53 protein-coding genes (1 of these 53 running past the window's edge) are annotated in these 55,091 nt (G+C 69.2%); 25 read left to right on the top strand and 28 right to left on the bottom strand.

The window, feature by feature from the left end; all coding sequences use genetic code 11:
* Positions 1-194, bottom strand: the start of a protein-coding gene (locus tag ACF8NF_RS23535) for a peptidoglycan DD-metalloendopeptidase family protein (RefSeq protein WP_052151611.1). The gene continues 1,201 nt to the left of window position 1, outside the view; 194 of the gene's 1,395 nt are visible here — the first part of the coding sequence; the start codon lies at positions 192-194; its stop codon lies off the left edge, out of view.
* A gap of 164 nt (positions 195-358) precedes the next feature.
* Between ACF8NF_RS23535 and tyrS the strand changes: the two genes are divergently transcribed.
* Positions 359-1,591 carry a tyrosine--tRNA ligase gene (tyrS, locus tag ACF8NF_RS23530; protein ID WP_016448449.1) on the top strand — a complete coding sequence of 411 codons (1,233 nt, stop codon included), beginning with the start codon at positions 359-361 and terminating at the stop codon, positions 1,589-1,591.
* Positions 1,592-1,742: 151 nt separating this feature from the next.
* Here the strand turns inward: tyrS and ACF8NF_RS23525 are convergent, their stop codons facing one another.
* Positions 1,743-2,717 carry a LysR substrate-binding domain-containing protein gene (locus tag ACF8NF_RS23525; protein WP_012207701.1) on the bottom strand — a complete coding sequence of 325 codons (975 nt, stop codon included), beginning with the start codon at positions 2,715-2,717 and terminating at the stop codon, positions 1,743-1,745.
* Between the two features lie 104 nt (positions 2,718-2,821).
* Here ACF8NF_RS23525 and glmU point away from each other — a divergent pair, with 104 nt between their 5' ends.
* Together glmU and ACF8NF_RS23515 are read left to right on the top strand one after the other, a co-directional pair.
* Positions 2,822-4,252, top strand: coding sequence for a bifunctional UDP-N-acetylglucosamine diphosphorylase/glucosamine-1-phosphate N-acetyltransferase GlmU (glmU, locus tag ACF8NF_RS23520; protein ID WP_034348976.1), 1,431 nt, complete (start codon positions 2,822-2,824; stop codon positions 4,250-4,252).
* A 94-nt stretch (positions 4,253-4,346) separates the two neighbouring features.
* Complete coding sequence (locus ACF8NF_RS23515; RefSeq protein ID WP_016448447.1) at positions 4,347-5,204, top strand: ATP-binding protein; 858 nt, start codon at positions 4,347-4,349, stop codon at positions 5,202-5,204.
* A gap of 25 nt (positions 5,205-5,229) precedes the next feature.
* Here the strand turns inward: ACF8NF_RS23515 and ACF8NF_RS23510 are convergent, their stop codons facing one another.
* Complete coding sequence (locus ACF8NF_RS23510; protein WP_016448446.1) at positions 5,230-6,354, bottom strand: diguanylate cyclase; 1,125 nt, start codon at positions 6,352-6,354, stop codon at positions 5,230-5,232.
* Between the two features lie 217 nt (positions 6,355-6,571).
* A complete protein-coding gene (locus tag ACF8NF_RS23505; RefSeq protein WP_016448445.1) occupies positions 6,572-7,087 on the bottom strand; it encodes an Lrp/AsnC family transcriptional regulator in 516 nt (171 codons plus the stop codon).
* A gap of 137 nt (positions 7,088-7,224) precedes the next feature.
* On the opposite strand from ACF8NF_RS23505, the gene glmS reads away from it, so the two are divergent.
* The 4 genes from glmS to ACF8NF_RS23485 all read left to right on the top strand — a co-directional run bounded on the left by glmS (position 7,225) and on the right by ACF8NF_RS23485 (position 10,944).
* The gene (gene glmS, locus ACF8NF_RS23500; protein WP_046238518.1) at positions 7,225-9,144 is read left to right on the top strand and encodes a glutamine--fructose-6-phosphate transaminase (isomerizing); all 1,920 of its coding nucleotides are present in this window, start codon (positions 7,225-7,227) and stop codon (positions 9,142-9,144) included.
* Positions 9,145-9,397: 253 nt separating this feature from the next.
* Positions 9,398-9,553: a hypothetical protein gene (locus ACF8NF_RS23495; RefSeq protein ID WP_164474684.1), complete on the top strand. Its 156-nt coding sequence runs from the start codon at positions 9,398-9,400 to the stop codon at positions 9,551-9,553.
* Between the two features lie 39 nt (positions 9,554-9,592).
* Positions 9,593-9,748, top strand: coding sequence for a hypothetical protein (locus ACF8NF_RS23490; protein WP_016448436.1), 156 nt, complete (start codon positions 9,593-9,595; stop codon positions 9,746-9,748).
* 149 nt (positions 9,749-9,897) lie between these two features.
* Positions 9,898-10,944 (top strand): hypothetical protein, encoded by a 1,047-nt coding sequence (locus tag ACF8NF_RS23485; RefSeq protein WP_017405837.1) that lies wholly within the window; start codon positions 9,898-9,900, stop codon positions 10,942-10,944.
* A 113-nt stretch (positions 10,945-11,057) separates the two neighbouring features.
* On the opposite strand, the gene ACF8NF_RS23480 is transcribed toward ACF8NF_RS23485, so the two are convergent.
* The 4 genes from ACF8NF_RS23480 to ACF8NF_RS23465 form a co-directional block, all read right to left on the bottom strand.
* Positions 11,058-13,577: a TonB-dependent siderophore receptor gene (locus tag ACF8NF_RS23480; protein WP_392451352.1), complete on the bottom strand. Its 2,520-nt coding sequence runs from the start codon at positions 13,575-13,577 to the stop codon at positions 11,058-11,060.
* A 96-nt stretch (positions 13,578-13,673) separates the two neighbouring features.
* Positions 13,674-14,627, bottom strand: coding sequence for a FecR domain-containing protein (locus tag ACF8NF_RS23475; protein WP_392406561.1), 954 nt, complete (start codon positions 14,625-14,627; stop codon positions 13,674-13,676).
* Positions 14,628-14,629: 2 nt separating this feature from the next.
* The gene (locus ACF8NF_RS23470; RefSeq protein WP_070081029.1) at positions 14,630-15,109 is read right to left on the bottom strand and encodes a sigma-70 family RNA polymerase sigma factor; all 480 of its coding nucleotides are present in this window, start codon (positions 15,107-15,109) and stop codon (positions 14,630-14,632) included.
* A 147-nt stretch (positions 15,110-15,256) separates the two neighbouring features.
* On the bottom strand, positions 15,257-15,895 hold the full coding sequence (locus ACF8NF_RS23465; protein ID WP_017407121.1) for a TetR/AcrR family transcriptional regulator: 639 nt from the start codon (positions 15,893-15,895) through the stop codon (positions 15,257-15,259).
* A 140-nt stretch (positions 15,896-16,035) separates the two neighbouring features.
* On the opposite strand from ACF8NF_RS23465, the gene ACF8NF_RS23460 reads away from it, so the two are divergent.
* Genes ACF8NF_RS23460 through ACF8NF_RS23425 form a run of 8 tightly spaced genes read left to right on the top strand, consistent with a single transcriptional unit; the run spans position 16,036 to position 23,081 of the window.
* On the top strand, positions 16,036-17,382 hold the full coding sequence (locus tag ACF8NF_RS23460; RefSeq protein WP_277849023.1) for an NAD(P)/FAD-dependent oxidoreductase: 1,347 nt from the start codon (positions 16,036-16,038) through the stop codon (positions 17,380-17,382).
* Positions 17,379-18,131, top strand: coding sequence for a DUF1365 domain-containing protein (locus ACF8NF_RS23455; RefSeq protein WP_392451350.1), 753 nt, complete (start codon positions 17,379-17,381; stop codon positions 18,129-18,131). Before ACF8NF_RS23460 ends, ACF8NF_RS23455 begins: the two co-directional genes overlap by 4 nt.
* Positions 18,128-19,396: a class I SAM-dependent methyltransferase gene (locus tag ACF8NF_RS23450; protein ID WP_392451349.1), complete on the top strand. Its 1,269-nt coding sequence runs from the start codon at positions 18,128-18,130 to the stop codon at positions 19,394-19,396. The genes ACF8NF_RS23455 and ACF8NF_RS23450 overlap by 4 nt, the downstream gene beginning before the upstream one ends.
* A gap of 17 nt (positions 19,397-19,413) precedes the next feature.
* Entirely contained in the window at positions 19,414-19,983 is a 570-nt protein-coding gene (locus tag ACF8NF_RS23445) for a chalcone isomerase family protein (protein WP_016448427.1), read from the top strand.
* A gap of 17 nt (positions 19,984-20,000) precedes the next feature.
* Positions 20,001-21,281, top strand: a complete 1,281-nt coding sequence (locus ACF8NF_RS23440) for an MFS transporter (protein WP_392451347.1) — start codon at positions 20,001-20,003, stop codon at positions 21,279-21,281.
* On the top strand, positions 21,278-21,838 hold the full coding sequence (locus ACF8NF_RS23435) for a DUF3833 domain-containing protein (RefSeq protein WP_016448425.1): 561 nt from the start codon (positions 21,278-21,280) through the stop codon (positions 21,836-21,838). The genes ACF8NF_RS23440 and ACF8NF_RS23435 overlap by 4 nt, the downstream gene beginning before the upstream one ends.
* 5 nt (positions 21,839-21,843) lie before the next feature.
* The gene (locus tag ACF8NF_RS23430; protein ID WP_016448424.1) at positions 21,844-22,635 is read left to right on the top strand and encodes an SDR family oxidoreductase; all 792 of its coding nucleotides are present in this window, start codon (positions 21,844-21,846) and stop codon (positions 22,633-22,635) included.
* Between the two features lie 5 nt (positions 22,636-22,640).
* The gene (locus ACF8NF_RS23425; RefSeq protein ID WP_016448423.1) at positions 22,641-23,081 is read left to right on the top strand and encodes a nuclear transport factor 2 family protein; all 441 of its coding nucleotides are present in this window, start codon (positions 22,641-22,643) and stop codon (positions 23,079-23,081) included.
* Here ACF8NF_RS23425 and ACF8NF_RS23420 read toward each other — a convergent pair.
* Positions 23,065-24,432 (bottom strand): PLP-dependent aminotransferase family protein, encoded by a 1,368-nt coding sequence (locus ACF8NF_RS23420; RefSeq protein ID WP_392443867.1) that lies wholly within the window; start codon positions 24,430-24,432, stop codon positions 23,065-23,067. The genes ACF8NF_RS23425 and ACF8NF_RS23420 overlap by 17 nt on opposite strands.
* Before the next feature lie 70 nt (positions 24,433-24,502).
* Between ACF8NF_RS23420 and ACF8NF_RS23415 the strand changes: the two genes are divergently transcribed.
* From ACF8NF_RS23415 to ACF8NF_RS23405, 3 genes are all read left to right on the top strand, one after another.
* Positions 24,503-24,907 carry a VOC family protein gene (locus tag ACF8NF_RS23415; protein WP_374006655.1) on the top strand — a complete coding sequence of 135 codons (405 nt, stop codon included), beginning with the start codon at positions 24,503-24,505 and terminating at the stop codon, positions 24,905-24,907.
* A gap of 63 nt (positions 24,908-24,970) precedes the next feature.
* Complete coding sequence (locus ACF8NF_RS23410; protein WP_392451346.1) at positions 24,971-25,837, top strand: PhzF family phenazine biosynthesis protein; 867 nt, start codon at positions 24,971-24,973, stop codon at positions 25,835-25,837.
* A 22-nt stretch (positions 25,838-25,859) separates the two neighbouring features.
* Positions 25,860-26,420 (top strand): DinB family protein, encoded by a 561-nt coding sequence (locus ACF8NF_RS23405; protein ID WP_061288814.1) that lies wholly within the window; start codon positions 25,860-25,862, stop codon positions 26,418-26,420.
* Here ACF8NF_RS23405 and ACF8NF_RS23400 read toward each other — a convergent pair.
* The 8 genes from ACF8NF_RS23400 to ACF8NF_RS23365 all read right to left on the bottom strand — a co-directional run bounded on the left by ACF8NF_RS23400 (position 26,390) and on the right by ACF8NF_RS23365 (position 32,843).
* Entirely contained in the window at positions 26,390-27,148 is a 759-nt protein-coding gene (locus ACF8NF_RS23400) for a glycosyltransferase family 2 protein (RefSeq protein ID WP_016448418.1), read from the bottom strand. The two genes, ACF8NF_RS23405 and ACF8NF_RS23400, sit on opposite strands and share 31 nt — an antisense overlap.
* The gene (locus ACF8NF_RS23395; protein ID WP_071956938.1) at positions 27,145-27,753 is read right to left on the bottom strand and encodes a class I SAM-dependent methyltransferase; all 609 of its coding nucleotides are present in this window, start codon (positions 27,751-27,753) and stop codon (positions 27,145-27,147) included. Before ACF8NF_RS23395 ends, ACF8NF_RS23400 begins: the two co-directional genes overlap by 4 nt.
* Positions 27,750-28,508: a PIG-L deacetylase family protein gene (locus tag ACF8NF_RS23390; RefSeq protein WP_392451345.1), complete on the bottom strand. Its 759-nt coding sequence runs from the start codon at positions 28,506-28,508 to the stop codon at positions 27,750-27,752. Before ACF8NF_RS23390 ends, ACF8NF_RS23395 begins: the two co-directional genes overlap by 4 nt.
* Complete coding sequence (locus ACF8NF_RS23385; RefSeq protein ID WP_392451344.1) at positions 28,496-29,572, bottom strand: acyl-CoA dehydrogenase; 1,077 nt, start codon at positions 29,570-29,572, stop codon at positions 28,496-28,498. Before ACF8NF_RS23385 ends, ACF8NF_RS23390 begins: the two co-directional genes overlap by 13 nt.
* A gap of 113 nt (positions 29,573-29,685) precedes the next feature.
* Complete coding sequence (locus ACF8NF_RS23380) at positions 29,686-31,212, bottom strand: trehalose-6-phosphate synthase (RefSeq protein ID WP_279494164.1); 1,527 nt, start codon at positions 31,210-31,212, stop codon at positions 29,686-29,688.
* On the bottom strand, positions 31,209-32,027 hold the full coding sequence (otsB, locus tag ACF8NF_RS23375; protein ID WP_016448413.1) for a trehalose-phosphatase: 819 nt from the start codon (positions 32,025-32,027) through the stop codon (positions 31,209-31,211). The genes ACF8NF_RS23380 and otsB overlap by 4 nt, the downstream gene beginning before the upstream one ends.
* Before the next feature lie 7 nt (positions 32,028-32,034).
* Complete coding sequence (locus ACF8NF_RS23370) at positions 32,035-32,268, bottom strand: hypothetical protein (protein ID WP_016448412.1); 234 nt, start codon at positions 32,266-32,268, stop codon at positions 32,035-32,037.
* A gap of 251 nt (positions 32,269-32,519) precedes the next feature.
* Complete coding sequence (locus tag ACF8NF_RS23365; protein WP_016448411.1) at positions 32,520-32,843, bottom strand: hypothetical protein; 324 nt, start codon at positions 32,841-32,843, stop codon at positions 32,520-32,522.
* A gap of 307 nt (positions 32,844-33,150) precedes the next feature.
* Here ACF8NF_RS23365 and ACF8NF_RS23360 point away from each other — a divergent pair, with 307 nt between their 5' ends.
* Positions 33,151-34,116 (top strand): PA2169 family four-helix-bundle protein, encoded by a 966-nt coding sequence (locus ACF8NF_RS23360; protein ID WP_392451343.1) that lies wholly within the window; start codon positions 33,151-33,153, stop codon positions 34,114-34,116.
* A 25-nt stretch (positions 34,117-34,141) separates the two neighbouring features.
* Here the strand turns inward: ACF8NF_RS23360 and ACF8NF_RS23355 are convergent, their stop codons facing one another.
* Positions 34,142-35,554: a short-chain fatty acyl-CoA regulator family protein gene (locus tag ACF8NF_RS23355; RefSeq protein ID WP_016448409.1), complete on the bottom strand. Its 1,413-nt coding sequence runs from the start codon at positions 35,552-35,554 to the stop codon at positions 34,142-34,144.
* Positions 35,555-35,671: 117 nt separating this feature from the next.
* Here ACF8NF_RS23355 and ACF8NF_RS23350 point away from each other — a divergent pair, with 117 nt between their 5' ends.
* Genes ACF8NF_RS23350 through acnD form a run of 3 tightly spaced genes read left to right on the top strand, consistent with a single transcriptional unit; the run spans position 35,672 to position 39,942 of the window.
* Positions 35,672-36,070: an acyl-CoA thioesterase gene (locus ACF8NF_RS23350; RefSeq protein ID WP_016448408.1), complete on the top strand. Its 399-nt coding sequence runs from the start codon at positions 35,672-35,674 to the stop codon at positions 36,068-36,070.
* Positions 36,067-37,254, top strand: coding sequence for a 2-methylcitrate synthase (gene prpC, locus ACF8NF_RS23345; RefSeq protein ID WP_026062818.1), 1,188 nt, complete (start codon positions 36,067-36,069; stop codon positions 37,252-37,254). The genes ACF8NF_RS23350 and prpC overlap by 4 nt, the downstream gene beginning before the upstream one ends.
* A gap of 60 nt (positions 37,255-37,314) precedes the next feature.
* On the top strand, positions 37,315-39,942 hold the full coding sequence (gene acnD, locus ACF8NF_RS23340) for a Fe/S-dependent 2-methylisocitrate dehydratase AcnD (protein ID WP_392451342.1): 2,628 nt from the start codon (positions 37,315-37,317) through the stop codon (positions 39,940-39,942).
* Here acnD and ACF8NF_RS23335 read toward each other — a convergent pair.
* The 4 genes from ACF8NF_RS23335 to ACF8NF_RS23320 form a co-directional block, all read right to left on the bottom strand.
* On the bottom strand, positions 39,930-40,844 hold the full coding sequence (locus tag ACF8NF_RS23335) for a LysR family transcriptional regulator (RefSeq protein WP_017407102.1): 915 nt from the start codon (positions 40,842-40,844) through the stop codon (positions 39,930-39,932). The two genes, acnD and ACF8NF_RS23335, sit on opposite strands and share 13 nt — an antisense overlap.
* Positions 40,845-40,856: 12 nt before the next feature.
* Complete coding sequence (locus tag ACF8NF_RS23330) at positions 40,857-41,078, bottom strand: ribbon-helix-helix protein, CopG family (RefSeq protein ID WP_043821639.1); 222 nt, start codon at positions 41,076-41,078, stop codon at positions 40,857-40,859.
* Entirely contained in the window at positions 41,075-41,500 is a 426-nt protein-coding gene (locus ACF8NF_RS23325; protein WP_043821641.1) for a putative toxin-antitoxin system toxin component, PIN family, read from the bottom strand. Before ACF8NF_RS23325 ends, ACF8NF_RS23330 begins: the two co-directional genes overlap by 4 nt.
* A gap of 71 nt (positions 41,501-41,571) precedes the next feature.
* Complete coding sequence (locus ACF8NF_RS23320) at positions 41,572-42,138, bottom strand: TetR/AcrR family transcriptional regulator (protein WP_392451341.1); 567 nt, start codon at positions 42,136-42,138, stop codon at positions 41,572-41,574.
* 137 nt (positions 42,139-42,275) lie between these two features.
* Between ACF8NF_RS23320 and ACF8NF_RS23315 the strand changes: the two genes are divergently transcribed.
* The 3 genes from ACF8NF_RS23315 to ACF8NF_RS23305 are packed head-to-tail and all read left to right on the top strand — an operon-like array spanning position 42,276 to position 48,189.
* On the top strand, positions 42,276-43,505 hold the full coding sequence (locus ACF8NF_RS23315; RefSeq protein ID WP_392451340.1) for an efflux RND transporter periplasmic adaptor subunit: 1,230 nt from the start codon (positions 42,276-42,278) through the stop codon (positions 43,503-43,505).
* Positions 43,506-43,531: 26 nt separating this feature from the next.
* Complete coding sequence (locus ACF8NF_RS23310) at positions 43,532-46,687, top strand: multidrug efflux RND transporter permease subunit (protein ID WP_392451339.1); 3,156 nt, start codon at positions 43,532-43,534, stop codon at positions 46,685-46,687.
* Positions 46,688-46,692: 5 nt separating this feature from the next.
* Positions 46,693-48,189, top strand: coding sequence for an efflux transporter outer membrane subunit (locus ACF8NF_RS23305; protein WP_392451338.1), 1,497 nt, complete (start codon positions 46,693-46,695; stop codon positions 48,187-48,189).
* Positions 48,190-48,213: 24 nt separating this feature from the next.
* Here the strand turns inward: ACF8NF_RS23305 and ACF8NF_RS23300 are convergent, their stop codons facing one another.
* From ACF8NF_RS23300 to ACF8NF_RS23275, 6 genes are all read right to left on the bottom strand, one after another.
* Entirely contained in the window at positions 48,214-48,891 is a 678-nt protein-coding gene (locus ACF8NF_RS23300; protein ID WP_228676846.1) for a glutathione S-transferase family protein, read from the bottom strand.
* Positions 48,892-48,949: 58 nt separating this feature from the next.
* Complete coding sequence (dsbG, locus tag ACF8NF_RS23295; RefSeq protein WP_123695648.1) at positions 48,950-49,552, bottom strand: thiol:disulfide interchange protein DsbG; 603 nt, start codon at positions 49,550-49,552, stop codon at positions 48,950-48,952.
* 99 nt (positions 49,553-49,651) lie between these two features.
* The gene (locus tag ACF8NF_RS23290) at positions 49,652-52,183 is read right to left on the bottom strand and encodes a TonB-dependent siderophore receptor (protein WP_392451337.1); all 2,532 of its coding nucleotides are present in this window, start codon (positions 52,181-52,183) and stop codon (positions 49,652-49,654) included.
* A gap of 326 nt (positions 52,184-52,509) precedes the next feature.
* Complete coding sequence (locus ACF8NF_RS23285) at positions 52,510-53,583, bottom strand: FecR family protein (RefSeq protein WP_392451336.1); 1,074 nt, start codon at positions 53,581-53,583, stop codon at positions 52,510-52,512.
* Entirely contained in the window at positions 53,580-54,179 is a 600-nt protein-coding gene (locus tag ACF8NF_RS23280) for an RNA polymerase sigma factor (RefSeq protein ID WP_047327957.1), read from the bottom strand. The genes ACF8NF_RS23285 and ACF8NF_RS23280 overlap by 4 nt, the downstream gene beginning before the upstream one ends.
* Positions 54,180-54,417: 238 nt before the next feature.
* Positions 54,418-55,091: hypothetical protein (locus ACF8NF_RS23275; protein WP_392451335.1), on the bottom strand; the 674-nt coding region annotated here is incomplete at its 5' end.

The following is a 55,091-nucleotide window of genomic DNA, read 5'->3' as shown; positions in this document are numbered from 1 at the left end:
GGCAGGTCGGCCGGATCGGGTCCCAGGTTGGCCACGGCGAAGGCGCCGCCGCCGCCCGTGAGCAAGATGGCTGCCAGTGCTGCGGTGACACGCTGGGGGTGTTGCTGGATCACGGAGGTCAGCCGCGCAACAAGAGCACCGCTGGCATGGTTCAAGCCATATTTCACAACATCAGATCCTTGGGTTGCGCGCATCCGGCCTGGGGGCCGGACAGCATCGCAGCGGCGGGATACGCTCTCCAGACGGGCAACAAGTCCGCGCTCTGTGGTGCGGAAAGGCGGGCGTCTAGAATTCGCCGCAGCGGGAAAATCCCCGGAGTATACCGACGCGGTCCTACGCGGCCTGGCGAAAAACCCTTATGAATCAATCTGCTGTTACAACATACCCGGTCACTGAAGGTGTAGGCCAAGCGCTTGAAATCACCCTGCGCGGCGTGGATGAACTGCTGCCCCAGGCCGACTGGGTGCAGAAACTGGCCCGCTCCGAGGCCACGGGCGTGCCGCTGCGCATCAAGCTGGGCCTGGATCCGACGGCGCCCGACATCCACCTGGGCCACACCGTGGTGCTCAACAAGATGCGCCAGCTGCAGGACCTGGGCCACCAGGTGATCTTCCTGATCGGCGATTTCACCACCCTGATCGGCGACCCTTCGGGCCGCAACAGCACGCGCCCGCCGCTGACGGCCGAGCAGATCAAGGTCAACGCCGAGACCTACTACACCCAGGCCGCCAAGGTGCTGGACCCGGCGCGCACCGAGGTGCGCTACAACAGCGAGTGGTGCGACAAGCTGGGCGCGCGCGGCATGATCGAGCTGTCGGCCAAGTACACGGTGGCCCGCATGATGGAGCGCAACGACTTCCACCAGCGCTTCACCGAGGGCAGCTCCATCAGCCTGCATGAATTCCTCTACCCGCTGCTGCAGGGCTATGACTCGGTGGCGCTGCGCGCCGACCTGGAAATGGGCGGCACGGACCAGAAGTTCAACCTGCTCATGGGCCGCCACCTGCAGCAGGAATACGGGCAGGACACGCAGTGCGTGCTCACCATGCCGCTGCTGGTGGGCCTGGACGGCGAGCACAAGATGTCCAAGTCCAAGAACAACTATATCGGCATCACCGAGGACGCCAACACCATGTTCGCCAAGGTGCTGAGCATCTCGGACACGCTGATGTGGAACTGGTACACCCTGCTGTCGTTCAAGAGCCTGGCCGAGATCGCCGCGCTCAAGGCCGAGGTGGAAGGCGGGCGCAATCCCAAGGACGCCAAGGTGCTGCTGGCCAAGGAGATCACGGCGCGCTTTCACAGCGCGGCGCTGGCCGATGCGGCCGAGCAGGATTTCAACAACCGCAGCAAGGGCGGCATTCCCGACCAGATCGACGAGGTCAGCCTGTCGGGCGCGCCGCTGGGCATCGGTGCCCTGCTCAAGCAGGCCAACCTGGCGCCCTCGACCAGCGAGGCCAACCGCCTGATCGACGGCGGCGGCGTGCGCGTGGATGGCACGGCCATCAGCGACCGGGGCCTCAAGCTCGAAGCCGGCACCTATGTGGTGCAAGTGGGCAAGCGCAAGTTTGCGCGCGTGACGCTGGGCTGATGCCCGCGCCGGGCCATGCGCCCGGCTGCACAGGAATGAAGGACGCCGGCATGCCCGCGTCCTTTTTTCATCGCCGGGCCGCCCCAAGATGAAAACGGCCCCCTCGGGGGGCGCGGACCTTGCGCAGCAAGGGGAGCATGGGGGTTATTTTTCAAGCCGGGGGCGATTCGACGGTTTCGCGCGTGACCTCGGCCTGCTCCTGCAGCCACCGGCAGAAGGCGGCCACCTCGGGACGCGCGGCGCTGCGCGGGCCCACGATCAGCCAGTAGGCCAGCGGCGATTCCAGCCGGTGCGCGGGCAGCACCTCGACCAGGTCGCCAGCCGCCAGCGCGTCGGCCACCAGCGGCAGCCGTGCAATGGCCAGGCCCTGTCCGGCCAGTGCGGCTTGCACGATCTGGTGGGCGTAGTTGAAGTACAGCCAGCGCGGCGGCTGCAGCTGGTCGCAGCCCTGCACGCCGAACCAGCGCTGCCAGCCCAGCCACTCCAGCTGGGGCATGCGGTGGGCGTCGCCGGTCTCGATCAGCGTGTAGCGGGCCGCGTCGGCCGGCGTCCTGAGCGGCGGGCCGCCGGCCAGCAGGCGCGGGCTGGCCACCACGGCCAATTGCTCGCCGAACAGGCGCTGCGCCTGGGGCCAGCCGTCGCCCGCGCGGCCGTAGCGCAGGGCCAGGTCCACATCGGTGGTGTCCAGGTCCATCACGGTGTCGCTGGTGTCGATGCGGATGTCGATATCGGGCCAGGCGCGCTGGAAGGACTCCAGGCGCGGGATCAGCCACATGGCGGCAAAGCTGGCCCAGGTGGTGATGGCCACGCTCTTGCGGCCCACGGTCTGGCGGATCTGGCGCACCGAGGCGTCGATCTGCTCCAGCGCGGGCGCCACCGAGCGCAGCAGCTGGGCGCCGGCCCCGGTCAGCTCCACGGCGCGCGTGTGACGCAGGAACAGCGGCACGCCGACTTCATCCTCCAGCGACTGGATCTGGCGGCTCACGGCCGACTGCGTCAGCGACAGCTCGTCGGCAGCCGCGCGGAAATTCAGGTGCCGGGCCACGGCCAGGAAGGCACGCAGATGGCCGGCTCCGATGGCGCGTGTGCGCAGCAGGGGAACGGGTGCAGTGGTGGCATGGGGCATGGCGCCGCCAGCATACGTCAATCGTGTGACCGGCCGCAGCCCTTGGCGGGCAGATAATCGGCGGCGTTGCCGGCACAGGTTCTGGCGTTTTGGATGAATCACCTATGACAGCACCTCTGGATCTCGTCATCATGGCCGCGGGCAAGGGCACGCGCATGAAAAGCCGCCTGCCCAAAGTCCTTCAGCGCCTGGCGGGGCGCCCGCTGCTGGGCCATGTGCTGGCGACCGCAGCGCAGCTGGATGCGCGTTCGGCCGTGGTGGTCACGGGCCACGGCGCGGACCAGGTGGAGCCCGCCATGGCGGCGGCCTGCCAGGGCGGCTCCATGGCGCTGAAGTTCGTGCGCCAGGAGCCGCAGCTGGGCACGGGCCATGCGGTGCAGCAGGCCGTGCCTGCGCTGGCGGGCGACGGCATGGTCATCGTGCTCTCGGGCGATGTGCCGCTGACGCAGGCCGACACGCTGCGCGCCCTGGTCGATGCGGCCGATGGCCAGCGGCTGGCGCTGCTGACCGTGCGCCTGCCCGATCCCACGGGCTATGGCCGCATCGTGCGCGGCGAAGACGGCACGGTGCAGCGCATTGTCGAGCAAAAGGATGCCAATGACGCCCAGCGCGCCATCCAGGAAATCTACAGCGGCATCATGGCCGTGCCGGCCCGCCACCTGGCCGGCTGGCTGGCCCGCCTGACCAATGACAACGCCCAGGGCGAGTACTACCTGACCGACGTGGTCGCCATGGCCGTGGCCGACGGCGTGCCCGTGGTCGCGCACTGCATTGCCGACCCGGTGCAGGTGGCCGGCGTCAACAGCCCGCTGCAGCTGGCCGAGCTGGAGCGCGCCCACCAGGGCGCCCAGGCCCGCACGCTGATGGAGCAGGGCGTGCGCCTGGCCGACCCCGCGCGCTTTGACCTGCGCGATGACCCGCGCACCGGCCGCGCGGCACGCCTGGTCTGCGGGCAGGATGTGGAGATCGACGTGGGCTGCATCTTCAGCGGCCATGTGGAGATTGGCGAAGGCGCGCGCATCGGCGCCTATTGCAGCATTGCCAACGCCACGATTGCGGCGGGCGCCGTCATCCATCCGTACACGCATGTCGATGGCGAGAAGGCCGGCGTCAGCGTGGGCGAGGGCGCCCTGGTGGGCCCGTTTGCGCGCCTGCGCCCCGGGGCGCAGCTGGGCCGCGAAGTGCACATCGGCAACTTCGTCGAGGTCAAGAACTCCGTGCTGGCCGATGGCGCCAAGGCCAACCACCTGGCCTACCTGGGCGATGCCACGGTGGGCGAGCGCGTCAACTACGGCGCCGGCTCCATCACGGCCAACTACGACGGCGTGAACAAGCACCGCACGGTGATCGAGGCCGACGTGCACATCGGCAGCAACTGCGTGCTGGTGGCGCCCGTCACCATTGGCGCGGGCGGCACGGTGGGCGGCGGCTCCACGGTCACCAAGAGCACCGAGCCCGGCGTGCTCACGGTATCGCGGGGCAGGCAGGTGAGCATCACCAGCTGGAAGCGCCCGGTCAAACTGCCCAAGTCCTGAGACTTCCGAGACACGTGGGCTCGAGGGCCCGCATCGCCGGCGGGTCCCGTACGGGGCAAGCCGATTTTCCGAATCTCCTGACCCTGTCCATGCCATGACGGAACCTTTCGCCCACCCTCCGCCCGACCCTGCCGCCGACCTGCAAGGCCCGCCCCGCACGCTGCAGGACGCGCTGGAGCGCCTGGCCCAGCGCGAGCAGGAGCTGCAGGCCCTGCGCGCCGCGCAGCAGGAATGGCTGCACGCGGTGTCGCACGACCTGCGCGCGCCGCTGCGCCATGTGCTGTCCTTCGGCCCCCTGGTGGACGAGCTGCTGTCGCAGGCCGCGCCTTCGCCGCAGGAACTGCAGGAGGCACGCGGCTTCCTGCAGACCATGGACCAGTCCGCCCGACGCATGGGCGGCATGCTCGACGGCCTGCTGGCCCTGGCGCGCGCCGCCCGCACGCCCATGCAGTGGCAGCCCATTGCCTTGCAGGAACTGCTGGAGCAGGCGCGCACGGCGGTGCTGGCGCAGCCGCGCTGGGCGGCCTGCGGCGCGGCTGCGCGGCTGCAATGGAGCCTGCCGCAGCAAAGTCCCGCCGTGCGTGCCGACGCGGCCCTGCTGCGCCAGGTGCTGGAGGCGCTGCTGGACAACGCCGTCAAGTTCACCCAGCCCGTGGCCCAGCCGCGCATTGCCATCGATGTGGAGCGCCATGCCGACGGCGGCATCACGCTCAGCGTGACGGACAACGGCGTGGGGTTCGACCCCTCGCGTGCGGGCGCGCTGTTCGGCATCTTCCAGCGCATGCACCGTGAGTCGGAGTTTCCGGGCCTGGGCACGGGCCTGGCCCTGGTGCGCGGCGTCATGCGCCGCCACGGCGGCGAGGCCACCATCCGCGCCACGCCCGCGGGCGGCTGCAGCGTATGCCTGAACTGGCCCGGCGGCGAAGTGCGGCGCACGGATCGCGGGCTCTGAGTCTGCCTGCCGCTGGCGCCAGCCCTCAGATCAGCGTGTCGTCCGGCTCGGGCTGGTGTGCCTGGCGCGAGGCCTCGCTGCCCGCGTCCGTGCCCGACCTTGTGGGCGCGCTGCCGGCCATCAGCGGCGCAGCAGGTATCACCTGGTCGCGCCCGGCGTCCTTGGCGCTGTAGAGCGCGCTGTCGGCCGCATTGATCCAGTCCTTGACCGACAGAAAGCTGGGGTCCGCCGCCGCCACGCCAATGCTGGCGCTGACGCGCAGATGCGGGTGCTCGCGCACGCGCAGCTGGCTCAGCTGGTTGCGTATGCGCAGGGCCACCGCATAGGCATCGTCCAGATGGGTGTGCATGCACAGCACGGCGAATTCATCGCCTCCGTAGCGGCCGGCCGCGTCATGCGATCGCAGGCAGTGCCGGATGGTCAGGCCGATGGCCTGCAGCACCTCGTCACCCACGGTGTGCCCAAAGCTGTCGTTGATGCGCTTGAAGTGGTCTATGTCCACGATCAGCAGACAGGCCGAGGTCTGCGTCTGCCGGTAGTCGCGCAGCGCGGCGCGCGCCTTCTGCCACCAGTAGTCGCGGCTGTACAGCGTGGTCAGGGGGTCGATGCGGCTGAGCACCTGCAGCTTCACGTTCTGTCGTGCCAGCTTGCGCACCAGCTGGCGCGTGGACCAGCTGGAGAACACGCTGTGCAGCAGGAGCAGGGGCAGCATGCTCAGCTGCACTGCCAGGCTGGCCTCCCACTCGGGCGCGGGCCGCAGCAGCAGGGCCCCCGCGGCGGCGGCCAGGAAGGTGGCGAACAGCGATTGCAGCCAGCCGTCGCGCGTGGCCGTGTGGTTGCGGTCTGCAATGCTGATGGCCAGCAGCGCAATGCTGGGCAATGCACAGAAATGCATGACGGGAATCCAGCTGCCGATGATCAGCGCATCTATCTTCAGATTGGCGTGTTCGGCGCGGTGGCTGTCACGGCTGTGGCGGGCGTGGAGAAAGGCGATGTGCGGCCAGACCAGGGCGCTCACCAGCACAAAGCCCCAGACAGCCGTGCTGGCGCCCAGCTCGGTCATGGTCGTGCCCACGACGAGGCCACCCAAAGCCATGCTGGAGACGCGCAAGGGATAGGTGCGGCGATGGATGCGCTGGCGCAAGGACATGGCGGTGCGAGCCGAGTGCGCGCCGATTGCCTAGCGCGTCAGAAAGTGTTGTTGCATCAATTTGTATCATTGTCCCCGTGCGTGCGCAACGCCTTAAAGTCCAACGTTGCCCAAAGTTGGCGTTCGGGACACATTGCAGGCTTGCTGTCCTACGCAGTCCCGCCGCCGCGCAGTTTCCTGATGCGCACAATTACTCGCAAAATCAAGCGTCCTGGCCTCATTGGGCGCCTGTTCCGGGATTTGCCGGCGGCAGCGGCATGGCGGTGGAGAACTTGGCGCGCCTGACGCTGAAAAAACTCTTGACATTGCGCACGTTGGCGTCGCCCGTGAATAGCGCCCGGCTCAACTCCAGGTAGGCCGGCATGTCGGGCGCGGCCACCACGAGGATGAAATCAGGCCCCGCCGATACGCGCCAGCACTGCTGCACGGCGTCCAGCGCCACGGCGCGGCGCTCGAATCCGTCCAGCGCGTCACTGTCCTGGCGGTCCAGCGAGACCTCCACAATGGCCTGCAGCCCATGGCCCAGGGCGGCGGCCAGGCGTTCGGGCTGCAGGATGGCCACCTGCCGCTCGATCAGCCCGGACTCCTGCAGCCGCCGCACGCGGCGCAGGCAGGTGGGCGGCGACAGCTGCAGCAGCGCGGCCAGTGCCTGGTTGCTGCGGCTGCAGTCTTCTTGCAGCAGCTGCAGCAGCTGCAGGTCGGTAGCGTCCAGTTGAATGGAATTTTGGTTCATTTTGTTATTTATATTGAAATAATATTTCTTGAGTGCCTGATGATGAAATATTAGTTCAATAGATAAGGAAATCTGGAGAGAAATTTCTTTTCAACCTGCGTAGCATCCGTCGTCATCTCGAAACAAGGAGCTTGTCCATGTGTGGCATCGTCGCAGCGGTTTCCTTCCGCGATATCGTCCCCGTTCTCGTCCAGGGCCTGCAGCGCCTGGAATATCGCGGCTATGACTCCTGCGGCGTGGCCGTGCAGGCGCTGGACGCACAGGGCGTGCACAGCCAGGGCCTGCGGCGCGCCCGCTCCACGGCGCGCGTGGCCGAACTCATGGACCAGGTGCAACAGGACAAGGTCATCGGCCACACCGGCATTGCCCACACGCGCTGGGCCACGCATGGCGAGCCGGCGGTGCGCAACGCCCATCCGCATTTCAGCCACGGCCCTGGCGTCTCGCCCGTGGCCGACACCGACCAGCCGGCCCGCGTGGCCCTGGTGCACAACGGCATCATCGAAAACTACGAAGCCCTGCGCGCCGAGCTGCAGTCCAAGGGCTATGTCTTCGCCAGCCAGACGGACACCGAGGTCATCGCCCACCTGGTGGACAGCCTCTACGGCGGCGACCTGTTCGAGGCCGTGCAGGCCGCCACGCAGCGCCTGCATGGCGCCTTTGCCATCGCCGTCATGCACAAGGACGAACCGCAGCGCGTGGTGGGCTCGCGCGCCGGCTCGCCGCTGATCCTGGGCGTGGGCCAGGACGGTGCCGAACACTTCCTGGCCAGCGACGCCATGGCCCTGGCCGGCGTGACCGACCAGATCGTCTACCTGGAAGAGGGCGACATCGTGGACCTGCAGCCTGGCCGCTACTGGCTGGTGGGCAAGGGCGGCGAGCGGCTGGCGCCCGAGCAGCGCCCCGTGCGCACCGTGCACGCCCACAGCGGCGCGGCCGAGCTGGGTCCCTACCGCCACTACATGCAAAAGGAAATCTTCGAGCAGCCGCGCGCCATTGCCGACACGCTGGAAGGCGTGCAGGCCATCGTGCCCGAGCTGTTCGACGGCGTGGCCTCGGACGGCAAGGCCGGCACTTCGGCCTGGCGCGTGTTCAAGGAGATCGACCGCGTGCTCATCCTGGCCTGCGGCACCAGCTACTACAGCGGCTGCACGGCCAAGTACTGGATCGAGTCGCTGGCCGGCCTGCCCTGCAGCGTGGAAGTGGCCAGCGAATACCGCTACCGCACCAGCGTTCCCCATCCCAAGACCCTGGTCGTCACCATCAGCCAGTCGGGCGAGACCGCCGACACCCTGGCCGCGCTGCGCCATGCCCAGAACCTGGGCATGAAGCACACGCTGACCGTCTGCAACGTGGCCACCAGCGCCATGGTGCGCGAATGCGAGCTGGCCTACATCACGCGCGCCGGCGTGGAGATCGGCGTGGCCTCCACCAAGGCCTTCACCACCCAGCTGGCAGGCCTGTTCCTGCTGACCCTGGCCCTGGCCCAGTCGCAAGGGCGGCTGAGCGAGGAAAAGGAGCAGCAATACCTGGCCGCCATGCGCCACCTGCCCGTGGCCCTGCAATCCGTGCTGGCGCTGGAGCCCCAGGTCATCAGCTGGTCCGAGGATTTCGCCAAGCGCGAGAACGCGCTCTTCCTGGGCCGTGGCATCCACTACCCGATTGCGCTGGAAGGCGCGCTCAAGCTCAAGGAAATCAGCTACATCCACGCCGAGGCCTATCCGGCCGGCGAGCTCAAGCACGGCCCGCTGGCCCTGGTGGACAGCGCCATGCCCGTGGTCACGGTGGCGCCCAATGACGAACTGCTGGAAAAGCTCAAGAGCAACATGCAGGAAGTGCGCGCGCGCGGCGGCGTGCTCTATGTGCTGGCCGATGCCAAGACCAACATCGAAAGCAGCGAAGGCATGCACGTCATCCGCATGCCCGAGAACTACGGCGCGCTCAGCCCCATCCTGCACGTGGTCCCGCTGCAGCTGCTGGCCTACCACACGGCCTGCGCACGCGGCACCGATGTGGACAAGCCGCGCAACCTGGCCAAGAGCGTGACGGTGGAGTGAGGCGGGGGCCGGGGTAGGGCGCAGGCCGTGGCCTGCCCTGGTCCTTCGTTGCCCCCTGTGCGAAATGTCCGTCGGACACCCGGCGGCTGGCCTACCTGCGGTGTCGCAACATGGGGCTGCGCACGCTCTGGCCGGTCCTACGGCTGAGCCGCATGTCCGGGCCCACACTGGTTACCAGCGCAGTGCATATCTGCGCTGCAGTCGGGCGCTTCGTTTGACGCGCCTCTTTGACCACCATGTGAAGGAGATACCCATGGCTCAGCAAAACGACCAGCAACAGCAGCAAAACAACCCGCAGCAGCAGAACCCGAACCAGCAAAACCCGGGACAGCAGCAGCAGGACAACCCCCAGCACAAGCAGCCTGGCCAGAACCAGCCAGGCCAGCAGCAGCCCAATCAGCCCCGCTGACAGGCTGGGCGGCGTTCCGTTTGACGTGAGGATGGAACCATGAAACAGCTTCTTCCCACGAGAGGCCCGCAGCATCCGGCCTATGTTCCCATGCAGATGGGGCAACCCATCACGGACAGGAACTACAGCCAGATGCAGTGCAAGGCGAACGTCCGCCAACAAGGGCAGCCTTTGCGCCAGCCACAGCAACGCTGATTGATCGCAGCCAGCGCTGGTGCAGCGCTCCCTGGAACCGGCCGCCTTCGGGCGGCTTTTCCGTGTCGAGGGCCTGCCCTGGCCGGGGCCGCCGGAGATCTCCCCGCACAATGACGCCTTTCCAGCATCAACCTCCAAGGATTTCAACGATGACACTGCAGCGCCCCTGCTTCGTTTTGCCGACCCTGGTGCTCGCCCTGGGATTGTCGGGGTGTGCCGCGCCGCCTTCCAGCGGGCAGCTCGAGAAGGAGGAAGCGGAGCAGGCGAAGACGCTGTGGGTGATCAGCGAGGCCTTGAAGGCCAACATGGCCGTGGTGCTGGTGGCTGACCTGACGCCGCACAAGTCGCTGGCCGACGCCGACGGCATGTCCAAATGGACCTCGAACGTGCTGTGGACCCACCAGGACAGGCCGGAGATCGTGTTCGGCCGCAAGTTCCAGAACAACGCGCTGCAGCGCGATCCCAAGACCACCTACCTCTTCAAGGCCTTCGAGGTCCATGTCCTGCCCCCCGGCAAGTATCTGCTGACGGGCGGCGATGACTACTGGCTCAATGCCCGGCTCGACCAGCTGGGGGCCAAGGCGGGCGCTGCGGGCGCAGGCCGCGGCGCCAGCGGCACGGTGTCCCTGGCGCCCGAGACCTACCGCGAGTTCTATACCGAGATGAACTGGAAGGAGGCCACCACGCACACGCAGACCCGCACCGAGAAGTACTGCACCACGGTGCACCGTGCCTCGGGCCATTGCGTGGCCTGGGGCGAGCGGCAGGTCACGGACAGTACGCCGGGCATGGGTGCGGGCTACTACCAGGACACGGACTCGCGCGACATCCCCGCGCTCAAGGTCCAGGTGCGCGTGCCGCCCCGGCAGGCCCTGGCCAGTTTCACGCTGGAAGGCGGGCAGCTGGTGCTGAGCCAGCGCTCGTATCTGAAGACGCCCAGCTACCAGTTCCGCCAGGCGGGCTGCCGCAAGGTGGCGGCCGAGAAGGTCGAATGCCCGCTGGAGGACTTCACCGTCCACACGCTGCCGGTGCCCATGGAATTCACGCGCACCTATCTGGCCTCCCGCGCCAACCTGACCCCTGACCAGGAAAAACTCATGGCGCGGCTGGCGCCCATGCAGGTCACCACGCTGGGCCGCCAGGGCGCCGCCGATCCGATCTGGGGCACGCCGATCTCGCTGCGCAAGGGGCCTTGAGGTCCGGGCGCAGCCGATGGCCGATGGTCGTTGATCGGCTGCGTCGGGTGGCTGCCCTTTCCGTGCCCGGCCGGTTGTTGGCGGGCTGCGGCGGCCGGTGCCTGCCTATGGGGTCACCAGGTGTGCGCGTAGCTGATCTTCAGCACCGTGCCGGCCGCTGGCAGGCGGCTGGTGTTGTTGTTGCTGCGCAGCAGCTGGCTGTAGAGCGGGAAGTACTGGCGGTTGAACAGGTTTTCCACGCCCAGGGACACACGGTTCTTGGGGTCGATCTTCCACTGGCTGATCAGGTCCACCGTGGTGTAGCCCCGTGTGTCATAGCGGCCGAAGCCGGTCTTGCCGTCCAGGCGGTAGTCCTTGGAGGCATAGGCGGTGGCCTGGAGGCGGTGGCTCCAGCGCGTGTCGGGCCGGTACTCCACATAGGCCGTGAGCTTGAGCGGAGGGATGCGAAAGCCCGTCATGTCCTGGTAGCCGCTGGCGGCCTGGGGCAGCTCGCGGCCCTTCATCCAGGTGAAGCTGCCGCCCACGCTCCAGTGGTCGTCGTCGCTGAAGTAGTCCAGACCGCCTTCGATGCCATGGATCTTCTCGCGGGTGCGCAGCAGGGTCAGGCCATTGTTGAAGCTCTGCACGGCGCCCAGGTTGGAGCGCGACTGGAAGACGCTGAGGTTGGCCATCACGTTGGAGAACTTGCCGCGCCAGCCCATTTCATAGGTGTTGGTCTTGACCGCCTGCAGGTTGGAGTTGCCCAGGTTGAAGGCCGGCGTGGCATTGCGCACTACCACGCCGATGTCCGGCAGCTCGAAGCCCTGGCTGTACGAGGCATAGAGCTCCTGGCCGGGGACCGGCGTGAAGACCGTGCCCAGGTTGTAGGTCCAGGCGTTGTACCTGACGGTGCCGCCGTTCACGGACTGGGGGCTGGGGGCGCGTGACTGCGACAGCGGCGTGAAGTCATTGAAGCTGGCCTGGGCGCGGTCGTAGCGCAGGCCGCCTTCCGCCGACCATTGCGCATTGAACCGGTGCTGCAGCTGGGCGAAGGCGCCGATGCTGCGCGTGGTGACGGGCGGCATGTAGATCAGCTGGCCCGTCTTGTGAAAGACCAGGCCGCCGCTGGCGTCATAGGCCCGGGGATCGAAGATGTCGATGGGCATGTCGGTGCGCTCCTGGTTGAAGTCCGCACCCCAGATCAGCAGGCTCTTCTTGCCGGCGCCCAGCGGCGTCTTCAGGGTCAGGCGCCCGCCAAAGACCTCGGAGTTCTGCATGGACTGGTCGACATTGGCGCCCCGCACCGGCACGGCGCGTGCGTCGAAGGGCGCAAACCGCGTGAAGAAGTCCCGGTAGTAGAGCTGGGCGGCCAGCGTGCTGCCTGCGATGTCCCGGTTCTCGTAGTCCAGGCCCAGCATGGTGTTCTTGATCTGGTTCTGGTCGGCCAGCACCAGGCCCTTGATGGGGCGGGCCGCCGCCGTTCCTGCCGGCAGCCGCGCCACCGACGGGTCGGAGGCGTAGTCCGTGTCCTGGGCCGCGTTGTAGTGGCTGGCGGTCAATTGCAGGCGCTGGTCGGCATCGAGCTTGAAGCCGATCTTGGCCGAGGCGTTGTAGATGTTGGAGTCGAACAGGTCGCCCTGGCTGGGCTCGGGTGCAATGCGGTCGCCCCTGGCGTCGAAGGCGCCGCCCATGTGCCTGGCGCCCAGGCTCACCGAATAGTCGACCACCTCGCCGCCGCCGGACAGGTAGTGCTGCACCTCGCCGCCCAGCCCCGCGCCGCGCAGGCGGGACAGCGGGGCCGAGCCGGTGACGATGGTCTCGGCCCGCGTCTCGCCCGAGGGCCGCTTGGTGCGGATGGAGACAATGCCGCCCGCCGCACCGCTGCCGTAGATGGCGCTGCTGCCGCGCAGCACCTCGATCTGCTCGATGTCGGCCGGGTTGATGTTGGCCAGGTTCCTGGACGAGTCGCGGTTGGTGTTCAGCGGAACGCCGTCCACCAGCACCAGCATGTTGCGGCCGCGCAGCGTCTGGCCGTAGTCGGTGATGGTGTGGCTGGAGTCCGCCATGCCGGGGACCACCTTGCTGAGCATGGTGGCCAGGCTGTCCGAGCCCTGGCGCAGCTGCTCCACCTCCTGGCCTTCCAGGATCGTCACCTGCCGCGAGGGTGCGACCAGGTTGTTCTGCGTGCGTGCGGTCACCGTGATGGCGGCAAGCTCCGTGGCCTGTGCCGCGGCTGGGGCTGAGGGTGAGGGCACGGCCGCTGCGGCAGACGGCGCCTGGCGGGCCGCCGCAGGCAGCTTCTCCAGCGCGTAGTTGCCCGCACCCACGCGGCGCGCTGTCCAGCCTGACGTGTTCAGCAGCTGCGCAAAGCCGTCTTCCACGGAGAACGTGCCGGACAGGCCGCGTGTCTCCATGCCGCCGAGCTGCTGCAGGTCCATGCCCAGGTTCACGCCTGCCTGCGCGGCAAAGGCCATCAGCGCCGGGCCCAGTGGACCCGGCTGGATCTGGTAGCTCCGGGCAGCGGCGCTGGCGGCCGGCTCGGCCGCCTGGACTGGCAGCGCGTGCAGCAGCAGCGAGGTGCTGACGGCCAGGGCCGCCAAGGCGGTGGCGCGCAGGCTGGCGCGTGGTCCGGCGGTGGAAGAAGGGGAGTGCATGGTGTTCTGTCCTCTGGGCTGTCGATGAAAGTGGTCTTCGCAAGCCTTGACAGGCGAGAGCGAAAAACCGGACAGCCACGGCAGAAAAAAATCGAATCAGCGCCGCGCCACCGTCACCCAGTACCGGCTGCGCTCGTGCACGCGCACCGGCAGGGTCTGGGCCAGCAGGGCCAGGATGCGGTCGGTGTCATGCAGCTGGTAGGTGCCGGAGACGCGCAGGTCGGCGACATCGTCGTCGCACCGCACAAGGCCCTCGCGGTAGCGCGACAGCTCGGCCAGGAAGTCCTGCAGGCGCAGGTTCTCGGCATAGAGCACGCCCAGCGTCCAGGCCGAGTCCCGCGGCGCCACCGGGCGGGTGGCGCTGGCGCCTTGTCCATCGAATTGCAGTTGCTCGCCCGCATGCACCACCACGGCCGTGGCCGATGCTGCCGGCGTGACGCGCACCGCGCCCTCCAGCACGGCCAGCGCCGTGCCCCGCTCCAGCTTGCGCACGATGAAGCGCGTGCCCAGGGCCTGCATCTGGCCGTCGTCTGTCTGCACCATGAAAGGCTGGGAGGCGTAGGGCGGCGCATGCGCGGTCTCGACCAGGATTTCCCCGGCATGCTGGCGGATGCGCCGCGCCGTGCCATCCATGCGCACGCTGATGGCGGAGGCTGTGTTCAGCTGGACGCGGCTGCCGTCGGCCAGCGTGACCGCGCGGCGCTCGCCCCTGGCCGTGCGGTAGTCGGCCGTCCAGTCCTGCCAGGGCAGATGGCGCCAGGCCAGCCAGCCCAGCGCAGGCGTGGCCAGGGCCAGCACGGCCGAGCGCAGCAACTGGCGCCGTGCCGCCGAGGGGCGCGTGCGGTTGAGCGTGGCCATGCCGACGGCGGCGGGCACGGTGTTGAAGCGGCCCTTGAGCTGCTCGGCGCATTGCCAGATCTGTTCATGCCGGCTGCTCTGGCTGCGCCAGCGCGCCAGTTCGGCCTGCTCGGCCGCGCTGAAGTCCGAGGCGTGCCTGCGGGCCAGCCAGCGGGCGGCCTCGTCCAGGATGCGTGCGTCTGCGGCCTGCATGCTCAGCGCTCCAGCATCACCAGCAGGCATTGCCGAAAGCCCTGGGCCATGTAGCGCGTCACGGTGCGCACGCTCAGCTGCATCCGGTCGGCAATGTCCTCGTAGGACAGGCCTTCCAGCTGGGACATGAGAAAGGCCGTGCGCACCCTGGCGGGCAGGGCGTCCAGCAGCGCATCGAGCTCCTGCAGCGTCTCCAGCAGGATGGCCCGCGCCTCCACGGACGGCACGGTGGCCTGGGGCAGGAGGTGCAGCGACGCCAGGTAGGCCTGCTCCAGCGAGCGGCGTTCGAGGTGATTGACCAGCAGCCGCCTGGCCACTGTCGTCAGGTAGGCCCGGGGCTCCCGGATGTCCTCGATGGCCTGCGTCCTGGCGCTGACCCAGATGCGCGTGAACGTGTCCTGGGCCAGGTCGGCCGCATCGCAGCGGTTGCCCAGCCTGCGTTGCAGCCACGCGACCAGCCAAGGGTTGTGCTGCGCGTACATGCTGCCCAGAGCCTGGCTGGCGCCACTGTCGGTGGATGGATGCACGTGCCGGGCCTTTCCTCTGGTACGTCAAGAAACTGCCGGCATTTTATCCAGTTGATATGAATTCTCATTTGCATTGGGATCGGTGCGATCCCGCGCACCGGATCAGCCCGCCGCCGCCAGCCCGTCGAAGGTCGTGCTGGTCACCCAGTCGATGATCTGCGCGTGCGTGTACTGGCCCGACTCCTTGAGCAGGGCCACCACCGGATCGCAGGCCCGCGCGAACAGCGTGTAGAGCACCAGTTCGGCCGGCAGCGTGGCCTGCATCTGGCCGCTGGTCTGGGCCTCGGTGATCCAGATGCTCAGGCGGTTGCTCAGCGCGATCAGCCGGTCCATGTAGTCGTCGTTGGATTGCAGCGAGGCGCTGAGGTTGGAGTTCTGCGCGGGCAGGGAGGGCATCTCGCCTTCCAACTGGGTCTGCATGGCCCAGCGCGTCACGGCCTTGAGCTGGTCCAGCGGGCGCGTGGGCGTGCCGGCCTCGGCCGCCAGGCTGGCTTCGTCGCGCAGGCCGTCCACGAAGGCCAGGGCGCGGTCCAGCACGCCCACCATGGCGGCCCCTGCCAGTTCTTCCTTGGAGGTGAACAGCTTGTACAGGCTGGCCTTGGCCATGCCGGCCTCGGCCGCCACCTCGTCCACCGTCATGGCGTCGTAGCCCTTGGTGGCCAGCAGCCGGTTGACGGCCGCCACGATGGCCTGCTCGCGCACGCGCTGTATCTGTTCTTTGATGGAGGAGCGGCTTGTCATAGCCATATTTTAGACCCGACAGGTCATATCCGATACCAAATAGTGCAAAGCGAATACGTTTGGTATATAGTTTGAACTCATCAGTTCACAGTTTGATCTTCATGGTCTGACTGATCGATTCAACCAGGAAGGACGCTCCCATGCATCGCATTGCAGTCATCGGGTCGGGGATTGCGGGGCTGGCCGCAGCACGGCGGCTGGCCGGCGCGCCGGGCGGGCATGGCGTGACCCTGCTGGAGGCAGGCAGCCATTTCGGCGGCCATGCCAACACGGTCGATCTGGCGCTGGGCGGCGTGAGCCAGGGGGTGGACACGGGCTTTCTGGTGTTCAACCACCGCACCTATCCGCTGCTGACCCGTCTGTTCGAAGAGCTGCAGGTGCCCACGGCGGAGGCCGAGATGTCGTTTTCCGTGCAGGTGCCGCAGGCCGGCGGCCGGGCGGGCCTGGAGTGGAGCGGCAGTTCGCTGGGCGGTGTGTTCGCCCAGCGCAGCAATCTGCTGCGGCCCCGTTTCCTGAAGATGCTGGCCGAGATCCTGCGCTTCAACCGCCTGACCACGCGCATCGCCGAGGAAGGCGATGAAGCGCGGCTGCGCAGCTGCATCGAAGATTTCCTGGACGACCACGGCTTCGGGCCGGCCTTTCGCCAGGACTATCTGCTGCCCATGATGGGCTGCATCTGGTCCTGCCCCACCGACCAGATGCTGCGCTTTCCCGTGGCCACGCTGATCCGCTTTTGCCACAACCACGGCCTGATCCAGGTCACGGACCGGCCGCAGTGGCGCACCGTGCGCGGTGGTTCGCGCCAGTATGTGCGGCGCATGGTGGCCGCGCTGCAAAAGGACGGCCGCCACGAGGTCCGGCTGAACGCGCCCGTGCTGGGCCTGCGCCGCGCCGCGCACGGCGTGCTGCTGCAGATGGCGCACGGCACGGAGCGGTTCGACGCCGTGGTGCTGGCCTGCCACAGCGACCAGGCCCTGCGACTGCTGGGCTCCGATGCCACGCCGCTCGAGCGCAGCGTGCTGGGCGCCATCCGCTACCAGCCCAACCAGGCCGTGCTGCACACCGATGCCGGCGTGCTGCCGCGCCGCACGGCGGCCTGGGCCGCCTGGAACTACGAACGCGCCGCCGATCCCGGAAAAGACCGGGCCGGCGTCTGCCTGCACTACCTGCTCAACCGCCTGCAGCCCCTGCCGTGGCAGCAGCCCGTGATGGTGTCGCTGAACCCGGTGCGCCCCATCGATGACAGCCAGGTCCACGCGCGCATCGAGTACAGCCACCCGGTGTTCGACCTGGCCGCCATCGAGGCCCAGGGCCGGGTGGATGCCCTGCAAGGCCAGCGCAGGACCTGGTTCTGCGGCGCATGGTGCGGCTACGGCTTCCACGAGGACGGCCTGCGCTCGGGCCTGGTCGCGGCCGACGGCCTGCTGCATGCCCTGCCGACCTTGCCCGTCCTGCCCGCCAGCGCGGCCTTCGAGGGGGTCGCATGACGGCCCGGCCGCTCATCGGCTTCGGCCATGTCTGGCACCGCCGCCTGCGGCCGGTGGAGCATGCCTTTCGCTACCCGGGCTATTTCCTCATGCTGCCCATGCGCAGCCTGCGCACGCAGCCGGACGCCGCGCTCAGGCGCAACCGCCGTGGCTGGCTGAGCTTCCATGACGGCGACCACGGCGAGGGCGGCTGCGACGCACTGGCCTGGTTCGAGCAGCTGCTGCACAGCGAAGGCATAGCCGACGCCGATGGCGAAGTCTGGCTGCACACCTTTCCGCGCGTGCTGGGCTACGTGTTCAAGCCCGTGAGCTTTTGGTATGCGCACCGCGCCGACGGGACGCTGGCCGCCGTGCTGGCCGAGGTCAACAACACCTTTGGCGAGCGCCATGCCTATCTGCTGGCGGGGTCGGACCTGGCCTGGGGCCGGGAGCAGGTGGCGCGCAAGCAATTCCACGTCTCGCCGTTCTGCGAGGTGCGCGGCGAGTACCGCTTCCGCTTCGAACGCGGCGAAGACCGCACCCTGGCACGCGTGGACCTGCATGACGAGGACGGCCCGCTGCTGCAGACCAGCGTGGGCGGCGTGCTGCAGGCGCTGGATGCCGCCGCCGTGCGCCGCGCCTTCTTCGGCACCCCTTTGATGACGCTGGGCGTGGTCGCCCGCATCCACTGGCACGCGCTGCGCCTTTGGGCCAAGCGCGTGCCTTTCCATGGCAAACCCTCCGCGCCCAAGCGCTTCGTCACAAGATGAACACTACCGCCGCCCCCCTGCTGAGCCCCACCGCCGCAGCGCCGCGCCGCACGCCTGCGCGGGCACGCCGTGTGCTGAACCTGCTCGAACGCCTGCCCCACGGGCAGCTGGACCTGGAGCAGCCCGATGGCCGCCTGCTGCACCTGCCCCGTCCGCCGTCGGGGGCTGCCGACGCGCATTGCGTGCTGCACGACTGGCGGGCGCTGGAGCGCACCCTGAAATCGGGCGACATCGGCCTGGCCGAAGGCTATATCGCCGGCGAATGGGACAGCCCCGACCTGGCCGCCCTGCTGCGCCTGTGCATGGCCAACCGCGACCATGTGCAAAGCCTGGTGTACGGCAGCTGGTGGGGCCGGCTGGGCTACCGCCTGCGCCACCTGCTGCAGCGCAATACGCGGGCCGGCAGCGCCAGGAACATCCATGCCCACTACGACCTGGGCAACGATTTCTACCGCCTGTGGCTGGACCCCGGCATGAGCTACAGCGCCGCCTGGTTCCAGGGGCGCACGGGTGAATCGCTGCGCCACGCCGACCTGCAGGACGCCCAGCAGGCCAAGCTCAGGCGCACGCTGGACGAGGTGCGGCTGCAGCCCGGCCAGCGCCTGCTGGAGATCGGCTGCGGCTGGGGCGGGCTGGCCGAGGCGGCGGCGCAGGAGTTCGGCGCCCGGGTCACGGGCGTGACGCTGTCGCGCGAGCAACTGGCCTGGGGACAGCAGCGCATGCGGCAGGCCGGCCTGGCCGACGCCGTGGAGCTGCGCTACCAGGACTACCGCGACCTGCCGGCACGGCATGCGGGCGAGCCCTTCGATGCCATCGTCTCCATCGAGATGTTCGAGGCCGTGGGCCGCGAATACTGGCGCGGCTATTTCCAGACGCTGCGCGACTGCCTCAAGCCCGGGGGCCTGGCCTGCATACAGACCATCACGCTGCGCGAGGACCTGTTCGCGCGCTATCTCCGCTCCACCGACTTCATCCAGCAGTACATCTTCCCGGGCGGGCTGCTGCCCAGCATTCCTTCCTTCGAGCAGGAGGCACGGCGCGCCGGCCTGGTGGTGGAGCGCCGCATGGCCTTCGGCCGCGACTATGCGGAGACGCTGCGGCGCTGGCGCCAGGCCTTCGATCACCACCTCGACGCCGTGCGGGCCCAGGGCTTTGACGAGCGCTTCGTGCGCATCTGGACCTTCTACCTCGCCTACTGCGAGGCGGCCTTCGACACCGGCAACACCGATGTCGTCCAGTTCACGCTGCGCAGGCCCCTGCCATGAAATCGCCACCACGTCACATGCCGCGCCGCCAGGCGCTGGCCTGGGGCGCCGCCTGCGCCCTTGTCCCTTCACTGATCGCCATGCCCAACGAACTCCACGCCAAGACTCCGACTGCCGACCTTCCGGCCGAACTGCGCAGCGCCCTGCCGGCCGCGCGCCTGGTGGGCACGGGCGTGCTGCGCTTTTTCGGCCTGCGCGTGTACGAGGCACGGCTGTGGGCCGCACCGGGCTTTGTGCCCGAAGACTACGCCCGCCACCCGTTCGCGCTGGAGCTGGTCTATGACCGCAAGCTCGAAGGCGCGGCCATCGCCGAGCGCTCCATCGCCGAAATGCGCAGGGTCGACGGCTTCACCGAGGAGCAGTCCCGCCAATGGCTGGCGCTGATGAAGCAGGCGTTTCCCGATGTGGCTGCCCAGGACCGGCTGCTGGGCCTGAACGACGGCCAGGGCGAGGTGCGCTTCTTCCACAACGGCCGCCAGACTGCACAGCTGCGCGATGCCGACTATGCGCGCCTGTTCTTCGGCATCTGGCTCGCGCCCCAGACCTCGGCACCTGCCATGCGCAGCTCGCTGCTGGGCCAATCCTGAGCGCCCGGGACCACGCCATGGCCTCGCACCCTGCCGCCGCCCCCTTGCTGCCCTGGCGCACAGGGCTGGCCTATGGCGGCCTGGCCGCGCCGCTGGCGTTCGTGTCCCTGCCGCTGTATGTGAACCTGCCCTACCACTACGCCAGCGTGGCCGGTGCGCCGCTGGCGGGGCTGGGCGCGGTGCTGCTGGCCACGCGTGCCTTCGATGCCCTGGTGGACCCCGCCATCGGCCGCCAGGCCGACCGGCTGCTGCGCCGGGGCATGCGGCCAGCGTGGTGGGCGGCTGCACTGGCCAGCCTGCTGATGGTCCTGTGCTTCTGGGCGCTGTGGCATCCGCCGCGCGGTGCCCAGGCCGCCATGCTGGGCTGGCTGGCCTGCAGCCTGCTGGTGTGCACGCTGGCCTACAGCTTCGTCACCATCGTCCACCAGGCCTGGGGCACGCGCTGGGGCGGGCAGCCCGCCTGGCGGGCTCGCGTCACGGCCTGGCGCGAGGGCGCTACGCTGGGCGGTGTGCTGCTGGCCAGCGTGTTGCCGGCCTGGCTGGGCTTGGACGCCACCAGCGCCGTGCTGGCGCTGGGCCTGGCGCTGGCGCTGGTGGGGCTGTACCGGCTCAAGGCTCCGGTGACGCTGCCGCAGCAGGCCACGGCGGACACCTCTCGGATCTCACCATGGGCGGATGCCGGCTTTCGCCGGCTGCTGGCCGTCTTCATGGTCAACGGCGTGGCCGCGGCCATTCCGGCCACCTTGCTGCCCTTCTTCGTGGCCGACAGATTGCAGGTGCCCGGGATGCAGCCCCTGCTGCTGCTGTGCTTTTTTGGCGCGGCGGCCCTGGGCCTGCCGCTGTGGGTGAAGGCCGTCTCGCGCTGGGGCCTGGCGCCCAGCTGGCGCGCGGGCATGCTGGCCAGCGTGCTGGCCTTCGGCTTCACGCCCTGGCTGGGCACGGGTGACGGCCTGGCCTTCGCCGTGATCTGCCTGGCCAGCGGGCTGGCCCTGGGCGCGGACCTGGCCCTGCCGGGCGCACTGCTCACGGGCGTGATCCACGAGTCCGGCCAGGGCGGCCAGGGCGAGGGCCGCTACCTGGGGTGGTGGACCTGCGCCACCAAGCTCAACCTGGCCCTGGCCGCGGGCCTGGCCCTGCCCCTGCTGTCCGTTGCGGGCTACCGCAGCGGCAGCACCGATCCGGCCGGCCTGCAGGCCCTGGCCTGGGCCTATGGCGGGCTGCCCTGCCTGCTCAAACTGGCGGCGGCCGGGCTGCTCTGGCGCGCCGAGCGACTGCATTCTTCCTGGAGGCACACATGAGCCACATCACCCACTGCGCTTCGTTTTCACCACTGCGGCGCGCCTGCCTGGGGGCGGCATTGGCGCTGTCTCTGGCGGGCTGCGCCGGTCCTTCCGTGCAGGACTACGCCAAGGAGCAGCCGACGCTGGACCTGCGCCAGTACTTCAACGGGCCGCTGACGGCCCACGGCATGTTCACGGACCGCTCGGGCAAGGTGGTCAAGCGATTCACCGTGCGCATGACGGGCCGCTGGAATGGCGACGAGGGCACGCTCGATGAGCACTTCGTCTACAGCGACGGCAGCACGCAGCAGCGCATCTGGCATATCCGCCACCTGGGCGAGGGCCGCTACAGCGGCCGGGCCGACGACGTGGTGGGCGAGGCCCAGGGCCAGAGCGCGGGCAATGCCATCCGCTGGAGCTACGTGCTGGCCCTGCCCGTGGACGGAAGGGTCTGGAACGTCAGCATGGACGACTGGATGTACCTGATGGACGGGCGCACCCTGCTCAACCGCACGGCCATGAGCAAGCTCGGCCTGCACCTGGGCGACGTGACGCTGGCCATCATCAAGGAGTGATGGCCATGCCACTGTTATCCCGCCGGCTGAACCCGCCGCTGCGCGACTGGAAGGGCCGCTCGGCATGGCTTCTGGGCGCCTCCTCGGGCATAGGGCGCGCCACGGCCGAAGCGCTGCACGGCCAGGGCGCGCGCGTGATTGTCTCTGCGCGGCATGGCGGTGCGCTGCAGGATTTCGTGCGCGGCCGCGAAGGCTGCCTGGCCCTGCCGCTGGACGTGACCGATGCCCAGGCCGTGGCACAGGCAGCCCGTGCCGTGCGGGCCCATGTGGGCAGGGCGCCCGACCTGGTGGTGTACTGCGCCGGCCACTACCGGCCCCAGCGCGCCACCGAGTTCGACCTGGCCGAGATGCAGCGCCACCTGGCCGTGAACTATGGCGGCGCGCTGCACCTGCTCGATGCGGTGCTGCCCATGCTGCTGGAGGCCGGCCAGGGGCATCTGGCCCTGGTCGGCTCGGTGGCAGGCTATCGCGGGCTGCCCATGTCCCTGGCCTACGGTCCTACCAAGGCGGCGCTCAACAACCTGGCAGAAAACCTCTACCTGGACCTGCACGGCCCGGGCCTGGGCGTGTCCATCATCAACCCCGGCTTTGTCGATACGCCGCTGACGGCGCAAAACAGCTTCAGCATGCCGGCCCTGATCGGTGCCGACGAGGCCGCCCGGCACATGCTGCAGGGCTGGGCACAGGGGCGCTTCGAGATGAATTTTCCGCGCCGCTTCACGCGCTGGGTGCGGCTGCTGCGCTGCCTGCCCGATGCCTGGTATTTCTCGGCGGTTCGCCGCATCACAGGAGCCTGAAACCGATGAGCACTGCCCTCGGCGATCCCCGACTGGACCGGCTGGCCCAGGCCTATGAGGCGCTGCGCCGCGACAACCTGCCGGCGCTGCTGGCCCTCTATGCGGAACAGGCCCGGTTCAAGGACCCGTTCAACGATGTGCGCGGCCACGCAGCGATACAGCGCGTGTTCGCCCACATGTTCGAGCAACTGGACCGGCCCCGCTTCGCCGTCAGCCAGGGCGCGGTGCAGGGGGACAGCGGCTTTTTGCTGTGGGAGCTGGGCTTTGTCAGGGCATCGGGCCAGCCCATGCACATCTGCGGCACCAGCTACCTGGAGTTCGATGCGCAGGGACTGGTGGCAGTGCACCGCGATTTCTGGGACCCGGTGGAGGAAATCTTCGCCAAGGTGCCCGTGCTGGGCGCCGTGGCCAGGGCGCTGCAGAACAAGCTCAGGGCTCCGCAGTAAGCAGCCTGGCCAATTGCGCCAGGGCGCCGTCCAGGTCGTCCAGGCCTGGGGCGCCCAGGCAGATGCGCAGCCCGCTGGCACGGTCGTGCGGCTCCACCATCAGCGAGCCCGGATCGGTCAGCGTCACGCCCAGCGCCGCTGCGGCCGACACCAGGCGGTCGGCGGCCTCGCGCTCCATGGGCAGCCAGGCGTTGTAGGCCTCGGGGTGCAGCACCAGGCGGCTGTCGCCCAGGTGTGGGGCAAGGTGCGATGCGGCCAGCCGCACGCGCCGCTGTGCCTCATGGCGCAGGTCGGCCTGCAGGGAGGCGACCACGCCCTGGGACAGCCATTCATCGACCACGGCGCATGACAGGGCCGAAGGCGCCATGGACAGCTCCTGCAGCGTCGCCAGCGCGGCGCCGCACAGCGCTGGCGGCAGCACCAGCGTGCCCACCTGCAGCCCCGGGCCCAGCGACTTGGACAGCCCGTTCACATGCAGGGTGATCTCGGGCGCCAGGGTCGCCAGGTGCGCAAGGCGCGCGTGATCGGGCGAGCAGGCGGCATACACGCCGTCCTCGATGATCCAGGCGCCTGCGTTCCGGCAGATATCCACGATCGCCCGCCTGCGCTCCGCGCCCATGGTGGCCGTGGTCGGGTTGTGCAGCGTGGGGGTGAGGTAGAGCACCTTGCCTTCGGCGGCGGGAATGCCTTGCAGCGCCTCGGCCAGCGCCTGCGGCAGCAGGCCCTGCGCGTCCATGGCCAGGCCCTGCAGGGCGCAGCCCTTGCGCCGGGCCAGGGCAATGGCGCCGGGGTAGGTGATGCGCTCGGTCAGCAGCCGGCCCCGGGGCTGGCAGACCAGGTCCAGGGCCAGGGACAGCGCCTGGCGCGCGCTGCTGGTCAGCACCATGTGGCCGGGTTCCACGTTCAGGCCCAGCGTCTGCAGCCAGCGCGCGAGCACGCGGCGATGCTCCGCATGTCCGCCCGGCGGCGCGTAGGAATTGAAGTGATCGGCATCGATGCGGCGCGCAATCGCGGTCAGCGTGCGCGCCAGCAGGCGTTCGCTGATGGCGGCCGGCGGCGCGTTGGAGGACAGGTCGATGGCCTCGCCGCCCTGCGTCCGCCGGGCGGCCACGAAGGTGCCCCTGCCCTTGACGCTGCGCGTCAGCCCCCGGCGCTCCAGCAGCGCATAGGCCCTGGTCACCGAGCCCAGGCCGATCTGCAGCCTGTCGGCCAGGTCTCTGTGGGCGGGAAGGCGGTCGCCGCCGGCCAGTCGGCCTTCCACGATGTCGTCGGCCAGGGCGCGCGCCAGCCGCTCGGCGGCACTGGCTTCAATGCGCGCAAGACGGGGTGTCCAGGGGGAGGGCAGGAGCATGGTCGGGGCAAGGAAAAAAAAGAGTGTGCCGTGACACTATTTCATTTATCGATAGTGTAACGTTCACCCCATGTTCAGCCACATCACCGTCGGCGCCCGTGATCTCGAGCGGGCCGGCCGCTTCTATGACGCGGTGCTTTCCCCGCTGGGACTGCAGCGCCGCGCCGTCCAGCCCGATGGCGGGCCGGCCGCGCTGTGCTGGGTGGCGCCGCAGGCTTCCTTGCCGCGCTTTTATGTCTACAGCCCCTTCAACGGCGAGCCGGCCACGGCGGGCAACGGCAGCATGGCGGCCTTTCTGGCACCGTCGCCCGAGGCGGTGGATGTGGCCCATGCCGCCGGCCTGGCGCGTGGCGGAAGCGACGAAGGCCCGCCCGGCCCGCGACCGCATTACGGCGATGGCTACTACGGTGCCTACCTGCGCGATCCCGACGGCAACAAGGTCCATGTGGTGCATCGCGCCGATGTGCGGCCCTAGCGCAGATCGGGCCCGCCGCCCGTTTCCCTTTCTTTTCCTTTCCATGCAACAAGGACCGTCTTCATGAGCATTGCCGTTCATATGGTCGACGTTTTCGCCAGCGGCCCGCTGTCCGGCAATCCGCTGGCCGTGATCACCGGTGGGCAGGCGCTGACCACCGCACAGATGCAGCAGCTGACACGCTGGTTCAACCTCTCCGAAACCGCGTTCCTGCTGCCGCCCACGCAGGCGCAGGCCGACTACCGCGTGAGGATTTTCACGCTGGACCGGGAGATGCCTTTTGCCGGCCATCCCACGCTGGGCAGCTGCCATGCCTGGCTGTCCCAGCGCGGTGCGTCCAGGAACGCAGGCCACATCGTCCAGGAGTGCGGGGCGGGCCTGGTGCAGATACGGCAGGAGCATGGGCGGCTGGCATTCGCTGCGCCGCCCATGCTGCGCTTTGGCGCGCCCACCGCCGACGAGCTGGATGCCGCGCTGCGCATGCTGGGCATCACCGCCGAAGAGGTGCAGGCCGCCTCGTGGATAGACAACGGCCCCGGCTGGCTGGGCATCCGCCTGGCCTCGGCCGAGCAGGTGCTGGCGCTGAACCCGGCCCGGCAGTGGCCCACGCGCATGGACGTGGGCGTGGTGGGGCCCTATGCCAGGGGTATCGGTGGTGCCAGCGGTGCCAGCCCTGCCGCCTGCGAGGTGCGCGCCTTCTTCTCCGATCACCAGGGCGCCATCGTCGAAGACCCCGTCACCGGCAGCCTCAACGCGTCGCTGGCGCAGTGGCTGTTTGCGACGGGAGTGATGGACAGCGACTACGTTGCCGCCCAGGGCCGCTGTCTGGGCCGTGACGGCCGCATCTTCCTGACCCGTGACGGCACGGGCCAGGTCTGGGTGGGCGGCACGGCGCGCACCCATGTCGAAGGCGCACTGAGCGGCCTTTGATCCACACCGAAAGAACCCACGAATGACAGCGATCCAAGAGAGCCTGTGCGCTCCCGTCTCATCGGCCAGGGCCAACCTGAAAATGCTGGTGCGCTACAAGGCCTGGGCCAACGGCCTGACCTTCAAGAGCGTGATGGAGCTGCCCGAAGGCGAGGCCTTGAAGCAGCGCCCCACGAGCTTCGGCAACATGGTGCGCACGCTGAACCACGTCCTTGTGGTGGAGGACATCTTCAGGCACCACCTGCAGGGCCGCAAGCATGGCTACACCATGCGCAACACCGACCACACGCCCACGCTGCAGGCGCTGTGGGAATCCGTGCAGGCAATGGACCGCTGGTATGTGGAGTTCGTCGATGCGTGCCCGGACGAGGAACTGGCGAAGGTCGTGCACTTCGAGTTCGTGGGCGGCGGGCAGGGTGCCATGACGCGCGAGCAGATCGTGCTGCATGTGGTGAACCATGGCAGCTACCACCGTGGCTTTGTCAGCGACATGATGTACCAGGTGCCCTTCGTGCCGCCGGCCAACGACCTGCCGGTGTTCCTCAGGGACTGCTACCGCGTGGACGAGCCGGCCTGCGGTTGAGGCAGGGCCAGGGCCTGCTGCGCCAGGGCGCCCTGGAGCACGGGCAGCGCAGGCGGCGCGTCGCCGGGCAGGGCCCATCCCTGGCGCAGCGCACCGGCAAAGCCGTCGGCCACGCGCGAGTAGGCGCGGCCGCTGGTCATCACCCGGGGCCGGGCCGACCAGGCGATGCGGGCGCCGCCGGCCGCCAGGCGGTCCACCAGGTCCTGGTCCTCGCCGCAGGTGCGTGCGTCGAACCCGCCGGCCTGGCGGTAGTGCCAGGCTGAGATGCCCAGGTTGGCGCCATGCACGTGGCGGTGGCCGTCGCGGTCCGTGTAGGTGGTCTCGAAGTGCCGCCGCGCCGTGTCCGCCTGGACGCCGTGGGCCGACCAGTCGGCCACCTGCACCGTGCCGCAGACCACGTCGGACTGAAGCGCCAGCTGGTCGGCCAGCCAGCTCGGCGAGACGGTGGTGTCGGCGTCCGTGAAGGCCAGCCAGCGGGCGCCCAGCAGCAGCAGGTACTCCGACCCCAGGGCCCGCGCCTTGCCCACGTTGCGCGCGGCAATGGACAACGGGATGGCGGGCCAGCGGCGCACGGCCGATTCGGTGGCGTCCTGGCAGCTGTCCAGCACCACGACGACGGCCACGGTCTCGCCTTGCAGGTCGGCATGGGCGGCCGCGCAAAACACGCTGTCCAGGCAGCGGCCTATGAGGTCTTCCTCGTCATGGGCTGGTATGCACACGCCGATCATCTGTCCGTCCTTTCAGGGGTTTTCTGCCAGATGTCCAGCTGGAAATCCGGTTCGCTGTGGCTCAGCAGCAAGTGCAGCTGCGCATGGGCCGACACGCTGTCATGCAGGGTGCGAGTGGTCTGCAGGTGATCGTGCGCCCCATGCCGCCAGTGGCACATGAGCCAGTGGCCGCCGCCCTGCAGCGAGGCCAGGCACTGGCGGTTGAAATGCGCCAGTGCCGCGTCGTCGAAGTAGTAGGCAAGCTCCGAGACCACGATGAGATCGAAGCCTTGCTGCGGCACCTGGGGCACCTGTGGCCATTGCCAGGGCAGGGGCAGGGCCTGCAGGTCCAGGCGGGCGCGGTCCTGCGGCGCAATCCGCTGCCGGCACAGATCCACGGCCCTGTCCGAGAAATCGACGGCGCACAGCCGGTCGCAGCGCTGCAGCAGGCGCTGCGTGGCCTCGCCATTGCCGCAGCCGGGCTCGAAGCCGTGGGCATAGCGCTCGCGCGGCAGGGCGGCCAGCAGCAGGTCGCGCTTGCGCCGCTCGTACCAGCGTGATGCGACCTGCCAGGGGTCGGGGTCGGCCTGGTACATCTGCTCGAAGTGCTGCCGGGCGCCGTTCATAGAAACACCACTTCAAACGGACGCAGCAGGCGCTGCGTGGCCCAGGACGGCAGGATGGCGTCGCGGCCCGTGGACGGGTCGGGCAGCAGCTGGCTGCGAAAGCACGACAGGGCCTGGCGCTTGAGCGCCAGCTCCTGCGGCGCCAGCGCAATGGCGGCGGCGCGGTGCCAGGGCACGCGCGTGTCGCCGGGCTCGGCCCAGTGCCAGGCCCAGATCGGCAGCTCGAAGAGCCGGCAGCCCGTGCGCCGGGCTGCCGTGGCGCAGGCCTGGCCCGTGGCCTCGTGGTCCGGGTGGCCGTCTTCGCGCCAGGTGCACAGCAGCGCATCCGAGGGCTGCAGCAACGGCTCCAGCCGCTGCAGCAACTGCGCTGCATGCTCGGCGATACGGCCGTCGGGCAGGCCCAGCCGCAGCACCTGCGCCTGCGGCGCAAGCAGGGCCAGGGCCTGGGTGCTCTCCTGCACGCGCTCGCGCACCAGCCGCTGCGGCGGCCACAGCGTCGAGTCGGGGTGGCTGGCTCCGCCATCGGTCACGGAGACGATGAGGCAGGGCATGCCCCGCTCGGCACAGCGGCGCAGCAGGCCGGCGCAGCCCAGGATCTCGTCATCGGGGTGCGGCGCGACGATGACGGCGCGGCGCCGGCCGTCCAGCAGGTCGTCCATGGATACCTGCGCTGGCCGGCGCTGCGCAAACCAGGCCTGCCAGCGCGATTCGGGCGTGCCCCGGCCCTCGATGAGGCGCGGCTTCACAGTATCCATGCCGCGCCTCCCGGTGCCTGCGAGGTCTGTGCCCTGCCGGCCAGCAGGCGGCCCAGCGCGGCCTGGTCGCGCTCGGCATGGCTTTGGCGGATGAAGACGGGCAGGTCGGCCATCAGCTGCGCCAGGCCCCTGTTCTTGCACAGCGGGCCGGGACCGATGGCGCGCGGCACGCGCCGCAGCACCTCTTCGGCGGCGGCTTCCACGGCCAGGCGGGCGCGGTTCACGGCCAGCAGGCAGGGGTCCGAGGGCGTGGCATCGATGCGGGCTGCAGCGTCGCGCAGCAGGCCGGCCGCGCCGGCCAGGGCCACATCCAGCGCGCCCAGGTGGGCCTGGCGGTGCGGGTCCTCGCCTTGACCGACGGCCTGCTGCAGATGGCTGGCGATGCGCGCTGCCGCGCCATGCCAGCAGGCCGCAACGCCCGCGCCGCCATGGTGAAAGCCGGGGCGGCTCAGGTACTGGCCCGGTTCGCCGACCAGCACGCCGGTGGCGCCGTCGAAATGCACGTCGGCGCTGGCGCTGGCGGCCATGCCCACGGCCTGCCAGTGGCTGTCGTCCCTGCGGATGCCGGGCTGGTCCATGGCGACGGCGATCAGGCAGCGCCGGCCGTCGGCCAGCCAGCCGCTGACCAGGGCACGGTCCACCGCGCGCGCGCCCGAACACCAGGGCTTGTGGCCGGACAGCTGCACGGCCATGCCGGCATGTGCCGCAGCATGGGGAGCCGTGGGCGTGGCCTGCACGCGCTCGCCCGGCGGCTCGGCGCACCAGACGGCCCAGCGCAGGCCTTCGGTGGCCAGGTCGGCCTGCAGCTCGGACAGGATGGCCAGGGCATCGGTATGGCCTTCATAGAGCTTGGCCAGGCTCAGGCTGTGGGCGGCCACCTCGGCCAGTGCGCGCCAGCGCTGCAGCGTGTGGCCATGGCCCGGCAGCGGCAGGCGGTCGGCGCCCTGCGCCACCAGCAGGGCCAACTGGTCCGCTGGCGACAGGTCCGTGTGGCCGCGCAAGGCCTGCGCCAGCGTGTCGCTGCATGTCCACGCATGGGCGTGCTCGTTGTCGTGCTGGGCCATCGCCGCTTGCCTTCCTTTTGTGTGTCGTGCGCAGCCCTGGAAATGGGGGGGGGGGGCCGGGCGATGCCATGGTGCCGGGAGGATGAACGCGGCGCCGCAGGAGCAGGAAGGCATTACCTGTCGGAGACCACCGACCGGCAGGCGTCCCGTTCCACGCCGTCGGCAGGGCAGGCGGCCAGCTCCAGGCGCAGCGGTGCCTGCTCCTGCCTGATCGAGGGAACGGGGATGCCGAAGGCTTCCCTTTCCCTGTGCTCCAGCGGCCTGGCCTCTTTCAAGGCAGACAGAAAGGCCTTGCGCCACCAGTGCACGTCCTGCTCGGCGATGCGCTGCAGCAGCCGCTGGTGCCGCTGGCGCCTTTCCTGCAGGGGCATCTGCAGGGCCTGCTGCACCACGGCGGCCGTGCCGTGCACGTCGTAGGGATTGACCAGCAGCGCCTCCTGCAGCTGCTCGGCCGCGCCGGCAAACCGCGACAGCACCAGCACGCCCGGGTCGGCCGGGTCCTGGGCCGCCACATATTCCTTGGCCACGAGGTTCATGCCGTCGCGCAGCGGCGTGACCAGGCCCACGGCCGCCGCGCGGCACAGGCCCGGAATGCCATCGCGCGGCAGGGTCTGGTGGATGTAGCGCACGGGCATCCAGTCCAGCTCGCCGTAGTCGCCGTTGACGGCGCCGCACAGCGATTCAAGCTCCCGCCGTATGTCGGCATACGCGTCCAGGCCCTCGCGCGTGGGCGAGCCGATCTGGATCAGCGTGGCGCGCCGGCGCTGCTCGGGATGGCGGGCCAGCAGCTCCCGGAAGGCACGCAGGCGCTGCGGCAGGCCCTTGGAGTAGTCCAGCCGGTCTATGCCCAGCAGCAGGCGACGCTGTGCGTACTCGTGCTTCATGCGCGCATGCATGTCCTGCGATGCGCCGGACAGGGCCAGCGCCGCGAAGCCCTCCACATCGATGCCGATGGGGAAGGCGCGGCACACCAGGCGCTGCCCATGGGCACGCAAGGCGCCATCGCCCAGCGACTGGCCCCCGGCCTCGTCGCAGACATAGCGCTCGAAATGCTGCACGTCCTGGCGGGTCTGCAGGCCCACAAGGTCGTAGGCAAACAGGCAGCGCATCAGCCATGCATGCTCGGGAATGGCCGCCAGCAGGGTCGGCGGGGGCAATGGGATGTGCAGGAAAAAGCCGATGCGCTGGCGGCAGCCCAGGGCGCGCAGCTCGGCCGCCAGCGGGATCAGGTGGTAGTCATGCACCCAGAGGATGTCGTCCTGCGCCAGCAGGGGCAGCAGCCTGCGCGCAAGCAGCTGGTTCACGCGGCGGTAGCCGGCCGCATGGCCCGTGTCGAAGCTCGCCAGGTCCAGCCGTCCGTGAAAGACGGGCCACAGCACGCCGTTGCTGTAGCCCGCGTAGTAGCTGTCATGGTCCGCGCGGTCCAGGTCCACCGTGGCCAGCGTGACGTTGCCTGCCTGGGTGCGGTGCACATGGCCGGCCGGCGCGGCCTGGGCACCGTCGTCGGTGACGGTCCCGCTCCAGCCGAACCACAGGCCGCCCGTCTGCCGCAGCGCATCGCCCATGGCCACGGCAAGGCCCCCGGCTGCGGCCCTGCGCGGATCGGCCACGCGGTTGGAGATCACCACCAGCCGGCTCATGGCAGCACCTCCGCGCAGGTCTGCGCAGCCAGGTGCATGCATGCGGACTTCAGCCAGGCATGCACGGCCTGCGGGCTGCCCAGCCGGTGGCGGGCCCCGCTTGCGCCTTCGCCCACCTTGATCGCCATGCCGCCGTGCGCCTGCACCACGGCAAAGCCGCTCTCGTCCGTGACATCGTCACCGGCAAACACCGGGGTGCGGCCGGCGAACGGCGCTTCGCGCAGGAAGGCCGCAATGGCGTGGCCCTTGTCCACCCCTGCGGGCCTGACCTCCAGCACGCATTTGCCGTGCAGCAGCTCCAGCCCGGGCTGGTGCCGCAGTGCGCGGCCCAACATGTCCAGGCACAGCGCCGCCAGCTCTGGCGCACGCCGGTAGTGCAGTGCGACCGAGGAGCGCTTGCGCTCCACCAGCAGGCGCGGATGATCGGCCGCCAAGGCATTGCACATCTGCAGCACGGTCTCTGGCATGGCCGATGCCTGCATGTGCAGGCGGCCTGCGGCATCCCGCCGCTGCAGGCCGTGCTCGCAGGCGGCGGGCAGATGCAGCGGCGCCAGAAAGCGGTCCAGCATCTCGACCTGCCGACCCGTGACGATGGCCAGCGCACCGCCCAACAGACCCTGCAGCCTGGTCAGCATGGGGATCAGGCCGGGGTCTGGCGCAATGGCGTCCGGGGTCTCGGCCAGCGGCACGAGCGTGCCGTCGAAGTCGAGGAACAGGGCGGATCTGCAGGTGGGGAATGGGGGTGTTTCCATGGAGGCGCCAGGGTATGGGTTGCCGGTTTCGTGGATCGACATCAGGAAAGCGTCTGCTGCCATGGCCTGCTCACCGCTCGGCCTTGATGGAGCCGCGGATGTTGGTGATGGCCAGGCAGAACTGCAGGCTCACCAGCGCCCAGGCCGCCGTGGACCAGCCCCACAGCGCCCACAGCGCATTGCTGAGCATCAGGACCCAGAAGCCCAGGTTGCGCCTTTGCGCAGAACGCGAGCCCACACACCAGGCGCCGGCGATGGAGGCCAGAAAGGCAGGCCACTGGAGCCAGTCGGGAATGTCGGGCATGGGGTTGCTCCTGTATGAAGTGAAGCGCGGGCACCTCAGTTGCCGGGCCGTGCCGGGTCGTCTTCGTCGATGGAGTGGCATTCCTTGCAGGCTCCGCTTTCGTGCGCGGGGGCGGCCAGATTGGCGTGGAAGGCCGCCCCTTGCTGCAGCTGCTCCCCGTCCAGAGCCCTTCGATGCCGGTCATGCGGTTGCTGGCGATCTTGTTGGCTGCCAGCAGCTCGTTGCGCTTCAGGTGCAAGCTTCAGGTGCCATCAAGGCTGCTTGCGCACCATCTTCTTGCGCCGTTCGGCATCCAGGCCCGGCGTCTGGCGCATGTCGGTATCGACCTGGCCGGAGGCGAGGTCGTCATGGGCCTGGCGCATCACCGGATCGGGCGCATCGCTGGTAGCGTCCAGGCTCTGGTCGCGCTCGTGCGGAAGGCGCAGGCCCTGTTCGGATGCGTCGGATGCATCGGATTCACCAGGCGCATGGGGCGCCTTGCCGACCTGTCCGGGCAGCTTGGTCTGGCCATCGCCCGACGGCTTCGCCTGTGTGGGTGCAGAGGACTTGGATGCGGATGGGGTCTTGTCTTTCATGGCGTCTTCCTTTCATTCGCGGCCCTGCGCAGGCGGCGCTTGGGCCATGGTCTCTTGGCCCTTTCGCAGCCGCCGTGGGACCACGCCGAAAGCGCAGGAACGAAAAGATGCCTCGCGCATGAACGCCGTTCTCAGGCACGCCGATTGCCCTGTGCCGGGGTGCGAAAAATGGCCACAGGCCACTGGCGCGATGTCCGCAAGGCCCGGTCGCCGCGTTCCTACGGCACATGGCCGCAAGCGCGCACGCCGGCGGCGCGCCACGGCGATCACGATAGACATCACTTTCAACTGCCAAGGAGCACATTCCATGACGCAATCGAATCCCGCAAACCGTGACCCGGTGTCCGACGCGCCCGGCGCACATCCCGTGGGCACCGGCATAGGCGCTGCAGGCGGTGCCGTGACCGGCGCTGCATTCGGCGCAATGGGCGGCCCCATCGGTGCTGCCGTGGGCGGTGTGGCCGGTGCCGTGGTCGGCGGGCTGGCCGGCAAGGGCGCGGCCGAAGCCGTCAATCCCACGGTCGAGGACGCCTACTGGCGCGACGCCTACCAGAACGAGCCCTACTACGTGGCAGGCCGCAGCTACGAGGAGTACCGCCCCGCCTACGAGCTGGGCTGGAACGCGGCCGCCGCGCGCCGCGATGCCGATTTCGATGCCTTCGACGCCGAATGGGAGCGCGAATGGACCACGCGCCGTGGCGCCAGCCACCTGGACTGGGATCAGGCCCGGCCCGCAGCGCGCGCAGCCTGGGAGCGCGCAGGCGTTCGCGATGTCCGTGATGACACGGGGACCATCGTGGCACCGGCCTACACCGGCGACATCGACAACGACGATGTGGCCGACGTGCTCAACGACCTGCTCGAATCCTGCCGCGATGGCGAGTACGGCTTTCGCACCTCGGCCGAGAACGCCGACTCGCCGGACCTCAAGACCCTGTTCCTGCGCCACAGCGCCGAGTGCGGCGCCGCCGCGCTGGAGCTGGAGGCCGAGATCCGCAAGCTGGGCCGCGAGCCCGCATCGGGCGGCACGGTGGCCGGCGCGCTGCACCGGGGCTGGGTGTCGGTGAAGACGGCGCTGACCTCGCAGGACGACAAGGCCGTGCTGGAGGAGTGCGAGCGCGGCGAGGATTCCGCCGTGGCCCAGTACCGCAAGGCGCTCAAGCAGCCGCTGCCTCCGGCCATCCGCGTGATGGTGGAGCGCCAGGCCCAGGGCGCGCAGCGCAACCACGACGAAGTGCGCGATCTGCGCGACCGCATGCGCGCGGCCTCCTGACCCGGCACAGGATGCCTGGGGGTTGCTAGCCGCCTACGCCGTACGGCGCAAAGCGGCTGGCGTTCTCATCCACATGCAGCGCCTTTCCCACATAGGGAAAGGCGCGCTGCGTGCACTGGTCGCGCTCGCAGACCTTGCAGCCCATGCCGATGGGCGTGGCCGATTCCGGGTCGCCCAGGTCCAGCCCCTTGGCATAGACCAGGCGCGCGGCATGGCGTATGTCGCAGCCCAGGCCGATGGAGAAGGTCTTGCGCGGCGAACCATAGCCGCGCTGGCCATGCGAGACCGAGCGTGCAATCCACAGGTAGCGCCGCCCGTCGGGCATGCTGGCGAGCTGGCGCAGCACCTGGTCGGGCTGGCCGAAGGCCTCGTACACCGTCCACAGCGGGCAGGTGCCGCCGGTGCGGCTGAAGTGGAAATGCGTGGCCGACTGGCGCTTGGAGATATTGCCCGCGCGGTCCACGCGCACAAAGAAGAAGGGCACGCCGGGCGCGCCGGGCCGCTGCAGCGTGCTCAGCCGGTGGCAGACGGTTTCAAAGCCCACGCCAAAGCGCTGGCCCAGCAGGTCGATGTCATAGCGCAGCTGCTCGGCCGATTCCAGGAACAGGTCGTAGGGCAGCAACAGCGCGCCCGCAAAGTAGTTGGCAAGGCCCACGCGGGCGAGCTTGCTTGAGGCCGGGTCGCCCTGGAAGGCAGCGGTGGCGATCAGCCGGTCCAGCGTGTCGCCCATCTCCAGCAAGGCCAACTGCGTGCCCAGCTGGAAGGCCTGTTGCGCAGGCTCCAGCGCCGAGGACAGCCACAGCGAGCGCGTGGCCGGGTCGAACCGGCGCTGGCTTTGCCGGGAGTCTTCCAGGCGATGCACCTGCACGCCGTGGCGCTGCTGCAGCCGCCGGACCAGCCAGTCAGCCAGATGGCCCGGGTCCGCACGCGCCTCGCCGGCCAGAGCCTGGGCCGCGCGGTCCACTTCATCGAAGTAGTTCTGGTGCGCAAAGAAGAAATCGCGCACGGCCTCGAACGGCATGGTGCGCGCCACCGGCATGTCCGAGCGGTCATCGCCCAGCCTGAGCGACATGCTCTCGATGCGCTCCAGGGCTTCCAGATGGCGGCGGTGCAGCGCCATCACCGCACGTCCCAGGGCGGGCATCTGCGCGGCGACTTCCTGCAGCTCGGGCAGGGCAATGGATTCGGGCGCCTCGGCAAGGGCCTCGCGCAGGCCGGCGACCAGGCGCGCTTCCTCGTCCTCCGAGAACTGCTGGATATCGACGCCCAGCGCGCGGTTGAGCTTGAGCAGCACCGACACCGTCAGCGGCCGCTGGTTCTGCTCCAGCTGGTTCAGGTAGCTGGGCGACAGGCCCAGCGCGTGGGCCAGGGCGATCTGGGACAGGCCGTGCTCCGCGCGCAGTTTGCGCAGCTTGACGCCCATGAACGTCTTCTTCATGGCTGTTTCCTCGGGTGGCTGTTATTCGCAGAATTTGCAAATTCACGGACTTCGTTTCGCAAGAATTCGCCTTTTCAGCACTATGGTAGGGGCGCTATTTTGCGTAAATTGCGAAACATGACAACACCCACCGGAACCGCCGAGCTGCATGAACTGGTATTGCCCGCGCTGGCCAACCACCACGGCACGCTGTTCGCGGGCCAGGGCCTGCAGCTCATGGCCAAGGCGGCCTTTCTCGCTGCGCGCAGCCTGGCACAGCGCGAGGTCGTGATGGCCGCCGTCACCGGCGTGGACTTCCTGGCGCCCGTGCCCGTGGGCCACGAGATCGTCCTGCGCGGCTGGGTCAGCCGCATCGGGCGCAGCTCCATGACGGTCTGCGTCACCGCGTCGGCCCAGGCTCCGGGCATTGCCTGCGAGGACGTGCTCAAGGGCCTGTTCGAGATGGTGGCTGTCGACCACAACGGCCTTCCTGCGGCCATTGCCCATTCCTATCTGAACCAGGAGACCCTTTCATGAGTACCACGACCATCGACGCGCCATCTGCGCCAACTTCGTCATCTGCGTCCGCATTCAAGCCCAAGAAATCCGTCGCGCTGTCGGGCGTGACCGCCGGCAACACCGCGCTGTGCACCGTGGGCCGCTCGGGCAATGACCTGCACTATCGCGGCTACGACATCCTGGACATTGCCGAGGTCTGCGAGTTCGAGGAGATCGCCCATCTGCTGGTGCACGGCAAGCTGCCCACGCGCCCCGAACTGCAGGCCTACAAGACCAAATTGCAGGCGCTGCGCGGCCTGCCGGCCAGCGTCAGGCAGGCGCTGGAGCAGCTGCCTGCCGGCGCCCATCCGATGGACGTGATGCGCACCGGCGTCTCGGCCCTGGGCTGCGTGCTGCCGGAAAAGGACGACCACAACCTGGCGGGTGCCCGCGACATTGCCGACCGGCTCATGGCCAGCCTGGGCTCCATGCTGCTGTACTGGTACCACTGGAGCAATTCGGGCCGGCGCATCGAGGTGGAGACCGACGACGACTCCATCGGCGGCCACTTCCTGCACCTGCTGCACGGCCACCGTCCGTCCGAAGGCTGGGTGCGCGCCATGCACACATCGCTCAACCTCTATGCAGAGCATGAGTTCAACGCCTCCACCTTCACGGCGCGCGTGATCGCGGGCACGGGCAGCGATATGTATTCCTCCATCGCGGGCGCCATCGGCGCGCTGCGCGGGCCCAAGCATGGCGGCGCCAACGAGGTGGCCTTCGAGATCCAGAAGCGCTACGACACGCCCGACGAGGCCGAGGCCGACATCCGCCGCCGCGTCGATGCCAAGGAAGTGGTGATCGGCTTCGGCCACCCGGTCTACACCGTCAGCGACCCGCGCAACGTGGTCATCAAGGGCGTGGCCAAGCGCCTGTCCGACGAGGCCGGAACCACCCGCATGTACGACATTGCCGACCGGCTGGAATCGGTGATGTGGGAGGTCAAGAAGATGTTCCCCAACCTGGACTGGTTCAGCGCCGTCAGCTACCACATGATGGGCGTGCCCACGGCCATGTTCACGCCGCTGTTCGTGATCGCGCGCACCAGCGGCTGGGCAGCGCACGTGATCGAGCAGCGCCAGGACAACAAGATCATCCGCCCCAGCGCCAACTACACGGGGCCGGATGACCAGAAGTTCGTGCCCCTCGATGCGCGCGCCTGAGCCGCCGCTGTCCTGAACCTGGCGGGCGGGCTGCAGGCCTGCCCGCATTGCATCCGCCCCATGAACCACACCCACAAGAAACCCCTGCCCGGCACCACGGTGCACTACATCGACGCCCGCGCCGCCGTCGATGCGCTCTCGCCCGGCGCCTGGGCACGCCTGCCCTACACCGCCCGCGTCCACGCCGAGAACCTCGTGCGCCGCGCCGATCCCGCACAGCTGGACGGCTACCTGCTGCAGCTCATCGAGCGCCGGCGTGACATCGACTTTCCCTGGTACCCCGTGCGCGTGGTCTGCCATGACATCCTGGGCCAGACCGCCCTGGTGGACCTGGCCGGCCTGCGCGACGCCATCGCGGCCGAAGGCGGCGACCCGGCCCAGGTCAACCCCGTCGTGCCCGTGCAGCTCATCGTGGACCACTCGCTGGCCGTGGAGTGCGGCGGCTTCGATCCCGATGCCTTCGTAAAGAACCGCGCCATCGAGGACCGCCGCAACGAGGACCGCTTCCACTTCATCGAGTGGACAAAAAAAGCCTTCGCCAACGTGGATGTGATCCCTGCAGGGAACGGGATCATGCACCAGATCAATCTGGAGAAGATGTCCCCCGTGGTGACAGTGCAGGATGGCCTGGCCTTCCCGGACACCTGTGTCGGCACCGACTCGCACACGCCCCATGTCGATGCCCTGGGCGTGATCGCCGTGGGCGTGGGCGGCCTTGAGGCCGAGAACGTCATGCTGGGCCGCGCCTCCTGGATGCGCATGCCCGAGATCGTGGGCGTGCGCCTCACGGGCCGGCGCCAGGGCGGCATCACCGCCACCGACATCGTGCTGGCCCTGACCGAATTCCTGCGCCAGCAAAAGGTGGTGGGCGCCTATGTGGAATTCTTTGGCGAGGGCGCCGACAGCCTGAGCATCGGCGACCGCGCCACCATCTCCAACATGTGCCCCGAATACGGCGCCACGGCGGCCATGTTCTCCATTGACGACCAGACCCTGGCCTACCTGCGCCTGACCGGCCGCGACGAGGCCCAGGTGCGCCTGGTCGAGGCCTATGCGCGCACCGCAGGTTTCTGGAGCGACAGCCTGGCCGATGCCCAGTATGAGCGCGTGCTGCAGTTCGACCTGTCCACCGTGGTGCGCAACATGGCCGGTCCCTCGAATCCGCACCGGCGCCTGCCCACCTCGGCCCTGGCCGAGCGCGGCATTGCCGATGCGGCCAAGCTGCAGGCCGCCCGCGCCCAGGAGCGCCAGGGCCTGATGCCCGATGGGGCCGTCATCATCGCGGCCATCACCAGCTGCACCAACACCAGCAACCCGCGCAATGTCATCGCCGCGGCGCTGCTGGCGCGCAATGCCAACCGCCTGGGTCTGGCGCGCAAGCCCTGGGTCAAGTCCTCGCTGGCGCCGGGCTCCAAGGCCGTGGAGCTGTACCTGAAGGAGGCCGGGCTGCTCAGCGAGCTGCAGCAGCTGGGCTTTGGTATCGTCGCCTTTGCCTGCACCACCTGCAACGGCATGAGCGGCGCGCTGGACCCCAGGATCCAGCAGGAAATCGTCGAGCGCGACCTCTACGCCACGGCCGTGCTCTCGGGCAACCGCAACTTCGACGGGCGCATCCATCCGTATGCCAAACAGGCCTTCCTGGCCTCGCCGCCGCTGGTCGTGGCCTATGCGCTGGCGGGCACCATCCGCTTCGACATCGAGCAGGACGTGCTGGGCGTGGTGGAAGGCCGCGAGATCCGCCTCAAGGACCTGTGGCCCGCCGACGAGGAGATCGACGCCATCGTTGCCCAGGCCGTGCGCCCCGAGCAATTCCGCGCCGTCTACGAACCCATGTTCGCCATCCGCAAGGACGATGGCGACAAGGCGCGGCCCCAGTACGACTGGCGCCCCCAGTCCACCTACATCCGCCGCCCGCCGTACTGGGACACCGAAGGCGTGGGCGCGCTGGCGGCCTTCCCGCGCACGCTGCGCAACATGCGGCCGCTGGCGCTGCTGCCCGACAACATCACCACCGACCACCTGTCGCCCTCCAACGCCATCCTGGCCGACAGCGCGGCGGGCGAATACCTGGCGCGCATGGGCCTGCCCGAGGAAGACTTCAACTCCTACGCCACCCACCGCGGCGACCACCTGACGGCCATGCGCGCCACCTTCGCCAACCCGCAGCTGGTCAACGAGATGGCCGTCATCGACGGCGTGCAGCACAAGGGATCGCTGGCGCGCATCGAGCCTGAAGGCCGCGTGGTGCGCATGTGGGAGGCCATGGAAACCTACCTGAACCGCCGCCAGCCGCTGATCATCATCGCGGGCGCCGACTACGGCCAGGGCAGCTCGCGCGACTGGGCGGCCAAGGGAGTGCGGCTGGCCGGAGTCGAGGCCGTGGTGGCCGAAGGCTTCGAGCGCATCCACCGCACCAACCTCATCGGCATGGGCGTGCTGCCGCTGCAGTTCCTGCCGGGCACCGACCGCAAGACCCTGTCCCTGGACGGCACGGAGGTCTATGGCGTGGAAGGCGAGCGCACGCCGGGCACCCAACTCACGCTGGTGGTCGAGCGCAGAAACGGCCAGACGCTGCGCGTGCCCGTGACCTGCCGGCTGGACACGGCCGAGGAGGTATCGGTCTACGAGGCCGGCGGCGTGCTGCAGCGGTTTGCGCAGGACTTCCTGGCACAGGCTCAGGCAGCCTGAGAAGGGGGCGTGCCAGCGGCCAGCGGCTGGCGCGCCAGCTCGATGAAGGCCTGCAGATAGTCGGTCTGCAGGTCCGCCACGCGCGCGCCCAGGAAGATCTGCTTGGCAATGCCCTGGGCGCCCAGGCGCACGGGAACCACGTCCAGCTTGCCCGCGTACTCCTGCACCAGCCAGCGCGGCAGGGCCGCCACGCCCCGGCCGCTGGCCACCATCTGCATCATGATGTCCGTGGTCTCTATGGCCTTCTGGCGGCGCGGCGTGATGCCTGCCGGCATGAGGAACTGGTTGTAGATGTCCAGCCGGTCCATGGGAACGGGATAGGTGATCAGCACCTCGGGCGCGAGCTGGGCGGCCTCCACGAAATCGGCCCCTGCCAGCGCATGCGCGCTGGAGACCACCAGCACCTGCTCGTAGTCGAACACAGGCACGAACTCCAGGCCCGCCTTGAACAGCGGATCGGGCGTGACCAGCAGGTCGATCTCGTAGCCGAACAGCGCGCCGATGCCGCCGAACTGGAATTTCTGCTTCACATCCACATCCACATCGGGCCAGCTCGCCAGATAGGGCGCGACGATCTTGAGCAGCCACTGGTAGCAGGGATGGCACTCCATGCCGATGCGCAGCGCGCCGCGCTCGCCCTGGGCGAACTGGCGCAGCCGCTCCTCGGCCAGGTCCAGCTGGGGCAGCACGCGCTGGGCCACGGCCAGCAGGTACTGGCCGGCCTGCGTCAGGCGCAGGCTGCGGCCTTCGCGCAGCCAGATGTCCGTGCCCAGCTGCTGCTCCAGCTTCTTCATGCTGTGGCTCAGCGCCGACTGCGTCACGCACAGCACGCCGGCCGCCGCCGTCAGCGAGCCCTGTTTTTCGACTTCACGGACGATGGCGAGGTGGGTGCGTTCGAGCATGCAGCCTCGGCCTCAACGCGGATCCTGGCTGTCCAGGCGTGCCAGTATGTCCAGTGCCTGCTTGGCATCGCCACTGGCAGCCAGCGTGCGAAAGCGCGTTTCCATGTCAAACGCCGTGATGGCCTGCGTGCTCAATTCTTCGACCAGCTTGTTGATGCTCAGTCCCCGGTTGCGGGCTAGCGATTTCAGGCGCTGCGCCGTGTCGTCGGGCAAACGGATGGTCAGGGTGCTCATGGCTGTTCCTCCAGATCCAGGTATTGGGCGGGCGTCAGAATGCGCAACTGCGGCCAGGCCAGTTCCCCGCGGCTCAGGTCGCGCACATTGTGGGTCACGATGACTTCGGCATTGCCCGCCACGGCCAGCTCGATCAGGTGGTTGTCTCCCTCGTCTGGCAGATTGGGGCGCCAACCATAGTAAACGTTGACCCAGCGTCCGGCATGCGCCAGTGCGGCCAGCACCTGCCGGCGTTCGTCGGCCGTCGTGGCGTCAGTCCAGACGTCGCGGCCAAGCAGGTCTTCGTACTCCTGCCACAGGGCATTGCCAAACAAAGGCATGGCCTGCCCTTGGAGTACGCGGCGCAGCACTTCGCGCGATGCGCCCCCGCCAGAGCGCAGGGCGGAGACAAACACATTGGTGTCCAGAACGATCAAACGCATGGCTGATGCTAGCGCATATGCAGTCATGACTATCATTCATCACCTCGGTTTCCCCATCGGCGCCCGGTGCACTACGCAGCCGGTGCGCCGGGCTGCAGGGCGCCGTGCAGGAAGGACTGCTCCATCACGGCCGCCACGCTGGCCCGCGCAACACGGCCGCGCCGCTCCGCATCCAGCAGCCCCACGACCATGGAAAGCCACAGCTCGGTCATGGCCGCAGCCGTGATGTCGATGCGGAACACGCCGGCCTGCTGGCCGCGCAGGAAAAAGGCATCCATGGCCGCCACCCATTCGCTCTCTATCTGGCCGACCACCGAGATGTCGGAGCGCCAGAAATACATCAGGAACAGCAGCAGCGTCTGGTGGTCCTGGCAGTGGGCGGTGAGGCGGCGCAGCGCCTCCAGCGGCGCGTGGCGCTCCAGCTCGGCCGCGTGCATGGCGCGCGACAGGGTGTCGGCCGCATGCCCGATGAGCCGGTCGATGAGCTGGTCGCGCGTGGGGCAGAAGCGGTAGAGCGTGGCCTTGCTGATGCCGATGGCGCGTGCCAGCTCCTGCAGATTGGCCTTGGGATCGTCCAGCAGCGCCAGTGCCAGTGCGCCCAGCAGCTTGCCTTCGTCCTCTTGCTTGGTGCTCGTCATCGCTTGTCATGCCTCCTTGGAAAGTGCGGGGATTTTATCTGTTGATGTTCTAAAGTATCAAATGAATCGATGTTGACTCATTTGATTCTGATATGTACCATCGCGGCCTTCGTATCGAACTCAATCAGGTTGTGAACATGAGCATGCGTCTGAACAAGCGACGTGGCCTGCCGCTGGCGGCCCTGGTGCTGGCCGCCCTGGCCGCCCTTGCAGCGGGCTGCGGCCGCAACGAGGCTCCGGCCGCAGCGGGTGACGCGCTGCCCGTGGTGCAGGCCGTCACCGTGCAGCCCGCGCCGCTGGCCCTGTCCAGCGAGCTGCCGGGCCGTATCGAGCCTGTGCGCGTGGCCGAGGTGCGTGCGCGGGTGGCCGGCATCGTGCTGCGCCGCCATTTCGAGGAAGGTGCCGACGTCCGGGCCGGCCAGGTGCTGTTCCAGATCGACCCGGCGCCCCTGCGCGCCGCCCTGTCCCGTGCACAGGGCCAGCTGGCCAGCGCCGAGGCGGCCCTGCTCGATGCGCGTGCCGTGGTCGGCCGCAACGCGCCGCTGGTGGCGCAGGAGGCGGTCAGCCGCCAGGACTTCGAGGCCATGCAGGCCCGCCTGCAGGCGGCCCAGGCCGCGCGGCAGTCCGCCCAGGCCGAGGTGCAGGCGGCCGCCCTGAATCTGGAATACGCCACGGTCAGGGCGCCGATCGCGGGCCGCATCGGCCGTGCGCTGGTCACCGAGGGCGCCCTGGTGGGCCAGGGCGAGGCCACGCCCATGGCGCTGGTCCAGCAGCTCGACCCGGTCTATGCCGACTTCCAGCAGCCCGTGGCCGAAGCCCAGCGCCTGCGCGCGGCCCTGGCCGAGGGCCGCCTGGCACAGACGGCGGGCAAGGACGGCACGCCGGTCTCCCTGAAGGTGGACGGCACGGGCCTGCAGCGCACGGGGCAGCTGCTGTTCTCGGATGTGACGGTGGACCGCGGCACGGGCCAGATGGCGCTGCGCGGGCGCTTCGACAACCGCGACGGCATGCTGCTGCCCGGCATGTATGTGCGCGTGACCGTGGGCCAGGGCGTGGACCCTGCCGCCATCCTGGTGCCGCAGCGGGCCGTGCAGCGCAGCACCGACGGGCAGGCCCACGTGCTGGTGGTGGACGGCCAGGACACGCTGCAGATGCGCCCCGTGCAGACCGCGGCCATGCATGGCGCGCAGTGGCAGATCAGCGCAGGCCTCAAGGGCGGCGAGCGCGTGGTGGTGGGCCGCATGGCGGGCCTGCAGCCAGGGGCGCGGGTTCGGGTCACGGCCCTTTCCGATGCCGCTGCCTCCCCTACGGCGGGGCTGTCCGGCACCTTCAGCGCCTCCGGCAGCTCCGCCACGTCCAGCGACTGAGCCGGCGCCTGCCCAAGGAATAGACCATGTCCAAGTTCTTCATCAACCGCCCCAACTTCGCCTGGGTGGTGGCCATCTTCATCATGCTCGCCGGGCTGCTGGCCATACCGGCGCTGCCCGTCTCCCAGTTTCCCAACGTGGCGCCGCCGCAGATCTCGATCACCGCCAACTATCCGGGCGCCTCCGCCACCACGGTGATGGAGTCGGTGACCAGCGTCATCGAGGAGGAGCTCAACGGCACCAAGGGGCTGCTGTACTTCGACTCCTCCAGCGGCTCCACGGGCCTGGCCGAGATCACGGCCACCTTCGCCCCGGGCACCGAGCCCGCGCTGGCCCAGGTGGAGGTGCAAAACCGCATCAAGAAAGCCGAGGCGCGCCTGCCCGCGTCCGTGATGCAGATGGGCCTGCAGGTCGAGCAGGCCAGCGCCAACTTCCTGATGATCTACTCGCTGACCTACAAGGACGGCAGCGGCAACAGCGGCAACAGCGAGGTGGCCCTGTCCGACTACGCCGTGCGCAACATCAACAACGAGATCCGCCGCGTGCCCGGCGTGGGCAAGGTGCAGTTCTTCGCGGCCGATGTGGCCATGCGCGTGTGGGTCGATCCGAACAAGCTGCTGGGCTACGGCCTGTCGGTGGCGGACGTGAACGCGGCCATCGCCGCCCAGAACGCGCAGGTGCCGGCCGGCAGCTTTGGCGCCTCGCCCGCAGGGCCCGGCCAGGAGCTGAGCGCCACCATTGCCGTCAAGGGCACGCTGGCCTCGCCCGAGGAGTTCGGCCAGATCGTGCTGCGTGCCAGGGCCGATGGCTCGGCCGTGCGCCTGGCCGATGTGGCGCGGCTGGAGGTCGGCCAGCTGGACTACAGCTTTTCCTCGCGCGAGGACGGCCGCCAGGGCGTGGCCGCCGCCGTGCAGCTGGCGCCCGGCGCCAACGCCATGCAGACGGCCAAGGCCGTCAAGGCGCGCCTGGCCGAGCTGTCGCAGAACTTCCCTGCCGGCATCCAGTACGCCGTGCCCTATGACACCTCGCGCTTCGTGGAAGTGGCCATCGGCAAGGTCATCCAGACCCTGGTGGAGGCCGTGGCGCTGGTGTTCCTGGTGATGTGGCTGTTCCTGCAGAACCTGCGCTACACGCTGATTCCCACCATCGTCGTGCCCGTGTGCCTGGCCGGCACCCTGGGCGTGATGTATGCGCTGGGCTTTTCGGTGAACATGATGACCATGTTCGGCATGGTGCTGGCCATCGGCATCCTGGTGGACGACGCCATCGTGGTGGTGGAGAACGTGGAGCGCCTCATGGCCGAGGAGGGGCTGTCGCCGCTGGCGGCCACGGTCAAGGCCATGCAGCAGGTCTCGGGCGCCATCGTCGGCATCACCCTGGTGCTGGTGGCGGTGTTCCTGCCGCTGGCCTTCATGAGCGGCTCGGTGGGCGTGATCTACCGGCAGTTCTCGCTGTCGCTGGCCGTGTCCATCCTGTTCTCGGGCCTGCTGGCGCTGACCTTCACGCCGGCGCTGTGCGCCACGCTGCTCAAGCCCGTTGCCAAGGGCCATCACGCCGAGCGCAAGGGCTTCTTCGGCTGGTTCAACCGCCGCTTCGCGGCGCTGACCGAGCGCTTCGACCTGCTCAACCAGCGGCTGGTGCGCCGCGCCGGGCGCTGCATGCTGGTGTATGCCGCCATCGTGGCCGGGCTGGGCGTGGCGTACACGCGCATGCCCGAATCCTTCGTGCCCTACGAGGACATGGGCTACTACATCGTCGGCGTGCAGCTGCCGCCGGGCGCCACCACGGAGCGCACCAAGGCCATGGTCAAGGACATGGAGGACTATGTCCAGAGCCGCCCCGCCACGGCCCAGGCCGAGTTCCTGATGGGCTACAGCTTCTCGGGCATGGGGCAGAACGCGGCCCTGGCCTTCGTCACGCTCAAGGACTGGTCGGTGCGCGGCGCCGGGCAGGCGTCGTGGGACGAGGTGCAGGCCTTCAACCAGCGCTTTGCCAGCCTGTCCGACGGCACCGTCATGGCCGTGGACCCGCCACCCATCGACGGCCTGGGCAACTCCGGCGGCTTTGCGCTGCGCCTGCAGGACCGCGCCAGCCTGGGCCGCGAGGCGCTGATCGCCGCGCGCGACCAGCTGCTGGCCAAGGCCAATGCCTCGCCCATCATTGCCTACGCCATGATGGAAAACCTGGAGGATGCGCCCCAGCTGCGGCTGGACATCGACCGGCGCAAGGCGCAGGCCCAGGGCGTGGATTTCAGCGCCATCAACACGGCCCTGTCCACCGCCTACGGCTCGGCCGTGATCAACGAGTTCCCCAACGCGGGCCGCCTGCAGCGCGTGGTGGTGCAGGCCGATGCCCAGGCCCGCGCGCGGCCCGAGGACATCCTGCGCCTGCACGTGCCCAACGCCGCCGGCCAGCAGGTGCCGCTGTCGGCCTTTGCCACGGTGCGCTGGGAAAGCGGGCCGGTGCAGATCTCGCGCTACAACGGCTATCCGGCCTTCCGCATCTCGGGCGATGCCAAGCCGGGCCACACCACGGGCGAGGCCATGGCCGAGCTGGAACGCATCATGGCCGAGATGCCGCGCGGCATAGGCTACGAGTGGACGGCCCTGTCCTTCCAGGAGAAAGCCGCCGGTGCCCAGGCGCCCAAGCTGTTCGCGCTGGCCATCGTGGTGGTGTTCCTGCTGCTGGTGGCCCTGTACGAGAGCTGGAGCATTCCCGCCGCCGTGATGCTGATCGTGCCCATAGGCGCGCTGGGATCGGTGCTGGCCACCTCGGCCGTGGGCCTGTCCAACGACGTGTACTTCAAGGTGGGCCTGATCACCATCATCGGCCTGGCGGCCAAGAACGCCATCCTGATCGTGGAGTTCGCCAGGGACCTGCATGCCCAGGGGCACAGCCTGGCGCAGGCCGCGCTGCAGGCGGCGCGGCTGCGCTTTCGGCCCATCGTCATGACCTCGCTGGCCTTCATCCTGGGCGTGGTGCCGCTGGCGCTGGCCTCGGGCGCGGGCGCCTCCAGCCAGGCCGCCATCGGCTTCGGCGTGATCGGCGGCATGCTGTCGGCCACGCTGCTGGGGGTGGTCTTCGTTCCCGTCTTCTTCGTCTGGGTGCTGTCCCTGTTCCGGCGCAAGGCGCCGGCCGGCACCCCGCCTGCCCTGCAGGCCCCGGCAACCCCCATCGAGTAAGCGCCATGTCCATGCACTTCTTCCCACGCGCCCTGTGTGCGCTGGCCGCCAGCCTGGTGCTGGCGGGCTGCTCCCTCGCCCCGGTCCACCAGCGTCCGCAGGCGCCCATTCCCACGCAATGGCCGCAGCAGGATGCCGCGCCCGTGCTGTCCTCGTCGGCGGCCACGCTGGACTGGAACAGCTTCATCGCCGACCGCCAGCTGCGCCAGCTGGTGGACCTGGCCCAGGCCCACAACCGCGACCTGCGCCAGACCCTGCTCAACGTGGAGGCGGCACGCGCCCTGTACCAGGTGCAGCGCGCCGACCGCCTGCCGGGCGTGGGCCTGCAGGGCGGCGGCACGCGCCAGCGCCTGCCGGGCGACATGAATGCCACGGGCCAGCCGCAGGTGCAGGGCAGCTGGCAGGCCGGCCTGGGGCTGGCCGCCTTCGAGCTGGACCTGTTCGGCCGCGTGCGCAACCTGTCCGAAGCCGCCCTGGGCGAGTACCTGGCCACCGAAGAGGTCGCGCGCGCCGCCCGCATCAGCCTGGGTGCCGAAGTGGTGCAGGCCTACCTGTCCCGCGACGGGGCCCTGCGCCGCCTGCAACTGGCGCAGCGCACGCTGCAAAGCCGTGAATCCTCGCTGCGCCTGACCGCGCAGCGGCGCCAGGCGGGCACGGCCACCGCCCTGGACCACCAGGACGCCCTGGGCCTGGCCGCCCAGGCCCGCGCCGACGTGGAGCGCAGCGAACGCGAGCTGCGCCAGGCCGGCAACGCCCTGCTGCTGCTGACGGGCGTGGAGGATCTGACGCCGTACCTGTCTGCACAGTCCGCACAGTCCGCAGGGTCTGCACAGTCGGCAAAGTCGTCCGACGTACCCCTGCTGCTGCAGGACCTGTCGGCCGGCACGCCTTCCGAACTGCTCATCCACCGGCCCGACATCCAGGCGGCCGAGCACCGGCTGCGCGCGCGCAGCGCGGACATTGGTGCGGCGCGCGCGGCCTTCTTCCCGCGCATCTCGCTCACCGGCTTCCTGGGATCGTCCAGCGCCGATCTGTCCGACCTGTTCCGCTCGGGCCAGCGCGCCTGGTCGTTCACTCCCCAGGTCACGCTGCCCCTCTTCGACGGGGGGCGCAACCGCGCCAACCTCGACCTGGCCGTGCTGCGCAAGGACATGGCCGTGGCAGCCTACGAGCAGGCCATCCAGACCGCCTTCCGCGAAATGGCCGACGCCCTGGCCGCCACCGACACGCTGCGCCGCGAGGAAGCCGCGCGCCTGGCGCTGCGCGACAGCAGCCGCGAAAGCCTGCGGCTGGCGCAGGCCCGTTACCAGGCGGGGGTGGACGACCATCTGCGCTACCTGGACGCACAGCGCAACGCCTTCGCCAATGAAAGCGCCTACATCGATACCGTGACCCAGCGGCAGCTGGCGCTGGCCCAGCTGTTCCGCGTGCTGGGCGGCAGCTGGACTGCGCCGCCGCCACCATCACAGTCCCAGCCTGTGGCGGCCTTCCAGCAGCCCTGAGCACCGAGCAGCCCTGAGCCCCTGCTACGCCGCCTCCACCCGCGCGTTGTAGGCCGCCAGGGTCCGCTGCCAGGCGGGCCGGGCCAGGCATCTGTCGCGGTAGGCCTCCACGGCGGGGCAGGGCGCGGTCAGCGTGCGGTCCGGGATGCAGGCGAGCACATGCGCCATCAGGATGTCGGCCACCGTGAATTCGTCGGTGGCAATGAAGCGGCGCCCGTCCAGCCAGCGCTCCAGGTTGCCCAGCATGCGATGCGCCCAGCCCACCAGGAATTCGCGGTGCTTGCCGCAGCTGCCATCGGCCGTCCAGTCCAGCACCATCAGGCTGAGCAGCGGGGGCTCTACCGTGTTCATGGCTGCAAAGCACCAGCGCAGCACCTGTGCCTCGCCGGTTGCATCGGAGGGCATCAGCCGGCCGCACTTTCTGGCCAGATGCAGCACGATGGCGGCCGACTCCGAAATCACCTGCCCGTCATCGTCCAGCGCCGGAATCTGCTCGAAGGGACTGAGCCGGCGGTAGGCCTCGGTGTTCAGGTCATGCGCGGGATGGTCCATGCCCGCGATCTCGAAGGGCAGCTGCATCTCTTCGAGTGCCCACAGCACGCGCAGATCGCGCGTGCGGCCGCGTGCGCCGGCATTGACCCTGGAAAAACCATAGAGCTTGAGCATGGTGGCGTTCTCCGCAGTGGTGATCCTGCCGGCCATGCTACTCGTGGCTGCCGAGGTGTGGGCACCACCTGGCGTCCCGTTCACGGCCGCCCGTTCACAGCGCCCCGAACACCTCGGGCAAGGCGGCATCGCGCGGCATGCCGCCATAGCTCTTGGTGCCGCCCTGGCTGTCGATCACCACGATGCCCGGCGTGCCACGGAACCCCAGGGACATCATCAGCTTGCGGTGGGCCTCCAGCGTCTTGCGCACGTCGGGGCTGACGCTGAAGGCGGGCGCTATGCCGCCCTGGGCGGACTTTTTCTCGTGCTCCATCAGTGCGGCCGCGCGGTCCGGGGCCTGCAGGATGGCGGCGGCCTTGGCCGGGCTGTCGTCCCGGATCACGCCGACCAGGATGTGGCGCAGCTGCACCTTGCCCGCATCCACCCAGGGACGCGCGGCCTCCCAGAACTTGTGGCAGTACTTGCAGTTGGGGTCGGTGAAGGTATAGATCACGCGCGGCGCATCGGCCTTGCCGTCGGGCACCCAGTTGGAGGCCTCCAGCTGCGCCTGCACGGTGTCGCCCGCCGGCTTGGCGGCCTGAGCCTTGGCCTGGGGGGCCTGGGCGGTGGCAGGACCTTCTGCGGCCATGGCCCATCCCGCCGCCAGAAAGAGGCTGGCAGCCATGCCTGCAAAAAGGACGGTGCGTTGAAGATGCATGGGAACTCCTTGAAACGGTTGAATAGGGGGCAGCGGGTTTCGCAGGGTGGCTAGTCTATTGCCAGCACGTCCTGCCCGCCGCATCCCCCTGGCCGACCGTCAGAACGAGCCACGCAGCGTCAGCATCACATTGCGCGGATCGCCGTAGTGACTGCTGTTGAGCAGATTGCCCACGGAGACGTAGTAGGTCTTGTCGAACATGTTGTTGAAGTTCAGCGACGCTTCCCACTGGCGGTTGATGCGATAGCGCACATAGCTGCTCCAGACCGCGCGGCCGGGCACATGCACGGCCACGGCGCCGACCTGGCGGTAGTTGGAGCTTTGGGCATTGACGCCGCCACCTATGGTGAAGGCATTCCACTCACCGGGCAGCTGGTAGGTGGTCCAGGCGCGCAGCAGGTGGCGCGGCGTGTAGGTGTTGAAGCTCTTGCCCTGGTTGTTCAGGTCCTGGGCGTACTTGTTGCTGTTGTAGGTGTAGCCCGTGAACAGCTTCCAGCCGCGCGCCAGCTCGCCGCTGACCTCGGCATCCAGCCCCTGGCTGGTGACCTTGCCGGTGTCGGTGTAGCAGTAGTAGCCGTCGCGGCAGGTGGGGCTGGTGCTCAGGTCCTCCTGGGCGCGGTGGTTCTGGTTCACGCGGTACAGCGCAAGCGACGTGTTCAGCCTGCCGTCCATCAGCTCGCCCTTGATGCCGACCTCGTAGGTGTCGCCCATGATGGGCTTGAGGTTCTCGCCGGCCGCGTTCAGCAGCGTCTGGGGCTTGAAGATGCTGGCGTAGCTGGCATAGGCGTTCCACTGCGGATTGATGGCGTAGATGGCGCCCGCGAACGGCATGAACCGGGTATTGCCCTGATGGGTGCTGTTGAAGCTGGGCACGCCGGCGCTGCGCAGGTAGGTGTCCCAGTCGCTCTTGTAGTTGCTCAGCCGTCCGCCCACCACCAGCTTGAGCGGATCGCTGACCTGCAGGCGCAGCGCGCCGTAGACGCCGGCCTGCTGCACCATGGCCCTGCGTTGTTCGTTGAACACGGCTGCCAGGGCTGCATCGCTGGGCTCGGGAATGTGGGCGTTGGGCGCCGTCACATCGATGGGGTTGGCCGCCGTCAATGCGTTGTAGGTGGGGTTGGCGTGCGAGCGGCTGTAGGTTGCGCCCAGCACCAGCTCGTGCTGGCGGCCGAAGGCATCGATGTCGCCGGTCACGTGGGCATCCAGGCCGGAGGCGTTCATGCGCGCCTGGGTCATGGCCGCGATGTTGCCCCCCAGCATGGTGGAGGGATTGACCGCGCGCAGCGAGGCCGCGTACTTCATGTCCAGCTCCTCGCGCACGTGGATGGCCGAGACCTTGGCGCGCCAGCGGTCGTTGAACTGGTGAGACAGGTCTGCGTACAAGGCCTTGTTGCTGTTGTCCTGGCGGTTCCAGTCGGCGCCCAGGAAGGTGGAGCGCGGCAGGCCGATGTCGGCGCCCGTGGAGTAGCGCGGCAGGCCCGAGATGAAGGGCCGGCCCTTTATGCTCTCGATGCTGGCGCCCACGCTGACCTGCGTGTCGGCCGACAGCCGGTAGTCCAGCGTGCCGTACAGCGTGGTGTTCTTGCTGTTCACGTAGTCGATGAAGGAGTGCTCGTCCTGTCGGTCCAGCACGGCGCGGCCGCGCAGCGTGCCGTCCTGGTTGAGGGAGCCGCTGGCATCGATCTGCGCGCCATAGCGGTCCCAGGAGCCGGCCTTGGCCATGACGCTGACGCCTGGCTCGGTCAGGGGGCGCTTGCGCACCAGGTTGACGGCGCCGCTGGGGTCGCCGCCGCCCTGCACCAGGCCCGTGGCGCCGCGCAGCACTTCCACGCGGTCATAGATGACCGAGCTGCCTGCGTAGTTGCTGGCGCGGCCGTACAGGCGCTCCACGGGAATGCCGTCGTACTGCATGCCCGTCACGTCCAGGCCGCGCGAATAGATGTACTTGCCGCCCTGCGGGCTTTGCAGCAGCGTGATGCCCGTGGTGCTGGCCAGGGCCTCGTAGACCGAGGTGATGTTCTGCTCCCTCATCAACTGGTCGGTGACCACGCTGACGGATTGGGGCGTGTCCTTGAGCGCCTGCTCGCTCTTGCCGATGCTCACGGCCCGCGCCGCATAGGCGCCCGTGCCTTCGGTGGCCGTGCTGCGCAGGGCCTGCGCGGTCACGTGGACCTCGCCCAGCGTCAGCGCGCCGGCCGCGGGCCGGGGTGCGGGCTTGAGCGTGAAGCCGCCGCTGCGCTCCGTGGCCACGGCCATGCCCGAGCCGCCCAGCAGCTGCTCCAGCGCCTGGCGTGGCGTGAACCGGCCCTTGACGGCCTGGGCGCTGCGCCCGGTCAGATCGGCCTCGTCGAACAGCACCTGCTGCCCGGACTGCTTGCCGAACGCACCCAGCGCCGTGGCCAGCGGCTGGGCCGCAATGTCGAACGGCAACTGCTGCGCACGCGCCTCCTGTGCCGGTACCTGCGCTTGCGATGGAACAGGCAGCGCCATCGCTGCCACCGCGCCGGCCACCAGCAGCGCCATGGCGCCCTGGCGTGCCGTGCACATCTGTGCTCCCGCTTGGTCGTGGCGCGTCTGCGCCGTCAGTCCCTGGCCCCCCAGGGCCCCTCTCAGTTGTCTTGCCCGCTTCACGTTTGAATCCTGCGTCATGTCTGCACGGCGCCCATGCGCCCCATCGCACCGTGCGCGCAGGCCCGGGCCCTTGCCCGGCATACCCACCAGTCCATGCCGGCCCGGCCACCAGGCCCAGCCCGCCGGTTTGCGCGCGCGGCGCACCGCGTTTGCGGCCGTTGGCTGGGGGGCGAAGTCCTGCTTCGGCCCTGCTGGCTGGCAGCCGAGGGAGTGCCGGAAAAATCCGGTCCCTATCTGTTCAAGACGAGGTTTTGGCGAAGACCACGAACCTGTGTTGCTGTGGTTGTTTGAAACAATTTGTAAACAGAGTGGTTTCGCCGGTCGGCTCAGCGCCTGGCAATCAGCCATCCGCCCGAGGCCTGCCTTCGCACGCGCACGGGAATCAGGTCCGGCAGCAGCTCGATGAAGGGCTCGGGCGCGGCCGTGGAGAAAAACGCCGACACGGGCAGGCTGCCCAGTTCCTCGGAAGCCAGCACCACGGGCTGGCCCAGGTAGCGCGACAGCTCCCGGGCCACCTCGTCCAGCGGCGTGCGCCTGAACCGCAGCTGCCCGGTGCGCCAGTCGCCCACCGTGTCCGCAGGCGCGGCCACCGTGTCATGGCCGCCCGTCACGGGGTCGATGGACACGCCGCTTGCCGGGCCCAGCAGCATCACCGGCCCGTCTGCGGCATCGCGGTCGGCGCGCACCTCGACCTTGCCGCGCAGCACCTTCACCACCAGGCGCGGCGGCGCAGCCCGCACGTTGAAGGCCGTGCCCACCACCTTCACGCGGCTGCGGCCCGAGTCCACGGTGAAGGGCCGCGATGCATCCGGCGCCACCTCGAAGAAGGCCTCGCCGCTGTCCAGCACCACCTCGCGGCGGCGCGGGTAGTAGCGCACCTGCAGCGTGCTGCTGAAATTCACAGTCACATGGCTGCCATCGGGCAGGTCCACCTCGCGCGTTTCGCCCGGCCCGGTCGCCATCTGCAGCGTGTAGCGCGCCGTGTTGTCCCAGGTATGCCAGCCGCCCACCAGCAGGGCGCAGCACAGGGCAACGCCTGCCGTGGCGAAGGCGGCCCGCCAGCGGCCAGGCCAGGTCTGCATGGCAGACGGCGCTGTGCGCCGACGCGCAGGCTCATGGGCCGGCGGGCGCTGTGCCTTTACCTGCTTCTGTGCCTGTGCCTGTGCCTGTGCCTGTGCCTGCACGCGCTCCTGCTGCAGCTGGCCGAACAGCTGGCGCGTGCGGCCCATGCTGTCGAAGATCTCGCGGTGAAAGGGGTCCGCCTGCAGCCAGGCGTCCAGCGCGCGCTCGTCCGCGCCCGTCCAGCCCGCCGTCTGGCGGCGCGTGAACCACTGGGCGGCGGCTTCGTGCAGGTCCACCAGCGTGTCTGGCGCCATTCCTGGGGGCGGTGTCTTGTTCATGGCGTGGGGCCGCGTCCTGGGGTGTGTTCGGAAGGTGGCGCTGCGTCGGCGCGCAGGCGCTGCATCTGCTCCATGCTGCCGTATTGCAGGCGCAGCTCGCAGTAGGCATAGGCGCGGCTCACATGCCGGGACACCATGCGCAGCGAGATGTCCATGCGCTGCGCCACTTCCTCCTGCGTGAATCCTTCCATGATGTGCAGCGTGAACGCCTCGCGCTGGCGCTCGGGCAGCTCGCCCAGCGCATCGTCCAGGCGGGCCAGGTACTGGCGGTTCTGGGCCTGGCGCACGGGGTCATGACTGTCATCGGCCGCCAGGCCCTGCAGTTCATCACCGCAGTTGTCAGCCGACACCGTGGCCAGGGCCTGGGCCCCGCCCTGCCGGCGCCACTGGTCCACGGCGAGATTGCTGGCGGCGCGGCTCAGGTAGGCCTGCTCCTTGCCCTCTTCGGGCAGGCGGCCCGAGGCCGCCATCTGAGTGAACACCTGCTGGGCCGTGTCCTCGGCCTGCGCTCGGCTGCCCAGGCGCCCCTGCAGCAGCCGCACCAGCGGCTGGCGCCAGCGCGCATACAGCGCGGCCAGTGCGGAGGGTGGTGCCATGCCGCCCTGCGTGGCGAAGGGGTCTCGTTTCACGGCCGCCGCCCCGCATCAGGCAGCCATGGCGCGGCCACCCGGGGCAGGGCGCGGGCGGCGGTCAGGCAGGCGGTGGTCGGGGAGGGCAGGGGCACGGCGCGCGGCAGCTTGCCAGCGGTCCGGAGCGGCTGCCGGGCCTGGGCTGGCTGAAAACAGCGGCGATTGTACTGAGATTGATTCTCATTGGCGCGGGTGCGGGGGTGCTTTACATGGGTGGGACGGCACCGTGCCGTGGCTCCGGCTCCAGAACCACGGCGTCCAGCCCGCTGTCCTGGAACCAGCAGCCATCCTGCGCAACCACTTCATGCTGCCCGCGCAGTTGAGGCCCCCGTGCATGCAGGCGTACCCGGGCGGTATGGCCGGTGGCCCAGGGCATGTCCTGGCCGAAGGGAACGATCAGCAGGGCTCGCGGCGACAGGTGCCCGGCTTGCAGGTTGCCTGGCGCAGGCGCCAGCCCCTGAAGGGATTGGCGCGCCTGGACCTCCACCCCAACCACCCAGGCCCAAAGAATGCTGGGCGCGCTCCTGGCCCAGACATGCAGCTGCAGCAGCGCACTGCCGCCGTTCTCAAGCGCGTGGGTACAGACCTGCACGCTGGCCGGCGCAGCGCTCCAGCCCGGCAGCCATTGCTGCAGGACATGCGCCATCTGGCGGGCATCCGGCTGCGCAGGCAGGCCGGGCGGCAGTTGCATGGACCGCCATGGCCGCTGCGCCAAAACAGCGGCGCACCGCTGCGCACACCACCATGCGCCATGGGGATCGGCCTGCGCACAGGCGTCTGACACCATGGGCAGCCGCGCCCAGCGCACCCTGCCCGTGGAGCCGCGCGCCTGGTAGTACCAGAACGAGTGGAAGCGCAGGCCGGGGATGAAACGGTGGA

Source organism: Delftia sp. WSY_22 (assembly GCF_043104185.1).
In the GTDB taxonomy this organism is placed as follows: domain Bacteria; phylum Pseudomonadota; class Gammaproteobacteria; order Burkholderiales; family Burkholderiaceae_C; genus Comamonas; species Comamonas tsuruhatensis.
The sequence above is the reverse complement of the archived record's forward strand: the minus strand, read 5'-3'. Positions and strand labels throughout refer to the sequence as shown.

Coding starts and splice junctions, on each gene's coding strand:
- tyrS (WP_016448449.1), top strand. CDS start 359: ATGAATCAATCTGCTGTTACAACATACCCGGTCACTGAAGGTGTAGGC.
- ACF8NF_RS23525 (WP_012207701.1), bottom strand. CDS start 2,717: ATGCCCCATGCCACCACTGCACCCGTTCCCCTGCTGCGCACACGCGCC.
- glmU (WP_034348976.1), top strand. CDS start 2,822: ATGACAGCACCTCTGGATCTCGTCATCATGGCCGCGGGCAAGGGCACG.
- ACF8NF_RS23515 (WP_016448447.1), top strand. CDS start 4,347: ATGACGGAACCTTTCGCCCACCCTCCGCCCGACCCTGCCGCCGACCTG.
- ACF8NF_RS23510 (WP_016448446.1), bottom strand. CDS start 6,354: ATGTCCTTGCGCCAGCGCATCCATCGCCGCACCTATCCCTTGCGCGTC.
- ACF8NF_RS23505 (WP_016448445.1), bottom strand. CDS start 7,087: ATGAACCAAAATTCCATTCAACTGGACGCTACCGACCTGCAGCTGCTG.
- glmS (WP_046238518.1), top strand. CDS start 7,225: ATGTGTGGCATCGTCGCAGCGGTTTCCTTCCGCGATATCGTCCCCGTT.
- ACF8NF_RS23495 (WP_164474684.1), top strand. CDS start 9,398: ATGGCTCAGCAAAACGACCAGCAACAGCAGCAAAACAACCCGCAGCAG.
- ACF8NF_RS23490 (WP_016448436.1), top strand. CDS start 9,593: ATGAAACAGCTTCTTCCCACGAGAGGCCCGCAGCATCCGGCCTATGTT.
- ACF8NF_RS23485 (WP_017405837.1), top strand. CDS start 9,898: ATGACACTGCAGCGCCCCTGCTTCGTTTTGCCGACCCTGGTGCTCGCC.
- ACF8NF_RS23480 (WP_392451352.1), bottom strand. CDS start 13,577: ATGCACTCCCCTTCTTCCACCGCCGGACCACGCGCCAGCCTGCGCGCC.
- ACF8NF_RS23475 (WP_392406561.1), bottom strand. CDS start 14,627: ATGCAGGCCGCAGACGCACGCATCCTGGACGAGGCCGCCCGCTGGCTG.
- ACF8NF_RS23470 (WP_070081029.1), bottom strand. CDS start 15,109: ATGTACGCGCAGCACAACCCTTGGCTGGTCGCGTGGCTGCAACGCAGG.
- ACF8NF_RS23465 (WP_017407121.1), bottom strand. CDS start 15,895: ATGACAAGCCGCTCCTCCATCAAAGAACAGATACAGCGCGTGCGCGAG.
- ACF8NF_RS23460 (WP_277849023.1), top strand. CDS start 16,036: ATGCATCGCATTGCAGTCATCGGGTCGGGGATTGCGGGGCTGGCCGCA.
- ACF8NF_RS23455 (WP_392451350.1), top strand. CDS start 17,379: ATGACGGCCCGGCCGCTCATCGGCTTCGGCCATGTCTGGCACCGCCGC.
- ACF8NF_RS23450 (WP_392451349.1), top strand. CDS start 18,128: ATGAACACTACCGCCGCCCCCCTGCTGAGCCCCACCGCCGCAGCGCCG.
- ACF8NF_RS23445 (WP_016448427.1), top strand. CDS start 19,414: ATGCCGCGCCGCCAGGCGCTGGCCTGGGGCGCCGCCTGCGCCCTTGTC.
- ACF8NF_RS23440 (WP_392451347.1), top strand. CDS start 20,001: ATGGCCTCGCACCCTGCCGCCGCCCCCTTGCTGCCCTGGCGCACAGGG.
- ACF8NF_RS23435 (WP_016448425.1), top strand. CDS start 21,278: ATGAGCCACATCACCCACTGCGCTTCGTTTTCACCACTGCGGCGCGCC.
- ACF8NF_RS23430 (WP_016448424.1), top strand. CDS start 21,844: ATGCCACTGTTATCCCGCCGGCTGAACCCGCCGCTGCGCGACTGGAAG.
- ACF8NF_RS23425 (WP_016448423.1), top strand. CDS start 22,641: ATGAGCACTGCCCTCGGCGATCCCCGACTGGACCGGCTGGCCCAGGCC.
- ACF8NF_RS23420 (WP_392443867.1), bottom strand. CDS start 24,432: ATGCTCCTGCCCTCCCCCTGGACACCCCGTCTTGCGCGCATTGAAGCC.
- ACF8NF_RS23415 (WP_374006655.1), top strand. CDS start 24,503: ATGTTCAGCCACATCACCGTCGGCGCCCGTGATCTCGAGCGGGCCGGC.
- ACF8NF_RS23410 (WP_392451346.1), top strand. CDS start 24,971: ATGAGCATTGCCGTTCATATGGTCGACGTTTTCGCCAGCGGCCCGCTG.
- ACF8NF_RS23405 (WP_061288814.1), top strand. CDS start 25,860: ATGACAGCGATCCAAGAGAGCCTGTGCGCTCCCGTCTCATCGGCCAGG.
- ACF8NF_RS23400 (WP_016448418.1), bottom strand. CDS start 27,148: ATGATCGGCGTGTGCATACCAGCCCATGACGAGGAAGACCTCATAGGC.
- ACF8NF_RS23395 (WP_071956938.1), bottom strand. CDS start 27,753: ATGAACGGCGCCCGGCAGCACTTCGAGCAGATGTACCAGGCCGACCCC.
- ACF8NF_RS23390 (WP_392451345.1), bottom strand. CDS start 28,508: ATGGATACTGTGAAGCCGCGCCTCATCGAGGGCCGGGGCACGCCCGAA.
- ACF8NF_RS23385 (WP_392451344.1), bottom strand. CDS start 29,572: ATGGCCCAGCACGACAACGAGCACGCCCATGCGTGGACATGCAGCGAC.
- ACF8NF_RS23380 (WP_279494164.1), bottom strand. CDS start 31,212: ATGAGCCGGCTGGTGGTGATCTCCAACCGCGTGGCCGATCCGCGCAGG.
- otsB (WP_016448413.1), bottom strand. CDS start 32,027: ATGGCAGCAGACGCTTTCCTGATGTCGATCCACGAAACCGGCAACCCA.
- ACF8NF_RS23370 (WP_016448412.1), bottom strand. CDS start 32,268: ATGCCCGACATTCCCGACTGGCTCCAGTGGCCTGCCTTTCTGGCCTCC.
- ACF8NF_RS23365 (WP_016448411.1), bottom strand. CDS start 32,843: ATGAAAGACAAGACCCCATCCGCATCCAAGTCCTCTGCACCCACACAG.
- ACF8NF_RS23360 (WP_392451343.1), top strand. CDS start 33,151: ATGACGCAATCGAATCCCGCAAACCGTGACCCGGTGTCCGACGCGCCC.
- ACF8NF_RS23355 (WP_016448409.1), bottom strand. CDS start 35,554: ATGAAGAAGACGTTCATGGGCGTCAAGCTGCGCAAACTGCGCGCGGAG.
- ACF8NF_RS23350 (WP_016448408.1), top strand. CDS start 35,672: ATGACAACACCCACCGGAACCGCCGAGCTGCATGAACTGGTATTGCCC.
- prpC (WP_026062818.1), top strand. CDS start 36,067: ATGAGTACCACGACCATCGACGCGCCATCTGCGCCAACTTCGTCATCT.
- acnD (WP_392451342.1), top strand. CDS start 37,315: ATGAACCACACCCACAAGAAACCCCTGCCCGGCACCACGGTGCACTAC.
- ACF8NF_RS23335 (WP_017407102.1), bottom strand. CDS start 40,844: ATGCTCGAACGCACCCACCTCGCCATCGTCCGTGAAGTCGAAAAACAG.
- ACF8NF_RS23330 (WP_043821639.1), bottom strand. CDS start 41,078: ATGAGCACCCTGACCATCCGTTTGCCCGACGACACGGCGCAGCGCCTG.
- ACF8NF_RS23325 (WP_043821641.1), bottom strand. CDS start 41,500: ATGCGTTTGATCGTTCTGGACACCAATGTGTTTGTCTCCGCCCTGCGC.
- ACF8NF_RS23320 (WP_392451341.1), bottom strand. CDS start 42,138: ATGACGAGCACCAAGCAAGAGGACGAAGGCAAGCTGCTGGGCGCACTG.
- ACF8NF_RS23315 (WP_392451340.1), top strand. CDS start 42,276: ATGAGCATGCGTCTGAACAAGCGACGTGGCCTGCCGCTGGCGGCCCTG.
- ACF8NF_RS23310 (WP_392451339.1), top strand. CDS start 43,532: ATGTCCAAGTTCTTCATCAACCGCCCCAACTTCGCCTGGGTGGTGGCC.
- ACF8NF_RS23305 (WP_392451338.1), top strand. CDS start 46,693: ATGTCCATGCACTTCTTCCCACGCGCCCTGTGTGCGCTGGCCGCCAGC.
- ACF8NF_RS23300 (WP_228676846.1), bottom strand. CDS start 48,891: ATGGCCGGCAGGATCACCACTGCGGAGAACGCCACCATGCTCAAGCTC.
- dsbG (WP_123695648.1), bottom strand. CDS start 49,552: ATGCATCTTCAACGCACCGTCCTTTTTGCAGGCATGGCTGCCAGCCTC.
- ACF8NF_RS23285 (WP_392451336.1), bottom strand. CDS start 53,583: ATGAACAAGACACCGCCCCCAGGAATGGCGCCAGACACGCTGGTGGAC.
- ACF8NF_RS23280 (WP_047327957.1), bottom strand. CDS start 54,179: ATGGCACCACCCTCCGCACTGGCCGCGCTGTATGCGCGCTGGCGCCAG.